Source organism: Micromonospora sp. NPDC023966, from assembly GCF_040639095.1.
Lineage (GTDB): Bacteria > Actinomycetota > Actinomycetes > Mycobacteriales > Micromonosporaceae > Micromonospora.
Genome location: NZ_JBEZZJ010000011.1, coordinates 56,799 through 112,189, shown reverse-complemented (window position 1 = coordinate 112,189; position 55,391 = coordinate 56,799). Strand labels below are relative to the sequence as shown.

56 protein-coding genes and 4 tRNA genes (2 of these 60 cut by a window edge) are annotated in these 55,391 nt (G+C 70.7%); 10 read left to right on the top strand and 50 right to left on the bottom strand.

The window, feature by feature from the left end; all coding sequences use genetic code 11:
• The 31 genes from rpsC to AB0F68_RS16850 form a co-directional block, all read right to left on the bottom strand.
• Nucleotides 1-334 carry the beginning of a 30S ribosomal protein S3 gene (rpsC, locus tag AB0F68_RS17000; protein WP_107076466.1) on the bottom strand. It extends 536 nt beyond the left edge of the window, so the window shows 334 of its 870 coding nt (coding positions 1-334); the start codon lies at nucleotides 332-334; its stop codon lies beyond the left edge, outside the window.
• Nucleotides 334-807 (bottom strand): 50S ribosomal protein L22, encoded by a 474-nt coding sequence (rplV, locus tag AB0F68_RS16995; RefSeq protein ID WP_357338679.1) that lies wholly within the window; start codon nucleotides 805-807, stop codon nucleotides 334-336. The genes rpsC and rplV overlap by 1 nt, the downstream gene beginning before the upstream one ends.
• 40 nt (nucleotides 808-847) lie before the next feature.
• Nucleotides 848-1,129, bottom strand: a complete 282-nt coding sequence (gene rpsS / locus AB0F68_RS16990; protein WP_007073032.1) for a 30S ribosomal protein S19 — start codon at nucleotides 1,127-1,129, stop codon at nucleotides 848-850.
• A gap of 12 nt (nucleotides 1,130-1,141) precedes the next feature.
• On the bottom strand, nucleotides 1,142-1,981 hold the full coding sequence (rplB, locus tag AB0F68_RS16985) for a 50S ribosomal protein L2 (protein ID WP_357338675.1): 840 nt from the start codon (nucleotides 1,979-1,981) through the stop codon (nucleotides 1,142-1,144).
• A 12-nt stretch (nucleotides 1,982-1,993) separates the two neighbouring features.
• Entirely contained in the window at nucleotides 1,994-2,296 is a 303-nt protein-coding gene (gene rplW / locus AB0F68_RS16980; protein ID WP_091317975.1) for a 50S ribosomal protein L23, read from the bottom strand.
• Nucleotides 2,293-2,943 carry a 50S ribosomal protein L4 gene (gene rplD / locus AB0F68_RS16975; protein ID WP_357338673.1) on the bottom strand — a complete coding sequence of 217 codons (651 nt, stop codon included), beginning with the start codon at nucleotides 2,941-2,943 and terminating at the stop codon, nucleotides 2,293-2,295. Before rplD ends, rplW begins: the two co-directional genes overlap by 4 nt.
• Nucleotides 2,940-3,605 (bottom strand): 50S ribosomal protein L3, encoded by a 666-nt coding sequence (gene rplC, locus AB0F68_RS16970; protein ID WP_357338663.1) that lies wholly within the window; start codon nucleotides 3,603-3,605, stop codon nucleotides 2,940-2,942. Before rplC ends, rplD begins: the two co-directional genes overlap by 4 nt.
• Nucleotides 3,606-3,616: 11 nt before the next feature.
• The gene (rpsJ, locus tag AB0F68_RS16965) at nucleotides 3,617-3,925 is read right to left on the bottom strand and encodes a 30S ribosomal protein S10 (RefSeq protein ID WP_007073037.1); all 309 of its coding nucleotides are present in this window, start codon (nucleotides 3,923-3,925) and stop codon (nucleotides 3,617-3,619) included.
• A 353-nt stretch (nucleotides 3,926-4,278) separates the two neighbouring features.
• Nucleotides 4,279-5,472 carry an elongation factor Tu gene (gene tuf / locus AB0F68_RS16960; protein WP_262283035.1) on the bottom strand — a complete coding sequence of 398 codons (1,194 nt, stop codon included), beginning with the start codon at nucleotides 5,470-5,472 and terminating at the stop codon, nucleotides 4,279-4,281.
• Between the two features lie 224 nt (nucleotides 5,473-5,696).
• Nucleotides 5,697-7,793, bottom strand: coding sequence for an elongation factor G (gene fusA, locus AB0F68_RS16955; RefSeq protein WP_357338656.1), 2,097 nt, complete (start codon nucleotides 7,791-7,793; stop codon nucleotides 5,697-5,699).
• 75 nt (nucleotides 7,794-7,868) lie between these two features.
• Entirely contained in the window at nucleotides 7,869-8,339 is a 471-nt protein-coding gene (gene rpsG / locus AB0F68_RS16950; RefSeq protein ID WP_088647009.1) for a 30S ribosomal protein S7, read from the bottom strand.
• 1 nt (nucleotide 8,340) lies between these two features.
• Entirely contained in the window at nucleotides 8,341-8,715 is a 375-nt protein-coding gene (gene rpsL, locus AB0F68_RS16945; RefSeq protein WP_007465318.1) for a 30S ribosomal protein S12, read from the bottom strand.
• A 534-nt stretch (nucleotides 8,716-9,249) separates the two neighbouring features.
• Complete coding sequence (locus tag AB0F68_RS16940; RefSeq protein ID WP_357338979.1) at nucleotides 9,250-9,672, bottom strand: hypothetical protein; 423 nt, start codon at nucleotides 9,670-9,672, stop codon at nucleotides 9,250-9,252.
• Nucleotides 9,673-10,220: 548 nt separating this feature from the next.
• Nucleotides 10,221-10,589 (bottom strand): hypothetical protein, encoded by a 369-nt coding sequence (locus AB0F68_RS16935; protein ID WP_357338644.1) that lies wholly within the window; start codon nucleotides 10,587-10,589, stop codon nucleotides 10,221-10,223.
• A gap of 69 nt (nucleotides 10,590-10,658) precedes the next feature.
• A complete protein-coding gene (locus tag AB0F68_RS16930; RefSeq protein ID WP_357338642.1) occupies nucleotides 10,659-14,546 on the bottom strand; it encodes a DNA-directed RNA polymerase subunit beta' in 3,888 nt (1,295 codons plus the stop codon).
• 81 nt (nucleotides 14,547-14,627) lie between these two features.
• Complete coding sequence (locus tag AB0F68_RS16925) at nucleotides 14,628-18,059, bottom strand: DNA-directed RNA polymerase subunit beta (protein WP_357338638.1); 3,432 nt, start codon at nucleotides 18,057-18,059, stop codon at nucleotides 14,628-14,630.
• A gap of 573 nt (nucleotides 18,060-18,632) precedes the next feature.
• Nucleotides 18,633-19,019 carry a 50S ribosomal protein L7/L12 gene (gene rplL / locus AB0F68_RS16920; protein WP_091317960.1) on the bottom strand — a complete coding sequence of 129 codons (387 nt, stop codon included), beginning with the start codon at nucleotides 19,017-19,019 and terminating at the stop codon, nucleotides 18,633-18,635.
• 54 nt (nucleotides 19,020-19,073) lie between these two features.
• The gene (rplJ, locus tag AB0F68_RS16915) at nucleotides 19,074-19,619 is read right to left on the bottom strand and encodes a 50S ribosomal protein L10 (RefSeq protein WP_046567232.1); all 546 of its coding nucleotides are present in this window, start codon (nucleotides 19,617-19,619) and stop codon (nucleotides 19,074-19,076) included.
• Between the two features lie 313 nt (nucleotides 19,620-19,932).
• Entirely contained in the window at nucleotides 19,933-20,622 is a 690-nt protein-coding gene (locus tag AB0F68_RS16910; RefSeq protein ID WP_357338635.1) for a hypothetical protein, read from the bottom strand.
• Nucleotides 20,619-21,521: an ABC transporter ATP-binding protein gene (locus AB0F68_RS16905; protein ID WP_357338633.1), complete on the bottom strand. Its 903-nt coding sequence runs from the start codon at nucleotides 21,519-21,521 to the stop codon at nucleotides 20,619-20,621. The genes AB0F68_RS16910 and AB0F68_RS16905 overlap by 4 nt, the downstream gene beginning before the upstream one ends.
• A 78-nt stretch (nucleotides 21,522-21,599) precedes the next feature.
• Nucleotides 21,600-22,316, bottom strand: a complete 717-nt coding sequence (rplA, locus tag AB0F68_RS16900) for a 50S ribosomal protein L1 (protein ID WP_357338631.1) — start codon at nucleotides 22,314-22,316, stop codon at nucleotides 21,600-21,602.
• An 83-nt stretch (nucleotides 22,317-22,399) separates the two neighbouring features.
• Entirely contained in the window at nucleotides 22,400-22,831 is a 432-nt protein-coding gene (gene rplK, locus AB0F68_RS16895) for a 50S ribosomal protein L11 (RefSeq protein ID WP_091570017.1), read from the bottom strand.
• Nucleotides 22,832-23,018: 187 nt separating this feature from the next.
• Nucleotides 23,019-23,741 (bottom strand): transcription termination/antitermination protein NusG, encoded by a 723-nt coding sequence (gene nusG, locus AB0F68_RS16890; protein WP_046567240.1) that lies wholly within the window; start codon nucleotides 23,739-23,741, stop codon nucleotides 23,019-23,021.
• Nucleotides 23,742-23,776: 35 nt separating this feature from the next.
• Nucleotides 23,777-24,169 carry a preprotein translocase subunit SecE gene (gene secE, locus AB0F68_RS16885; RefSeq protein ID WP_357338622.1) on the bottom strand — a complete coding sequence of 131 codons (393 nt, stop codon included), beginning with the start codon at nucleotides 24,167-24,169 and terminating at the stop codon, nucleotides 23,777-23,779.
• Between the two features lie 214 nt (nucleotides 24,170-24,383).
• Nucleotides 24,384-24,456: transfer RNA gene (locus tag AB0F68_RS16880), tRNA-Trp, on the bottom strand.
• 126 nt (nucleotides 24,457-24,582) lie between these two features.
• Nucleotides 24,583-24,975, bottom strand: a complete 393-nt coding sequence (locus tag AB0F68_RS16875) for a MaoC family dehydratase (protein ID WP_357338620.1) — start codon at nucleotides 24,973-24,975, stop codon at nucleotides 24,583-24,585.
• 3 nt (nucleotides 24,976-24,978) lie between these two features.
• The gene (locus AB0F68_RS16870) at nucleotides 24,979-25,425 is read right to left on the bottom strand and encodes a MaoC family dehydratase N-terminal domain-containing protein (RefSeq protein WP_357338617.1); all 447 of its coding nucleotides are present in this window, start codon (nucleotides 25,423-25,425) and stop codon (nucleotides 24,979-24,981) included.
• 119 nt (nucleotides 25,426-25,544) lie between these two features.
• The gene (gene rpmG, locus AB0F68_RS16865) at nucleotides 25,545-25,712 is read right to left on the bottom strand and encodes a 50S ribosomal protein L33 (protein ID WP_012184342.1); all 168 of its coding nucleotides are present in this window, start codon (nucleotides 25,710-25,712) and stop codon (nucleotides 25,545-25,547) included.
• 132 nt (nucleotides 25,713-25,844) lie between these two features.
• Nucleotides 25,845-25,917 (bottom strand) — tRNA-Met (locus AB0F68_RS16860).
• 25 nt (nucleotides 25,918-25,942) lie between these two features.
• Nucleotides 25,943-26,015 (bottom strand) — tRNA-Thr (locus AB0F68_RS16855).
• Nucleotides 26,016-26,111: 96 nt separating this feature from the next.
• Entirely contained in the window at nucleotides 26,112-28,640 is a 2,529-nt protein-coding gene (locus AB0F68_RS16850) for a bifunctional diguanylate cyclase/phosphodiesterase (RefSeq protein ID WP_357338615.1), read from the bottom strand.
• A 692-nt stretch (nucleotides 28,641-29,332) separates the two neighbouring features.
• On the opposite strand from AB0F68_RS16850, the gene AB0F68_RS16845 reads away from it, so the two are divergent.
• From AB0F68_RS16845 to AB0F68_RS16830, 4 genes are all read left to right on the top strand, one after another.
• Nucleotides 29,333-29,986: a GNAT family N-acetyltransferase gene (locus tag AB0F68_RS16845; protein ID WP_357338613.1), complete on the top strand. Its 654-nt coding sequence runs from the start codon at nucleotides 29,333-29,335 to the stop codon at nucleotides 29,984-29,986.
• A gap of 115 nt (nucleotides 29,987-30,101) precedes the next feature.
• Entirely contained in the window at nucleotides 30,102-30,455 is a 354-nt protein-coding gene (locus AB0F68_RS16840; RefSeq protein WP_357338610.1) for a PadR family transcriptional regulator, read from the top strand.
• Nucleotides 30,452-31,366 (top strand): hypothetical protein, encoded by a 915-nt coding sequence (locus tag AB0F68_RS16835; protein ID WP_357338608.1) that lies wholly within the window; start codon nucleotides 30,452-30,454, stop codon nucleotides 31,364-31,366. Before AB0F68_RS16840 ends, AB0F68_RS16835 begins: the two co-directional genes overlap by 4 nt.
• A 151-nt stretch (nucleotides 31,367-31,517) precedes the next feature.
• Complete coding sequence (locus AB0F68_RS16830) at nucleotides 31,518-31,973, top strand: GNAT family N-acetyltransferase (RefSeq protein ID WP_357338606.1); 456 nt, start codon at nucleotides 31,518-31,520, stop codon at nucleotides 31,971-31,973.
• Between the two features lie 123 nt (nucleotides 31,974-32,096).
• Here AB0F68_RS16830 and AB0F68_RS16825 read toward each other — a convergent pair whose 3' ends face one another.
• From AB0F68_RS16825 to AB0F68_RS16805, 5 genes are all read right to left on the bottom strand, one after another.
• Complete coding sequence (locus tag AB0F68_RS16825) at nucleotides 32,097-32,762, bottom strand: hypothetical protein (protein ID WP_357338604.1); 666 nt, start codon at nucleotides 32,760-32,762, stop codon at nucleotides 32,097-32,099.
• Nucleotides 32,763-32,942: 180 nt separating this feature from the next.
• On the bottom strand, nucleotides 32,943-33,479 hold the full coding sequence (locus tag AB0F68_RS16820; protein WP_357338602.1) for a hypothetical protein: 537 nt from the start codon (nucleotides 33,477-33,479) through the stop codon (nucleotides 32,943-32,945).
• A 590-nt stretch (nucleotides 33,480-34,069) separates the two neighbouring features.
• Entirely contained in the window at nucleotides 34,070-34,594 is a 525-nt protein-coding gene (locus AB0F68_RS16815; protein ID WP_357338600.1) for a hypothetical protein, read from the bottom strand.
• A gap of 245 nt (nucleotides 34,595-34,839) precedes the next feature.
• Nucleotides 34,840-35,568 (bottom strand): hypothetical protein, encoded by a 729-nt coding sequence (locus tag AB0F68_RS16810; RefSeq protein WP_357338598.1) that lies wholly within the window; start codon nucleotides 35,566-35,568, stop codon nucleotides 34,840-34,842.
• A 133-nt stretch (nucleotides 35,569-35,701) separates the two neighbouring features.
• Nucleotides 35,702-35,785 (bottom strand) — tRNA-Tyr (locus AB0F68_RS16805).
• A 146-nt stretch (nucleotides 35,786-35,931) separates the two neighbouring features.
• On the opposite strand from AB0F68_RS16805, the gene AB0F68_RS16800 reads away from it, so the two are divergent.
• Both AB0F68_RS16800 and AB0F68_RS16795 read left to right on the top strand, forming a co-directional pair.
• The gene (locus AB0F68_RS16800) at nucleotides 35,932-36,426 is read left to right on the top strand and encodes a YajQ family cyclic di-GMP-binding protein (RefSeq protein WP_357338596.1); all 495 of its coding nucleotides are present in this window, start codon (nucleotides 35,932-35,934) and stop codon (nucleotides 36,424-36,426) included.
• Between the two features lie 133 nt (nucleotides 36,427-36,559).
• Nucleotides 36,560-37,147, top strand: a complete 588-nt coding sequence (locus tag AB0F68_RS16795; protein ID WP_357338594.1) for a DinB family protein — start codon at nucleotides 36,560-36,562, stop codon at nucleotides 37,145-37,147.
• Between the two features lie 215 nt (nucleotides 37,148-37,362).
• On the opposite strand, the gene AB0F68_RS16790 is transcribed toward AB0F68_RS16795, so the two are convergent.
• The 9 genes from AB0F68_RS16790 to AB0F68_RS16750 form a co-directional block, all read right to left on the bottom strand.
• Nucleotides 37,363-38,622: an MFS transporter gene (locus tag AB0F68_RS16790; RefSeq protein WP_357338592.1), complete on the bottom strand. Its 1,260-nt coding sequence runs from the start codon at nucleotides 38,620-38,622 to the stop codon at nucleotides 37,363-37,365.
• A 135-nt stretch (nucleotides 38,623-38,757) separates the two neighbouring features.
• Nucleotides 38,758-39,636 (bottom strand): zinc metalloprotease HtpX, encoded by an 879-nt coding sequence (gene htpX, locus AB0F68_RS16785; RefSeq protein ID WP_357338588.1) that lies wholly within the window; start codon nucleotides 39,634-39,636, stop codon nucleotides 38,758-38,760.
• Nucleotides 39,637-39,784: 148 nt separating this feature from the next.
• Nucleotides 39,785-41,251: an NADH-quinone oxidoreductase subunit N gene (locus tag AB0F68_RS16780; protein WP_357338585.1), complete on the bottom strand. Its 1,467-nt coding sequence runs from the start codon at nucleotides 41,249-41,251 to the stop codon at nucleotides 39,785-39,787.
• On the bottom strand, nucleotides 41,248-42,753 hold the full coding sequence (locus AB0F68_RS16775) for an NADH-quinone oxidoreductase subunit M (RefSeq protein WP_357338583.1): 1,506 nt from the start codon (nucleotides 42,751-42,753) through the stop codon (nucleotides 41,248-41,250). The genes AB0F68_RS16780 and AB0F68_RS16775 overlap by 4 nt, the downstream gene beginning before the upstream one ends.
• Complete coding sequence (locus AB0F68_RS16770) at nucleotides 42,750-44,675, bottom strand: NADH-quinone oxidoreductase subunit L (protein ID WP_357338581.1); 1,926 nt, start codon at nucleotides 44,673-44,675, stop codon at nucleotides 42,750-42,752. The genes AB0F68_RS16775 and AB0F68_RS16770 overlap by 4 nt, the downstream gene beginning before the upstream one ends.
• On the bottom strand, nucleotides 44,672-45,028 hold the full coding sequence (gene nuoK / locus AB0F68_RS16765) for an NADH-quinone oxidoreductase subunit NuoK (protein ID WP_357338578.1): 357 nt from the start codon (nucleotides 45,026-45,028) through the stop codon (nucleotides 44,672-44,674). Before nuoK ends, AB0F68_RS16770 begins: the two co-directional genes overlap by 4 nt.
• The gene (locus AB0F68_RS16760) at nucleotides 45,025-45,627 is read right to left on the bottom strand and encodes an NADH-quinone oxidoreductase subunit J (protein ID WP_357338576.1); all 603 of its coding nucleotides are present in this window, start codon (nucleotides 45,625-45,627) and stop codon (nucleotides 45,025-45,027) included. The genes nuoK and AB0F68_RS16760 overlap by 4 nt, the downstream gene beginning before the upstream one ends.
• The gene (locus AB0F68_RS16755) at nucleotides 45,624-46,217 is read right to left on the bottom strand and encodes an NADH-quinone oxidoreductase subunit I (protein ID WP_357338569.1); all 594 of its coding nucleotides are present in this window, start codon (nucleotides 46,215-46,217) and stop codon (nucleotides 45,624-45,626) included. Before AB0F68_RS16755 ends, AB0F68_RS16760 begins: the two co-directional genes overlap by 4 nt.
• Before the next feature lie 69 nt (nucleotides 46,218-46,286).
• Complete coding sequence (locus AB0F68_RS16750) at nucleotides 46,287-46,709, bottom strand: ester cyclase (RefSeq protein WP_357338563.1); 423 nt, start codon at nucleotides 46,707-46,709, stop codon at nucleotides 46,287-46,289.
• Nucleotides 46,710-46,804: 95 nt separating this feature from the next.
• Between AB0F68_RS16750 and AB0F68_RS16745 the strand changes: the two genes are divergently transcribed.
• Nucleotides 46,805-47,860 (top strand): glutathione S-transferase C-terminal domain-containing protein, encoded by a 1,056-nt coding sequence (locus AB0F68_RS16745; protein ID WP_357338561.1) that lies wholly within the window; start codon nucleotides 46,805-46,807, stop codon nucleotides 47,858-47,860.
• Nucleotides 47,861-47,881: 21 nt separating this feature from the next.
• On the opposite strand, the gene nuoH is transcribed toward AB0F68_RS16745, so the two are convergent.
• Together nuoH and AB0F68_RS16735 are read right to left on the bottom strand one after the other, a co-directional pair.
• On the bottom strand, nucleotides 47,882-48,844 hold the full coding sequence (nuoH, locus tag AB0F68_RS16740; RefSeq protein ID WP_357338559.1) for an NADH-quinone oxidoreductase subunit NuoH: 963 nt from the start codon (nucleotides 48,842-48,844) through the stop codon (nucleotides 47,882-47,884).
• Nucleotides 48,844-49,647, bottom strand: coding sequence for an NADH-quinone oxidoreductase subunit C (locus AB0F68_RS16735; protein WP_357338554.1), 804 nt, complete (start codon nucleotides 49,645-49,647; stop codon nucleotides 48,844-48,846). The genes nuoH and AB0F68_RS16735 overlap by 1 nt, the downstream gene beginning before the upstream one ends.
• 113 nt (nucleotides 49,648-49,760) lie before the next feature.
• Here AB0F68_RS16735 and AB0F68_RS16730 point away from each other — a divergent pair, with 113 nt between their 5' ends.
• Nucleotides 49,761-50,807, top strand: coding sequence for a glucose 1-dehydrogenase (locus AB0F68_RS16730; RefSeq protein WP_357338551.1), 1,047 nt, complete (start codon nucleotides 49,761-49,763; stop codon nucleotides 50,805-50,807).
• A gap of 39 nt (nucleotides 50,808-50,846) precedes the next feature.
• Here AB0F68_RS16730 and AB0F68_RS16725 read toward each other — a convergent pair whose 3' ends face one another.
• Nucleotides 50,847-52,163 (bottom strand): DUF2252 domain-containing protein, encoded by a 1,317-nt coding sequence (locus tag AB0F68_RS16725; protein WP_357338549.1) that lies wholly within the window; start codon nucleotides 52,161-52,163, stop codon nucleotides 50,847-50,849.
• Nucleotides 52,164-52,198: 35 nt separating this feature from the next.
• Nucleotides 52,199-52,774 (bottom strand): NADH-quinone oxidoreductase subunit B family protein, encoded by a 576-nt coding sequence (locus tag AB0F68_RS16720; RefSeq protein ID WP_357338547.1) that lies wholly within the window; start codon nucleotides 52,772-52,774, stop codon nucleotides 52,199-52,201.
• 135 nt (nucleotides 52,775-52,909) lie between these two features.
• On the opposite strand from AB0F68_RS16720, the gene AB0F68_RS16715 reads away from it, so the two are divergent.
• The gene (locus tag AB0F68_RS16715; protein WP_357338545.1) at nucleotides 52,910-53,479 is read left to right on the top strand and encodes a SigE family RNA polymerase sigma factor; all 570 of its coding nucleotides are present in this window, start codon (nucleotides 52,910-52,912) and stop codon (nucleotides 53,477-53,479) included.
• A complete protein-coding gene (locus AB0F68_RS16710) occupies nucleotides 53,472-54,671 on the top strand; it encodes a hypothetical protein (RefSeq protein WP_357338543.1) in 1,200 nt (399 codons plus the stop codon). Before AB0F68_RS16715 ends, AB0F68_RS16710 begins: the two co-directional genes overlap by 8 nt.
• A gap of 104 nt (nucleotides 54,672-54,775) precedes the next feature.
• On the opposite strand, the gene AB0F68_RS16705 is transcribed toward AB0F68_RS16710, so the two are convergent.
• On the bottom strand, nucleotides 54,776-55,391 hold the 3' portion of the coding sequence (locus tag AB0F68_RS16705) for a D-glucuronyl C5-epimerase family protein (protein WP_357338541.1). 824 nt of this gene lie beyond the right edge of the window; 616 of the gene's 1,440 nt are visible here — the last part of the coding sequence; its start codon lies off the right edge, out of view — the gene reads right to left on this strand; its stop codon occupies nucleotides 54,776-54,778.

The following is a 55,391-nucleotide window of genomic DNA, read 5'->3' as shown; positions in this document are numbered from 1 at the left end:
CGTCCGACTCGGGGCTCTTCACCTCGATGATGTTCAGCTGAACCTGCTTGCCGGTGAGCTTCTCCAGCTCGCCGCGGATCCGGTCGGCCTCCGCACCCTTACGGCCGATGACGATGCCCGGCCGGGCGGTGTGGATGTCGACGCGGACCCGGTCCCGGGTGCGCTCGATGTCGACCTTGGAGATGCCGGCGCGCTCGAGGCCCTTGGACATCATCCGGCGGATCTTGACATCCTCGCCGATGTAGTCCTTGTAGAGCTTGTCCGCGAACCAGCGGGACTTCCAGTCGGTCGAGATGCCGAGCCGGAACCCGGTCGGGTGAACCTTCTGACCCATTACTCGGCACCCTCCGTCGTGCTCTGCCCCTCAGCCGTCTCGGCCTGGTTGGCCGGCGCGGCCTTCTTCGCCGGCTCGGCCTTCTTCGCCGACTTCTTCGGCGCGGCCGGCGCAACCGCCTCGACCGCCACGGTGATGTGGCAGGTGCGCTTGCGGATCCGGTACGCCCGGCCCTGCGCCCGCGGCCGGAACCGCTTCATCGTCGGGCCCTCGTCGACGAACGCCTCGCTGACGAGCAGCGCGTCGGGGTCCAGCCGCTCGTTGTTCTCCGCGTTGGCGATCGCGCTCGCGAGCACCTTGTACACCTGCTCGCTCGCAGCCTGCGGCGCGAACTGCAGCACCGTGAGCGCCTCCTTCGCGGGCAGGCCGCGGACGAGGTTGACCACCCGGCGCGCCTTCATCGGCGAGATGCGCACGTGCCGCGCAACCGCCCGCGCGCCCGGAAGCACCGGAGCGTCGCCCTTTCCTGGCATCGCTGTAACCCCTTGTTCCTCTATCCGTATGCCCGCGGCGTCAGCGCCGGCGGCTCTTCCGGTCGTCCTTCTCGTGACCCTTGAACGTGCGGGTCAGCGCGAACTCGCCGAGCTTGTGCCCGACCATGGCCTCGGTCACGAAGACCGGGACGTGCTTGCGTCCGTCGTGCACGGCGATCGTGTGACCCAGCATCTCCGGGATGATCGTCGAGCGCCGCGACCAGGTCTTGATGACGTTCTTCGAGCCCTTGTCGTTCTGCGTCTCCACCTTCTTGAGCAGGTGGTCGTCGACGAACGGGCCCTTCTTCAGGCTGCGAGGCATGTCTTATCTCCCTCAGCCGCGCTTACGCGTGGCGTAGCGGCGGCGGACGATCAGCCGGTCGCTCGGCTGGCCCTTACGACGGGTGCGGCCCTCGGGCTTACCCTGCGGGTTGACCGGGTGGCGACCACCGGAGGTCTTACCCTCACCACCACCGTGCGGGTGGTCGACCGGGTTCATGGCGACACCACGGACGGTCGGGCGCTTGCCCTTCCACCGCATGCGGCCGGCCTTACCCCAGTTGATGTTCGACTGGTCGGCGTTGCCGATCTCGCCGATGCTGGCGCGGCAGCGCACGTCGACACGCCGGATCTCGCCGGACGGCATGCGGAGGGTCGCGTACGCGCCCTCACGGCCGAGCAGCTGGATGCCGACGCCGGCCGAGCGGGCCAGCTTGGCGCCGCCGCCCGAACGCAGCTCCACGTTGTGGATGGTGGTACCGACCGGGATGTTGCGCAGCGGCAGGTTGTTGCCCGGCTTGATGTCGGCGCTCGGCCCCGACTCCACCCGGTCGCCCTGCTTCAGGTCCTTCGGCGCGATGATGTAGCGCTTCTCGCCGTCGGCGTAGTGCAGCAGCGCGATGCGCGCGGTGCGGTTCGGGTCGTACTCGATGTGCGCGACCTTCGCCGGCACGCCGTCCTTGTCGACCCGCTTGAAGTCGATCAGACGGTACTGCCGCTTGTGGCCGCCACCGTGGTGCCGCGTGGTGATCCGGCCGTGGGCGTTGCGTCCGCCCTTCTTCGGCAGCGGAGCCAGCAGCGACTTCTCGGGCGTCGACCGGGTGATCTCAGCGAAGTCGGCGACACTCGAGCCACGTCGGCCCGGCGTCGTCGGCTTGTACTTACGGATAGCCATTGTCTACACCCCTCAGCTGACCGGGCCGCCGAAGGCCTCGATACGGTCACCGTCAGCCAGCTTCACGATCGCCCGCTTGGTCGACTTGCGCTGACCGAACCCGGTCTTGGTGCGCTTGCGCTTGCCCTCGCGGTTGAGCGTGTTGACCGTCAGGACGCGGACGTTGAAGATCTGCTGGATAGCGATCTTGATCTCGGTCTTGTTCGCGTCCGGGTGCACCAGGAAGGTGTACCAGTTCCGGTTCAGCTCGCTGTAGCTCTTCTCCGAGACGACCGGGGCGACGATGATGTCGCGCGGATCGGCGATCGTGCTCACTTGCCACCCTCCTCGGTGGTCTCGGCGGGAACGCCCAGGAACTCGTCCAGGGCCTCCTTCGTGAAGACCACGTCGTCGGCCACCAGCACGTCGTACGTGTTGAGCTGGCCGGCCTCGATCAGGTGCACCCGCGGCTCGTTGCGCAGCGACACCCAGTTCAGCTCGTCGGTGCTGCTCAGCACGACCAGGACCCGACGGGCCTCGGTCAGCTTCGCCAGCGTGGCCAGGGCGGCCTTGGTCGACGGCTTCTCGCCAGAGACGAACGCCTCGACGACGTGCACCTGGCCGGCGCGGGCCCGGTCGGAGAGGGCGCCACGCAGGGCGGCGGCCTTCATCTTCTTCGGGGTCCGCTGGCTGTAGTCGCGCGGCACCGGGCCGTGGACCACGCCACCGCCGGCGAACTGCGGCGCGCGGATCGAGCCCTGGCGGGCACGACCGGTGCCCTTCTGCTTGTACGGCTTCTTGCCTCCACCGGAGACCTCGCCGCGAGTCTTGACCTTGTGCGTGCCCTGCCGGGCCGCCGCCAGCTGAGCCACCACGACCTGGTGCATCAGCGGGATGTTGGCCTGGGCGTCGAAGATGTCGGCGGGCAGCTCGACGGAGCCGGCCTTGTTGCCTTCGACGTTGAGGACCTCAACGGTGGTCACTTGGCCGCACCGCCCTTCTTCACCTTGGTCTTGGCCGCCGTGCGGACCAGGACCAGCGCGCCCTTGGGGCCCGGGATGGCGCCACGGACGAGCAGGAGGTTGTTCTCAGTGTCGACCGCCTGGACGGTCAGGTTCTGGACGGTGTAGCGCACGCCACCCATCCGACCCGCCATCCGGGTGCCCTTGAAGACGCGACCCGGGGTCGCGCAGGCGCCGATCGAGCCGGGCGAGCGGTGCTTGCGCTCGACACCGTGGCTGGCGCGCAGGCCGTGGAAGCCGTGCCGCTTCATCGGGCCGGCGTAGCCCTTGCCCTTGGTCTTGCCGGTGACGTCGATGGCCACACCGGCGGGGAACTCCTCGACCGTGACCTCCTGGCCCGGCGAGTAGTCCGCGGCGTCCGCGGTGCGCAGCTCGACGATGTGCCGGCGCGGCGCGACGTCCGCCTTGGCGTAGTGCCCGGCGATCGGCTTCTTGACCTTGCGCGGGTCGATGGCCCCGTACGCCAGCTGGACCGCGGAGTAACCGTCCTTGTCGGCGCTACGAACCTGGCTCACGACGCACGGGCCGGCCTGAACCACGGTCACGGGAACAACGCGGTTGTTGTCCCAGACCTGGGTCATGCCGAGCTTTGCGCCCAGGATCCCCTTGACTTGCCTGTCCATTTGTCCGGTCCCTACAGCTTGATCTCGATGTCGACGCCAGCCGGCAGGTCGAGGCGCATGAGCGAGTCGACCGTCTTCGGGGTCGGGTCGATGATGTCGATCAGACGCTTGTGCGTGCGCATCTCGAAGTGCTCGCGCGAGTCCTTGTACTTGTGCGGCGAGCGGATGACGCAGAAACGGTTGATCTCCGTGGGCAGCGGCACCGGGCCAGCGACCTGCGCCCCGGTACGCGTCACCGTCTCGACGATCTTCCGAGCCGAGGAGTCGACGACCTCGTGGTCATAGGCCTTGAGCCGGATGCGGATCTTCTGTCCCGCCATGGTGGCTTCTGTTCCTTCTCTCGATGCCGCTGTGTTGCGGGCGCCTGTACCGGCTGGTACAGGCCCACTTCGCCGACCCCCGCGGTCGGGCGTGTCGCGCCCATGGGCCAGGCTCCGCCCCGGGACTCCGGAGCGATTTCCGACCACGCGGTGGGTCATGGCGCCGATCGCGGTGACCGCGACCTGGACGCCGCGCGAGGGTGGTTGATCACCATGGGCGATCAACCACCCCACGCGAGACTGTCTGACACCCGGAGGTCCAGCGTTAACCGGACGCGGGCGACCGACCGTCGTTACGCAACCTGACTAGTATGCCGCACGACCGGCGGCAACGCTAATCGGGGTTACCCAGCTCACTTGACGATCTTGGTGACGCGACCAGCGCCGACCGTACGGCCACCCTCCCGGATCGCGAACTTGAGGTTCTCCTCCATCGCGATGGGCTGGATCAGCTTCACGGACATCGTGGTGTTGTCGCCCGGCATGACCATCTCGGTGCCCTCGGGCAGCGTGACGACGCCGGTAACGTCCGTGGTCCGGAAGTAGAACTGCGGACGGTAGTTCTGGAAGAACGGGGTGTGCCGGCCGCCCTCCTCCTTGGAGAGGATGTAGACCGTCGCCTCGAACTCCGTGTGCGGGGTCGTGGTGCCCGGCTTGATGACGACCATGCCGCGCTCGACGTCCTCGCGCTTGATGCCGCGGAGGAGCAGACCGACGTTCTCGCCGGCCCGGGCCTCGTCGAGCAGCTTGCGGAACATCTCGATGCCGGTGCAGACCGTCTTCTGCGACTTCTCGCGGATACCGACGATCTCCACCTCCTCGTTCGGCTTGAGGATGCCGCGCTCCGCGCGACCGGTGACGACGGTGCCACGACCGGTGATCGTGAACACGTCCTCGATCGGCATCAGGAACGGCTTCTCGGTCTCGCGCTCCGGCTGCGGGATCGCGGTGTCGACAGCGTTCATGAGGTCCATGAGCTTGCCGGTCCACTCGGGGTCACCCTCGAGGGCCTTCAGCGCCGAGACCCGCACGACCGGCAGGTCGTCACCCGGGTACTCCTGCGACGAGAGCAGCTCGCGGACCTCGAGCTCGACGAGCTCCAGGAGCTCCTCGTCGTCGACCATGTCGCTCTTGTTGAGCGCCACGACGATGTACGGCACACCGACCTGACGGGCCAGCAGCACGTGCTCGCGGGTCTGCGGCATCGGGCCGTCGGTCGCCGCCACCACCAGGATCGCGCCGTCCATCTGGGCGGCACCGGTGATCATGTTCTTGATGTAGTCGGCGTGACCGGGGCAGTCGACGTGCGCGTAGTGACGCGCCTCGGTCTGGTACTCGACGTGCGCGATGGAGATCGTGATGCCGCGGGCCTTCTCCTCCGGCGCCTTGTCGATCTCGTCGAACGGCGTGTACGGGTTGAGGTCCGGGAACTGGTCGTGCAGGACCTTGGTGATGGCCGCCGTCAGCGTCGTCTTACCGTGGTCGATGTGACCAATGGTGCCGATGTTGACGTGCGGCTTAGTCCGCTCGAACTTCGCCTTCGCCACTGGTGTCCTCCTGTGGACTTTCTTGGTTCGTTCGCCCCGGTGCGCCGGGTCGGCGCTTAGGACTCTGTCGACAGCCTTTCCGACCTGGTGGCCGGAGAGCCTTGGTGGGTTCTGCGGCGATGAAGCCTACAGGCCCGGAATTCACACAACCCGACCGAGGTGGTCGCGGGCGGGAGATCCCTCCCGCGACCGTCCCCGGATCATCGGGTCAGCTCAGGTGAGCGTCACTCACCCGTCGCCTTGGCGATGATCTCCTTCGCCACGCTCTGCGGAACCTCGGCGTAGGAGTCGAACTGCATGCTGTAGCTAGCCCGGCCCTGGGTCTTCGACCGCAGGTCGCCGACGTAGCCGAACATCTCCGACAACGGCACCAGGGCCCGGACGATGCGGGCGCCGCTGCGCTCCTCCATCGCCTGGATGATGCCCCGCCGGGAGTTGAGGTCGCCGATGACGTCACCCATGTTCTCCTCAGGGGTGGTGACCTCAACGGCCATCATCGGCTCGAGCAGTGCGGGGTCGGCCTTGCGGGCCGCCTCCTTCATCACCATCGAGCCGGCGATCTTGAACGCCATTTCCGACGAGTCGACCTCGTGGTACTGGCCGTCCAGCAGCGTCAGCTTGACACCCACCAGCGGGAAGCCGGCGAGAATGCCGTACTGCATGGCGTCCTGGGCGCCCGCGTCCACCGACGGGATGAACTCCCGGGGGATGCGGCCACCGGTGACGGCGTTCGCGAACTCGTAGGTCGGCGAGTCGTTGTCCAGCGGCAGCGGCTCCAGGCTCACGATCACCCGGGCGTACTGGCCGGAACCACCGGTCTGCTTCTTGTGGGTGTACTCGATCTTCTCCACCTTGCGGCGGATCGTCTCGCGGTACGCCACCTGCGGCTTACCGATGTTCGCCTCGACGTTGAACTCGCGGCGCATCCGGTCCACCAGGATGTCCAGGTGCAGCTCGCCCATGCCGGAGATGACCGTCTGGCCGGTCTCCTCGTCCAGCTTGACGCGGAAGGTCGGGTCCTCCTCGGCCAGCCGCTGGATGGCGGTGCTGAGCTTCTCCTGGTCGGCCTTGGTCTTCGGCTCGATGGCCACCTCGATGACCGGCTCCGGGAAGGTCATCGACTCGAGGATGACCGGGTTCGCCGGGTCGCACAGGGTGTCACCGGTGGTGGTCTGCTTCAGACCCTGGACCGCGATGATGTCGCCAGCCTTGGCGGAGCCGCGCTCCTCCCGCTTGTTGGCGTGCATCTGGTAGATCTTGCCGATCCGCTCCTTGCGGTCCTTGGTGGAGTTGACCACCTGGGACCCGGACTCGACCACGCCGGAGTAGACCCGGACGTAGGTGAGCTTGCCGAGGTGCTTGTCGGTCTGGATCTTGAAAGCCAGGCCGGAGAAGGGCTCGGAGGTCGACGGCTTCCGCTGCAGCGGGGTCTCGCCGTCGGTCGCGGTGCCCTCGATGGCCGGGACGTCCAGCGGCGACGGCAGGAAGTCGACCACGGCGTCGAGCATGGGCTGCACGCCCTTGTTCTTGAACGCCGAGCCGCAGAGCACCGGGTTGGCCTTGCTGGCGATGGTGGCGCGCCGGATGGCGGCCTTGATCTCCTCGACGGAGATCTCGTCGCCCTCCAGGTACTTCTCCATCACCGAGTCGTCGACGTCGGCCAGGGTCTCCATCAGCTTCTCGCGCCACTCGGCCGCGGAGTCGGCCAGGTCGGCCGGGATCTCCTCGATCGCGTAGTCCTCACCCTTCTGGGTCTCCCCGCGCCAGGTGAGCGCGCGCATGTTGATCAGGTCGACGACGCCGATGTGGTCGCCCTCGAGCCCGATCGGGATCTGGAGCACCAGCGGGGTGGCGTTGAGCCGGTCGATCATCATCTGCACGCAGCGGAAGAAGTCGGCGCCGGTCCGGTCGAGCTTGTTGACGAAGCACATCCGCGGGACGTGGTACTTGTCGGCCTGCCGCCAGACGTTCTCCGTCTGCGGCTCCACGCCGGCGACACCGTCGTAGACCGCGACCGCACCGTCCAGCACCCGCAGCGACCGCTCGACCTCGACCGTGAAGTCGACGTGACCGGGCGTGTCGATGATCTGGATCGTGTGGCCCTTCCACTCACACTTGGTAGCAGCGGAGGTGATGGTGATGCCACGCTCCTGCTCCTGCTCCATCCAGTCCATGACGGCAGCGCCCTCGTGGACCTCACCGATCTTGTACGTGATACCGGTGTAGAACAGGATCCGCTCGGTGGTCGTGGTCTTACCGGCATCGATGTGCGCCATGATGCCGATGTTGCGTACGTTGGCGAGCGCGTCTGCGGCGGCCACTTCTATCCCTACTTATCGTCGTCTAGACACAACTGGTGGCGGTTCCGGCGCCTCGTGGGCGCCGGAACCAGGGTGTTACCAGCGGTAGTGCGCGAAGGCCTTGTTGGACTCGGCCATCTTGTGCGTGTCCTCGCGCCGCTTGACGGCGGCACCGAGGCCGTTGCTCGCGTCCAGCAGCTCGTTCATCAGCCGCTCGACCATGGTCTTCTCACGACGGGCCTTGGAGTACGTCACCAGCCAGCGCAGGCCGAGGGTGGTCGCGCGGGCCGGGCGGACCTCGACCGGCACCTGGTAGGTGGCGCCACCGACCCGGCGGCTGCGCACCTCCAGGGTGGGCTTGACGTTGTCCATCGCGCGCTTGAGCGTGACGACCGGGTCGGTGCCGCTCTTCTCGCGGCACCCCTCCAGGGCGGCGTAGACGATGCGCTCGGCGAGCTGACGCTTGCCGCGCATCAGGATCTTGTTCACCAGCTGGGTGACCAGCGGCGAGTTGTACACCGGGTCAGCGACCAGCGGCTTCCGCGGAGCGGGTCCCTTACGCGGCATGTCAGCTCTTCTCCTTCTTCGCGCCGTAACGGCTGCGAGCCTGCTTGCGGTTGCGGACACCCTGGGTGTCCAGCGAGCCGCGAACGATCTTGTACCGCACGCCGGGGAGGTCCTTCACACGGCCGCCGCGGACGAGCACGATCGAGTGCTCCTGCAGGTTGTGGCCGACGCCCGGGATGTAGGCGGTCACCTCGATCTGGCTGCTGAGCTTGACACGAGCGACCTTGCGCAGCGCCGAGTTCGGCTTCTTGGGGGTGGTGGTGTACACGCGGGTGCACACGCCGCGCCGCTGGGGAGACCCCTTGAGCGCCGGGGTCTTGGTCTTGGTCGTCTTGGCCTGACGGCCCTTTCGGACCAGCTGCTGAATGGTGGGCACCGGGTTTCTCCGCTCCCTTCGGCCGCTGCGAGGCGACCGCGCCGTCTGCTCTAGCCGGCCTGATGGACGGCTCTCCTACATTGCAACCAGGGCCACCTGACGGGGGTCCCAGCACCCGCGGTCGGGCGTGTCGCCCGAGTCACGGTCCCCGGCGCGTCGCTCGCGCGTCGTACCAGGGTTTTTGTCACCGGCGCAGGGAACTCCCGACGCCAGGTCTTGCGGCTCTGTCGTGCGGCGCGCGATCACCGGCTGACCGGTTCCGGCGCACGCACGCATTGCCCGGGCTGGCCCGGGCACAAGGGGAAAGAATACCTACCACACGCGCGCGGGTCAAAACGGAGCGGCCCGAGAGGACCGCGTCGCAGTCCGCCGGCCGATCGCGTCGTGCCCGCCCGCCCGTCATGGGCACCTACGGTGACAAGTGTACCGGCTTCCCCAGCACTGGGCCGGGCGGCCCCGGTTCCGTTTGCACACCGGACATCCGGGCATAGCGGTCGTAGCTGGTCAGCGCGCCGCCCGTCCGAGCGGGCCGGCTCACGTGATCTGCAACACCAGGGCCAGCGCGAGCCCGCCCAGGCTGACCAGCAGCCCCACTCCCCCGCAGCTGAGACCGGCCACGGCCAGGCCGCGCCCGGTGAACCGGACCGCCGGCGGCGGCGCCGGCCGCCGGATCTGCCGCCGCGCCAGCAGGCCGGCCACGATCGCCGCGACCCCGGCGATCGCCCCGAGCACGGTGAACGCACCGGCCGCCCAGGCCCCGCCGTAGTTGGTCCCGGCGATGCCGAAGCAGAGGACCAGCAGCGAGACCAGGATCGAGGCGATCCCGGTGACCAGCGATCCGATGGCGAGCCCGGAGGTCACCGGCGGCACGTCCAGGTGGACCACCCCGAACGGCGTGCCCGGGACCGCGTCGACCCGCTTCGGCGGGCGGGCCGCCTCGCGCGGGGGCGGCGGCACCGGCGCCGGGGAAACGGAACCCCAGCCACCGCCGGCCGGCGCGCTCCCCGGCGCCGCCCACCCACCGCCGGGCGGCGACTGCTGCCCGGGGTACGCCCCGGACGCCGGCCAACCAGCCGGGGCGGACGCTCCGTGCGGTGACCCGGGGGACGCGGGAGCGGAGTGCCCGACGTGGTGCGGGGCCGCGCCGGGCGGCGCCGCCGGGGCGGGCGGATAGGGCCCGGCGGGCGGCCAGGACCCGGGCGGCGCGGACTGCGGCGAGGCGTACCCCCCGGGGGCGGCCTCCGGCGGCGCGCTCCACCCCTCGGCGGACCGGGCTTCCGGCCTCGATCCGGCGGCATCCGGTCCGGCCCAGGGGCTGGCAGGCGGCGGCCCGCCGGCGTCCGGCCCGGTGCCGCGGCGGGTCGGGTCGCCTTCCGGCGGCGGGGCCGGTTCCGTCACGGGGTCCTCCTGTCGGCATGGCTCGCCCACCGCGCGGCGGACACCGGCCAGGCTACCGCCGCGGGTCCCGCCGGCGGGGTCGGGCGCGGGTACCCTCCCCCGCCCGGTCAGTCGACGTTGGGGGCGAAGTCGTGCCCCATCGGAGCGCCGGCGAGCCGGACCACACCGATCACCACGGCCGCCACGATCGCCACGGCCGCGAGCAGCAGGCCCGTCCACGCCAACTGCTCGCCCCGGCGCACCCAGCCGGCGCCGGTCAGAAAGCCACCCGAGACGTACGCCTCGCGGCGGGCCTGCCGGGCGAGGGTGAGCGCGATGGTCGCGGGCACCACCCCGCCGACGAAGAACCCGGTGAGCGCCCCGATCAGCCCGAGGGCGAAGACCGCGCGGGCCTTGGTCGAGCGGACCGGCTCGGGGTCGAGCGGGTGGCGCTGCCCCTGCTGGGCGACGGGCACCTGCCCGGGCACGGTCGTCATGCCCACCATCATGCCGCAGACGCGACGAGGCCCCCGGCAGTCGCCGGGGGCCTCATCGTTTCCTACTGCTTAGCGGTACGACCCGAAGTCGAAGTCGTCCAGCGGCACCGCCTGGCCGCTGGCCGGCCCGAAGCCGTAGTCGGTCTCCGGGTAGCCGGTCATCGAGTAGACCTTGGCCTTCGCCTCCTCGGTCGGCTCGACCCGGACGTTGCGGTACTTGCTGATGCCAGTACCGGCCGGGATGAGCTTACCGATGATCACGTTCTCCTTGAGGCCGACCAGCGAGTCACTGCGCGAGTTGATCGCCGCGTCGGTCAGCACCCGGGTGGTCTCCTGGAAGGAGGCCGCCGAGAGCCAGGAGTCCGTGGCCAGCGAGGCCTTGGTGATACCCATCAGCACGGGGCGACCGGCGGCGGGCTCGCCACCCTCGCCGACGAGTCGGCGGTTCTCCGACTCGAACAGCGCCCGGTCGACCAGCACGCCCGGCAGGAACTCGGTCGAGCCGGAGTCGATGACCGTCACCCGCTTGAGCATCTGGCGGATGATGATCTCGATGTGCTTGTCGTGGATGAGCACACCCTGCGAGCGGTAGACCTCCTGGACCTCCTGGGTCAGGTGGACCTGGACCGCGCGCGGGCCGAGGATGCGCAGCAGCTCGTGCGGGTCGATGGTGCCCTCGGTGAGCTTCTCGCCGACCTCGACGTGGTCGCCGTCGTGCGCCCGGAGCCGGACCCGCTTCGAGATCTTGTCGTAGACGATCTCGTCGCTGCCGTCGTCCGGGATGACGACGATCTTGCGGGACCGCTCGCCGTCCTCGATCCGGATCCGACCCGGGGTGTCGGCGATGGGCGCCTTACCCTTCGGGACCCGGGCCTCGAAGATCTCCTGGACACGGGGCAGACCCTGGGTGATGTCCTCACCCGCGACACCACCGGTGTGGAAGGTACGCATCGTCAACTGCGTACCCGGCTCACCGATCGACTGGGCGGCGATGATGCCGACCGCCTCGCCGACGTCCACGGTCTTGCCGGTCGGCAGCGAGCGGCCGTAGCACGCACCGCAGACGCCCAGCTTCGACTCGCAGGTGAGCACGCTGCGCACCCGCACCGTCTCCACCCCGGCCGCGACGATCGCGTCGACCAGGATCGAGTTGAGGTCCTGACCCCGGTGGGCCACCACGGTGCCGTCCGGCCCCTTGATGTCGTCGGCCAGGGTACGGGCGTGCACGCTGGTCTCGGCGTGCTCGTGCACGACCAGCTTGCCGTCGAGCCGCTCGCCGATCTGCATCGGGATGGCGCGGTCGGTGCCGCAGTCCTCCTCGCGGATGATGACGTCCTGCGAGACGTCCACCAGACGCCGGGTCAGGTAACCCGAGTCGGCGGTACGCAGGGCGGTGTCCGCGAGACCCTTCCGGGCGCCGTGCGTGGAGATGAAGTACTCCAGCACGGACAGACCCTCCCGGTACGAGGCCTTGATCGGCCGCGGGATGATCTCACCCTTCGGGTTGGCCACCAGACCACGGATCGCCGCGATCTGCCGGAGCTGGAGCAGGTTACCGCGGGCGCCCGAGTTGATCATCTTCCACAGCGGGTTCTCCTGCGGCAGCGCGGTGTCCATCTCCTTGGCGACCTCGTTGGTCGCCTTGGTCCAGATCTCGATGAGCTCGCCGCGACGCTCCTCGGCGGTCATCAGACCACGCTGGTACTGCTTGTCGATCCGGTCGGCTTCCTTCTCGTACTTGTCCAGGATCTCCCGCTTGCGCGGAGGAGCAATGACGTCCTCCATGCCGATGGTGACGCCGGACCAGGTGGCCCAGTGGAAGCCGGCCTCCTTGAGCCCGTCCAGGGTGGCCGCCAGGGCCACCTTCGGGAAGCGCTCGGCGAGGTCGTTGACGATCGCGGAGAGCTGGCCCTTGCGGATCTCGTAGTTCACGAAGCGGTAGCCCTGCGGCAGCGTCTCGTTGAACAGGACCCGGCCCAGGGTGGTCTCCACCGTCACCGGCTCGCCCTCGACCCAGCCCTCGGGCGCGACCCACGGCTCCGCGCCGGCGCCGTTGTCGACCCCGACGATGCCCCGCAGGCGGATCTTGACCGGGGTCTGCAGGTGCAGCTCACGGTTGTCGAAGGCCATCCGCGCCTCGGCGTCCGAGCTGAACGCCCGGCCCTCGCCCTGCCCACCGGGGGTGAGGTGGGTGAGGTGGTAGAGGCCGATGACCATGTCCTGGGTGGGCATGGTGACCGGCTTGCCGTCGGCCGGCTTGAGGATGTTGTTCGACGACAGCATCAGGATCCGCGCCTCGGCCTGGGCCTCGGCGGACAGCGGCACGTGGACCGCCATCTGGTCACCGTCGAAGTCGGCGTTGAACGCGGTGCAGACCAGCGGGTGGATCTGGATCGCCTTGCCCTCGACCAGCTGCGGCTCGAAGGCCTGGATGCCCAGCCGGTGCAGGGTCGGCGCCCGGTTCAGCAGAACCGGGTGCTCGCCGATGACCTCTTCCAGCACGTCCCACACGACCGGCCGCTGCCGCTCGACCATCCGCTTGGCGGACTTGATGTTCTGCGCGTGGTTCAGGTCCACCAGCCGCTTCATCACGAACGGCTTGAACAGCTCCAGCGCCATCTGCTTGGGCAGGCCGCACTGGTGCAGCTTGAGCTTCGGGCCGACCACGATGACCGAACGGCCGGAGTAGTCGACGCGCTTGCCGAGCAGGTTCTGGCGGAACCGGCCCTGCTTGCCCTTGAGCATGTCGGAGAGCGACTTCAGCGGGCGGTTACCCGGACCGGTGACCGGCCGGCCGCGACGGCCGTTGTCGAACAGCGCGTCGACGGCCTCCTGGAGCATCCGCTTCTCGTTGTTGACGATGATCTCGGGCGCGCCGAGGTCGATCAGCCGCTTGAGGCGGTTGTTCCGGTTGATCACGCGGCGGTACAGGTCGTTCAGGTCGGAGGTCGCGAAGCGGCCACCGTCCAGCTGCACCATCGGACGCAGGTCCGGCGGGATGACCGGGACGCAGTCCAGCACCATGCCGAGCGGCGAGTTGCGGGTGTTCTGGAACGCCGCCACGACCTTGAGCCGCTTGAGCGCCCGGATCTTCCGCTGGCCCTTGCCGGACCGGATGGTCTCGCGCAGGCTCTCGGCCTCGGCCTCCAGGTCCATGTTCTGGACCAGCGCCTTGATGGCCTCGGCGCCCATGCTGCCGGTGAAGTACTCGCCGAAGCGGTCGCGCAGCTCGCGGTAGAGCAGCTCGTCGGTGACCAGCTGCTTCGGCTCGAGCTTGCGGAAGGTGTCGAGGACCTCGTCGAGACGGTCGATCTCGCGCTGGGCCCGGTCGCGGATCTGGCGCATCTCGCGCTCTCCGCCCTCCTTGACCTTGCGCCGGACGTCCGCCTTCGCGCCCTCGGCCTCCAGCTCGGCCAGGTCGGCCTCGAGCTTGGCGGCCCGCTTCTCGATCTCCGAGTCGCGGCTGTTCTCGGCCTGCCGCTTCTCGGCCAGGATCTCGTTCTCGATGGTCGAGAGGTCACGGTGACGCGCTTCGGCGTCCACGCTCGTCACGACGTACGAGGCGAAGTAGATGATCTTCTCGAGGTCCTTCGGGGCGAGGTCCAGCAGGTAGCCCAGCCGGCTCGGCACGCCCTTGAAGTACCAGATGTGAGTCACCGGAGCGGCCAGCTCGATGTGACCCATCCGCTCCCGGCGAACCTTGGAGCGGGTCACCTCGACGCCGCAGCGCTCGCAGATGATGCCCTTGAAGCGGACCCGCTTGTACTTACCGCAGTAGCACTCCCAGTCCCGCTGCGGACCGAAGATCTTCTCGCAGAAGAGCCCGTCCTTTTCCGGCTTCAGGGTGCGGTAGTTGATGGTCTCGGGCTTCTTGACCTCGCCGTGGGACCACTGACGGATGTCGTCGGCGGTGGCGAGACCAATGCGCAGCTCGTCGAAGAAGTTGACGTCGAGCACTATGTCCCCTATGTCGTCGTCTGTACTGCCTAGCTAACGGGCGGGGTCGGGAGCCGGCGAACCGGCTCCCGACCGCTCGCCTCAGACCTCTTCGACCGAGCTCGGCTCGCGCCGGGACAGGTCGATGCCCAGCTCCTCCGCGGCCCGGAACACCTCGTCGTCGGTCTCGCGCATCTCCAGGGCCACACCGTCGCTGGAGAGCACCTCGACGTTGAGGCACAGCGACTGCAGCTCCTTGAGCAGCACCTTGAACGACTCCGGGATGCCCGGCTCCGGGATGTTCTCGCCCTTGACGATCGCCTCGTAGACCTTCACCCGGCCGAGGACGTCGTCGGACTTGATGGTCAGCAGCTCCTGCAGGGCGTAGGCGGCGCCGTACGCCTGCATGGCCCAGCACTCCATCTCACCGAAGCGCTGGCCACCGAACTGCGCCTTACCACCCAGCGGCTGCTGCGTGATCATCGAGTACGGGCCGGTCGACCGGGCGTGGATCTTGTCGTCGACCAGGTGGTTGAGCTTCAGGATGTAGACGTAGCCGACCGCGATCGGGTCCGGCAGCGGCTCGCCGGAGCGACCGTCGAACAGCTGCGCCTTGCCGCTGCGCCCGATCATCTGGTTGCCGTCCCGGTTGGGCAGGGTCGACTCGAGCAGACCGGAGATCTCCTCCTCGCGGGCACCGTCGAAGACCGGAGTGGCCACGTTGGTGTCCGGCTCGGACTCGTGTGCGTCGATCGAGCGGAGGTTGCGCTTCCACTCGGTGTCGTCGCCGTCCACGCTCCAGCCGGTCTTGGCCACCCACCCGAGGTGGGTCTCCAGGACCTGGCCGATGTTCATCCGGGACGGCACACCGAGCGGGTTCAGCACGATGTCGACCGGGGTGCCGTCCTCCAGGAACGGCATGTCCTCGATCGGCAGGATCTTGGAGATGACGCCCTTGTTGCCGTGGCGGCCCGCGAGCTTGTCACCGTCCTGGATCTTGCGCTTCTGGGCCACGTAGACCCGGACCAGCTCGTTCACGCCCGGGGGCAGCTCGTCGCCGTCCTCGCGGGAGAAGGTACGCACACCGATGACCGTGCCGGTCTCGCCGTGCGGCACCTTCAGCGAGGTGTCCCGGACCTCGCGCGCCTTCTCGCCGAAGATCGCGCGGAGCAGCCGCTCCTCGGGGGTCAGCTCGGTCTCGCCCTTCGGGGTGACCTTGCCGACCAGGATGTCGCCGGGGACGACCTCGGCGCCGATCCGGATGATGCCGCGCTCGTCGAGGTCGGCGAGCATTTCCTCGCTGACGTTCGGGATGTCGCGGGTGATCTCCTCCGGGCCGAGCTTGGTGTCCCGGGCGTCGACCTCGTGCTCCTCGATGTGGATCGAGGTGAGCACGTCCTGCTGCACGAGGCGCTGCGACAGGATGATCGCGTCCTCGTAGTTGTGCCCCTCCCAGGTCATGAACGCCACGAGCAGGTTGCGCCCGAGCGCCATCTCGCCCTCGTCGGTGCACGGACCGTCGGCGATGACCTGGCCGGCCTCGACGCGGTCGCCCTCGAAGACGACCGGCTTCTGGTTGACGCAGGAGCCGGCGTTGGAGCGGCGGAACTTGTGCAGCAGGTACGTCCGGCGGTGGCCGTCGTCCTGGTGGACGGTGATGTAGTCCGCGCAGAGGTCCTCGACCACACCGCCGACCTCGGCGACGACCACGTCGCCGGCGTCGACGGCCGCGCGGTACTCCATGCCCGTGCCGACCAGCGGGGCCTCGGCCTTGACCAGCGGCACCGCCTGGCGCTGCATGTTCGCGCCCATCAGGGCGCGGTTGGCGTCGTCGTGCTCGAGGAACGGGATCATCGCGGTGGCGACCGAGACCATCTGCCGCGGCGACACGTCCATGTAGTCCACGGCCGCCGGCGCCACGTCCTCGGTCTCGCCGCCCTTACGGCGGACCAGGACGCGGTCCTCCGCGAACGTGCCGTCGGCCCGCAGCGGCGCGTTGGCCTGCGCCTTGACGAACCGGTCCTCCTCGTCCGCGGTCAGGTAGTCGATCTGGTCGGTGACCCGACCCTCGACGACCTTCCGGTACGGCGTCTCGATGAAGCCGAACGGGTTGACCCGGGCGAAGGTGGACAGGGCGCCGATCAGGCCGATGTTCGGGCCTTCCGGCGTCTCGATCGGGCACATCCGGCCGTAGTGGGACGGGTGCACGTCACGGACCTCGAAGCCGGCCCGCTCCCGGGACAGACCACCCGGGCCGAGCGCGCTCAGCCGGCGCCGGTGGGTCAGGCCCGCCAGCGGGTTGGTCTGGTCCATGAACTGGGACAGCTGCGACGTGCCGAAGAACTCCTTGATCGCCGCCACCACCGGGCGGATGTTGATCAGGGTCTGCGGCGTGATCGCCTCGACGTCCTGGGTGGTCATCCGCTCGCGGACGACCCGCTCCATCCGGGAAAGGCCGACCCGGACCTGGTTCTGGATCAGCTCGCCCACGGTGCGCAGGCGCCGGTTGCCGAAGTGGTCGATGTCGTCGGCCTCGTAGCCCTCCTCACCGGCGTGCAGCCGGCAGAGGTATTCCACGGTGGCGACGATGTCGTCCTCGGTCAGCGTGCCGGTGGTGATCGGCACGTCCAGCTCGAGCTTCTTGTTGAACTTGTAACGACCGACCTTGGCGACGTCGTACCGCTTCGGGTTGAAGAAGAGGTTGTCGAGCAGGGTCTGGGCGTTCTCACGGGTCGGCGGCTCGCCAGGGCGGAGCTTCCGGTAGATGTCGAGCAGGGCCTCGTCCTGCCCGGCGATGTGGTCCTTCTCGAGCGTGGTCATCATCAGCTCGGACCAGCCGAACTTCTCGCGGATCTGCTCCGCGGACCACCCGATGGCCTTGAGCAGGACGGTGACGGCCTGCCGGCGCTTGCGGTCGATGCGAACGCCGACCGTGTCGCGCTTGTCGATGTCGAACTCCAGCCAGGCACCCCGGCTGGGGATCACCTTGACGCTGGAGAGGTCGCGGTCGGAGGTCTTGTCCGGCTGCTTGTCGAAGTAGACGCCCGGCGAGCGGACGAGCTGGCTGACCACGACGCGCTCGGTGCCGTTGATGATGAAGGTGCCCTTCGGCGTCATCATCGGGAAGTCACCCATGAACACCGTCTGGCTCTTGATCTCGCCAGTGGTGTTGTTGGTGAACTCCGCGGTCACGAACAGCGGGGCGCAGTAGGTCAGGTCCTTCTCCTTGCACTCCTCGATCGAGGCCTTGACCTCGTCGAAGCGCGGAGCCGAGAAGGAAAGCGACATGGTGCCGGAGAAGTCCTCAATGGGACTGATCTCGTCGAGGATCTCCGCGAGACCCGAGCGTGCGTGCGGGTCGTCCGCCGACCGGCCCTGCCAAGCCTCGTTGCCGACGAGCCAGTCGAAGGACTCGTTCTGGATGGCGAGGAGGTTGGGGACCTCGAGGTGTTCGGTAATCCGACCGAAAGAAACTCGGCGGGGCGCGAAAGCGCTCGACGTACGACTGGTCTTCGCAGGGCGGGAAGCTGCCAAGATGCGTCCTTCCGAGGACCGGTGCTGCAGAACGGCTGGTACGCGTGCACTCCAATGACCCCACCAGAAATATCCGTAAACGGACATTTCCGAGCAGGGGTCAAGTCGGAAGGCAGCGCAAACTAGCAGTGTAGCCGAGAGGCTAACCGCTGTCCAGCCCACCCCGCAGGTCGTCGCGGAACTTGCCTCGGGACCTCGGAAAACCGGGTCAACCGAGCTGCTCGGAACGCGACGTCCCGCCGGTCCGCTCAGGCGCAGCGGCGGTGGTGCTGCCGTTGCCTTACCCGAGAGGCGGCCGTTGCAAGCGCGGAAGGTCTTGCTGGTGTCAGCGTGCCTGCCGGGCCCGTGCCGCGTCAAGGGCCGGTTACCGCTCGGGGTGTCTTTCCCACCGACGGGCTACCGACAGACCCTCCCGGAACGCCGGAACGCCGCGCGCGGACGCCCTGCTCACGCCGCTGCCCCCGGGTAGCACCAACACGGCGGGCGGCGATCCGGTTCCCCGGATCACCGCCCGCCGCGACGCGGTGTGCCCCGGCTCACGTGAGCCGGACGCGCGTCAGGTCGAACTCAAGGTCACTTGAGGGTGACCTTGGCGCCCTCGCCCTCGAGCTTGGCCTTGGCCTTCTCGGCGGTCTCCTTGTTGGCCTTCTCCAGGACGGCCTTCGGAGCGGCCTCGACCAGGTCCTTGGCCTCCTTGAGGCCCAGGCCAGTCAGCTCACGCACGACCTTGATGACCTGGATCTTCTTGCCACCGTCGGCGTCGAGGATGACGTCGAACTCGTCCTTCTCCGGCTCGGCCTCGGCGGCCGGGCCGGCGGGGCCGCCGGCGGCGGCAACGGCGACCGGAGCCGCCGCGGTGACCTCGAAGGTCTCCTCGAACTGCTTCACGAACTCGGAGAGCTCGATCAGCGTCATCTCCTTGAACGCGTCGAGCAGCTCGTCGGTGCTGAGCTTCGCCATGTCTGGCGTCCTTTCTGAAAGTGAAAACTAAGAACGTGGGTGCGCCGGGTGGCCTCAGGCCGCCTCGGCGCCCTCCTTCTCGCGCTTGTCCTGCAGGGCGGCCGCCAGACGCGCGGTCTTGGCGAGCGGAGCCTGGAACAGGGCCGCGGCCTTGCTCAGGTTGCCCTTCATGGCGCCGGCCAGCTTCGCCAGCAGCACCTCGCGGGACTCCAGGTCGGCGAGCTTCGTGACCTCGGCCGCGGAAATGGCCTTGCCCTCGAAGACACCGCCCTTGATGACGAGCTTCGGGTTGGCCTTCGCGAAGTCGCGAAGCCCCTTCGCCGCCTCGACGACGTCGCCCGAAACGAAAGTCAGCGCGGTAGGACCGGTGAACAGCTCGTCGAGGCCGGAGATGCCCGCATCGGTCGCGGCACGCTTGGCCAGCGTGTTCTTCGCGACCGTGTAGCTGGTCTCCTTGCCGAGCGAGCGTCGCAGCTGGGTGAGCTGCGAAACCGTGAGCCCGCGGTACTCGGTGAGCACGGTCGCCCCCGCGTTGCGGAAGCTCTCGGTCAGCTCGGCGACGGCCGTGGCCTTGTCGGCCCGGATCGGCTTGTCCGCCATGTCCCTCCTCTCTCGTTGCTCGGAGCTGGTACGCCGGCGACGAGCGGACGCTCGCGACGGCGGCGGAGGCATCACGACAACGAGAAAAGCCCCGGCGCAGGGCGCGCGGGGCGAGGGCCGGCACGACGGGCGCGGTCGGCGGACCACGCACAGCACCGATTTTCGCTTGCCGCCCTGCGCGGGTCGCCCGTCATCGCGGGACCTTCGACCGTGCTAAGGCACGGTGACCAGCGGTCTCTGGGTGGAACTACGCGCCAAGGTTACGCGACGTGTCCCGTTACCTCCAAATCGCCCCCGGAGTGCTCCCGGTCACTCAGGCACGGCTCCGGCGGCCCCAGCCGTAGCTGGCCAGCGCCACGGCCGCCCAGGCCAGCGCCCAGGCGGTCAGCAGCAGGCCGGTGGGGACCGCCAGCGGGCCGGCCAGTGCCCGGGCGGTGGGCAGCACCGGCGGGACCAGCCAGGGCGCCACCGAGCCGGAGAGGCCGAGGACCACCGCGGCCACCGCGCCGACGGTGAGCACGGCAACGCCGTAGCCGGCGCTGCGGGTGATCACCCGGCTGGCCAGGGCGCCCAGCGCCACCGCCGCCGGCAGCGCCAGCAGGTGCGCCCAGAGGCCGAGCGCGAGCCCCTCGGCCAGCGGCCGGTCCGCCGGCCCGGTCGGGCCGGTCACTCCGCCGACCAGCCAGGGGAGGACCAGCGCCACGGCCACCGTGCCGAGGCCGGCCACGGCCGCCGCGAGCAGGCCCGCGGCGCGCTCCCGGGCGGCGCCGAGGACCACCCGGGCCAGCCGGCGCTGCACGTCGGGCTCGACGTCGAGCAGGATCTTGGTCTGCCAGGCCAGCACCGGGAAGAGCACCATCGCCGAGACGCCGTAGGCCTCCGCCGGCTGGGCCCGGCCGCCGCCGTAGAGGACGCCGAGGGCCAGCAGGCCGGCCAGCACCGGGGCCAGCGCCCTCCCGGTACGCAGGAAGCCGGCCAGCCGCAGCCGGACCAGGGCGGTCACCGGGCCACCTCGGAGGCGGGACCGGGCCGTCCGGGCGCGCCGGACACCGGGGTCTGGTCGGGAGCGGTATCCGGCCGTTCGTGCTCGGCGGACCGCCCGGCAGCGGACACCGGGCCCGTGGCGGCGGGCGGGGCGTCGGAGCCGGGTCGCGTGGCGGCGGGCGGGACGGCGTGGTCGCGTACCCGGAGGACGTGGTGGCCGTCGGCGCGCAACCGGGCGACGGCGGCCGTGACCCCCGCGGCCGGGACCGACAGCTCGACCACGACGGTGGCCGCGGCCCCGGACGGCGCCGCCTCGGTGACGGTGCCGTCGGCGACCGACCAGTGCCGGGCGCCGGGAAGCCGGACCGTCTCGCCGCGGTGGTCGCTGACCAGCACCGTGCCGCCGTCGGCCAGCACCTCGTCGATCACCTCGGGCACCAGCTCGCGGGCGGCGGCGTCGAGCCCCTCCCAGGGCTCGTCGAGGACGAGCAGGCCGGGCGGGCGGAGCAGCGCCTGGGCGAGGCCGACCTTCTGCGCGGTGCCCTTGGAGAGCTGGGGCAGCCGCACCCCGTGGTAGCGGGCCAGGCCGAGCCGGTCGACCCAGCGCCGCACCGCCCGGTCGGCCTCGACGCCGGGCAGGCCGGCCACCCGGGCCATCGCGGTGAGGTAGCCGCCCACGGTGAAGGGCTGGTCGGCGGGGAAGCGCTCGGGCACCCAGCCGACGGCCGCCGGCCGGTCGACCACCCGGCCCCGGGTCGGCCGGAGCACCCCGGCGGCGAGTTGGAGCAGGGTGGACTTGCCCACCCCGTTGCGCCCGAGCACCACCGCCACCTCGCCCGGGCCGATCGCCACATCGGTCTCCCGCAGCACCCACGGATCGCGCCGGTGGTACCGCAGCCAGACGTCTTCCAGCCGCATGCGCCGAGCCTGCCACACCGGACAGACGGACGGGGCCCCGCCACCGGTGGTGGCGGGGCCCCGTCAGGGCAGTCGTGCTCAGGCCTCGGCCGGAGCCTCGGTCAGGTTCTTCACCACGTTCGGGTCGACCGGGACGCCCGGGCCCATGGTGGTGGTGAGGGTGACCTTCTTCAGGTACTTGCCCTTGGCCGCGGACGGCTTCGAGCGGAGCACCTCGTCCAGCACCGCAGCGTAGTTGTCGATCAGCTGGGACTCGGAGAACGAGGCCTTGCCGATGATCAGGTGGAGGTTGGAGTGCTTGTCCACCCGGAAGGTGATCTTACCGCCCTTGATGTCCGAGACGGCCTTGGTGACGTCCATGGTCACCGTGCCGGTCTTCGGGTTCGGCATGAGGCCGCGCGGGCCCAGGATCCGCGCGATCCGGCCGATCTTGGCCATCTGGTCCGGGGTGGCGATCGCCGCGTCGAAGTCCAGCCAACCGCCCTGGATACGGGCGACCAGCTCGTCCGTGCCCACCTCGTCCGCACCCGCGGCGGCGGCCTCCTCGGCCTTCGCGCCGGCGGCGAAGACGATCACGCGGGCGGTCTTACCGGTGCCGTGCGGCAGGTTGACCGTGCCGCGGACCATCTGGTCCGCCTTGCGGGGGTCGACGCCGAGGCGCATGGCGACCTCGACCGTGGCGTCGAACTTGACGTTGGTGGTCTCCTTGGCCAGCTTGACGGCCTCGGCGGGAGAGTAGAGCTTCGACCGGTCGATGACATCGGCGGCCTTGCGGTAGCTCTTGCTGCGCTGCATTTCTGGTAACTCCTGTGGTTTATGGCGGGCCCGCGACTCCGCGGCCCTCCCACGAACTGATCGGGTGGAGCGGTGAGCCGAGGTCAGTCGGCGACGGTCAGGCCCATCGACCGGGCGGTGCCGGCGATGATCTTCTCAGCCTGGTCGATGTCGTTGGCGTTGAGGTCCGCCATCTTCTTCTCAGCGATCTCCCGCAGCTGGGCGCGGGTGACGGAGCCGACCTTCTGCGTGTGCGGGACGCCCGAGCCCTTCTGCACGCCGGCGGCCTTGATCAGCAGCCGGGCGGCGGGCGGGGTCTTCAGCACGAAGGTGAAGGTGCGGTCCTCGTAGACGCTGATCTCGGCGGGGACGATGTCGCCCCGCTGCGACTCGGTCTGCGCGTTGTAGGACTTGCAGAACTCCATGATGTTCACGCCGTGCTGGCCGAGCGCGGGGCCGACCGGCGGCGCCGGGGTGGCCTGGCCCGCCGGCAGCTGAAGCGTGAACGTCTTGACGAGCTTCTTCTTCGGAGGCATGTCTCTTCCTGGGGCTTGGAACTGGGATTTTCGCCGGCCCGCGGGCGCGCACGGTCAGCGCGTTGCGGACAGCCGACGTTCTAGGGTAGCGCAGCCTTGCGCCACCCTCCCCGCCGAGGTCCGGCGGACGGCGAAAACGACGCACCGGCGGCCGGCCGGAAGGCCCACCGCCGGCGCGGGACGTACGTCAGATCTTGGCGACCTGGTTGAAGTTGAGCTCGACCGGGGTCTCCCGGCCGAAGATCGACACCAGGACCTTGAGCTTCTGCTGGTCGGCGTTGATCTCGCTGATCGTCGCCGGCAGCGAGGCGAAGGCGCCGTCGGTGACGGTGACCGAGTCGCCGACCTCGAAGTCGAGGACCTTGACCTCGGGCTTGGCCTTCTTCTGCTCGGTCTCGACCGCCGGGGCCAGCCACTTGAGCACCTCGTCGAGGCTCAGCGGCGCCGGCCGGTCGGCCCGGTCGGTCGCGCCGACGAAGCCGGTGACCCCCGGGGTGTTCCGGACGCAGGAGTAGGACTCGGCGGTCAGCTCCATCCGGACCAGGATGTAGCCCGGGAAGACCTTCGCCTGGACCTGCGACCGCTTGCCGTTCTTGACCTCGACCTCTTCCCGGGTCGGCACCTCGACCTGGTAGATGAAGTCCTCCATGTCGAGGGAGGTGATCCGGGTCTCGAGGTTGGTCTTGACCTTGTTCTCGTAGCCGGCGTAGGAGTGCACCACGTACCAGTCGCCCGGGGCGTAGCGCAGCTTCTGGCGCAGCTCGGCGACCGGGTCGAAGTCCTCGTCCGGGGCGGGCTCGGTGGTCGGGAACTCCGGCTCGCTGGCGGCCTCGACCGACTCATCGTTGGCCGCCGTCGCCACCGTGGACTGCTCGTCCGGGGTCTCGGCGGTCTCGTCGTACTCAGGCACGCTCGCTCACTTCCGTCACTATCGCTGTCCGCAGGTCAGCTGGGGTTGCCGAAGACCCACAGCACCGCCTTCGCGAAGCCGTAGTCCAGGCCGGCCACGATCGCCAACATCACGGCGACGAAGGTGACCACGACGGCCGTGTAGGTCAGCAGCTCCTTGCGGGTCGGCCAGATGACCTTACGCAGCTCGGCCACGACCTCGCGGAAGAACCGCGCGATGCGGGCGAACAGCCCGATCCGCTCGGTGTCCTTCCGGGTCTTCCGGCCCTCGGTCGAATCGGCGCGGGCCCGCTTGCGGGTGGCGGTGCCGCCCCGCGAGACCGTCTCGTCCGCGTCGGTGGCGTCGTCGTCGGCCACGCCGTCGACGGTCGCGTCGTCGTTCAGACGCTCGTCGCCGGCGTCCTCGCCGCGCCGCTTGCTCTCGGCCACTTCGCCCTCCGTGCGGGATATCGGGTCGCACGCCGGGCGGCGTGCGCGGCGTGTGGTCACGCCGGCCGGACCAACCGTCCCGCGACGGGCCGCGGCCGGCGGATCGACCGGGAGGGCCCCGAATGCCTCGGAACCAACCCCGCCGATGCCACCACCACGGGCCGGGCGCCGCCGTGCGGCGGCGCGACCCACGGGAACGGTCAGGCCTGAGGCGCAGGGGTGACAGGACTTGAACCTGCAGCCTGCGGTTTTGGAGACCGCTGCTCTGCCAATTGAGCTACACCCCTGTGCGGCAACTCACCCCACCCGGACACGCAGTGCCGAGCAGGGGTCACTTGCCCCACGGCGGACCAGTGTACGGGTAGTCGTGCGACTTTCCCAACCGGTCCACCCCTCGCGCGTCGGACGGATCCTCAGCGAGGGGTCCGGACGGTTGCCCGAGCCTGCGACAGCACCTTCTCCCCCAGGCAGGTAGCGGTGATGTCGAGCCTGGTCAGGCCCTCGTCGGTGGCCCCCTTGACCACCGCGGAGACCTCGACCTCGGTGCCCTCGTCGGTGTCCGGCACGACCACCGGGCGGGTGAAGCGGACGTTGAAGTCGACCACCGCGTCCGGCGCGCCGGCCCAGGTGGTGACCGCCCGGCCGACCAAGGCCATGGTGAACATGCCGTGGGCGATCACCCCGGGCAGGCCGACCTTGGTGGCGGTCCGGTCGCTCCAGTGGATCGGGTTGAAGTCGCCCGAGGCGCCCGCGTAGCGGACCAGGTCCGCGCGGGTCACCCGGAACGTCTGGGTGGGCAGTTCCACTTCTCAGGCCTCCCCGCGTACGACGATCTTGGACCAGACGGCGACCACCGGCTCACCGGCGACGGTGCTCACGTCGGTGCGGGTGGTCAGGAAGCCGTGCCCGCCCCGGCTGGTGACCTCCTCGATGGTGTTCACGCAGACCAGCTCGTCCCCGGCCACCACCGGCCGGTTGTAGGCGAAACGCTGGTCGCCGTGCACCACCCGGCTGTAGTCGACGCCGAGCTCCGGGTCCTCGACGATCTGCCGGCTGGCGGCCATCGTGACGATCACCGGGAAGGTCGGCGGGGCCACCACGTCGGGGTGGCCGAGCGCCCGGGCGGCCGCCGGGTCGTGATGCGCCGGATCGGTCGCGCCGATGGCGGTGGCGAACTCGCGGATCTTTTCTCGGCCCACCTCGTAGGGGGCGGTCGGCGGATAGGTCCGGCCGACGAAGGACGGGTCCAGGGACATGCCGCGAACCTACACGGAAAGCACGAACGCCGATCCCTACGGTCGGGCGGCTCCAGGGCCGCCGCCGTGTGGATCGGCGTTCGGGTAGCTGATTGCGGGCCGGCCGTGCCGGCCGCGGGTCAGCGGGTCTCGCGGTGGATGGTGTGCCTGCCGTCCCGGGGGCAGAACTTCTTCAGCTCGATGCGGTCCGGGTCGTTACGGCGGTTCTTGCGCGTGATGTAGTTGCGCTCCTTGCACTCCACACACGCCAAAGTGATCTTCGGCCGGACATCGGTCGCCTTCGCCACGGCGGAGTGCCTTCCTCGCTCACGGATAACAACTACAGCGCATCAGCTTAGGCGCTGACTACGCGGACATGCAAAGTGGGCGCCTGTGGCGCCCATCCCACCGACCACCGGGCGGGGCCCGGAGGACGAGAGTAGCGGTGGCCGGACTTGAACCGGCGACACAGCGATTATGAGCCGCTTGCTCTGCCATCTGAGCTACACCGCCGTGGCGGGTCCAGCCGGACCCTCTGAGCCCCCTTACGGAATCGAACCGTAGACCTTCTCCTTACCATGGAGACGCTCTGCCGACTGAGCTAAGGGGGCCTACCCGATCACCCCGTGGGGTGTCGCGCAGAGGAAACAGTACACGACCCCGCCGCCGAGGTGAAATCGGATCCCCCCTTACCGCGTCGTCCCAGTTCAGGGCACAACGCGCAGGCGGGGCAGCTCGCCGGCCACGATCGTCTCGGGGTCGACCTGGGCACCGAACCAGGCCTCCAGCCGCTCGTACGGCAGGGGCCGGCTGAACAGGAAGCCCTGCCCGATCTCGCAGCCGATGTCCTGGAGCAGCTCCAGGGTCAGCTCGCTCTCCACGCCCTCGGCCACCACGGTCAGGCCGAACTGCTGGGAGAGCGTCACCACGGCGTTGACGATGGCCAGGTCGCCCGGGTCGGTCGCCATCCCCTGCACGAAGGAGCGGTCGACCTTGACCTCGTGCACGGGCAGCCGGCGCAGCTGGGCCAGGGACGAGTTGCCGGTGCCGAAGTCGTCCACCGAGAGCCGGACACCGAGGTCGCGCAGGCGCTGCAGGGTCGGAATGGGACGTTCGGTCCCGTCCAGCACCCCGGCCTCGGTGATCTCCAGGGTGAGCCGCTGCGGCGGCACGCCGTATTCCTCGAGCAGGTCCCGGACCAGCGCCGGGAAGTGCTGGTCGGTGAGGGTACGAGCAGCGAGGTTGACCGAGACGGCGAGCGCCTGCTCGCCGTGGCTCCAGTCCCGGCTGCGCCGCAGGCTCTCCCGCAGCACGAACTCGGTGAGGCGGCCGAGCTGGCCGGTGTGCTCGGCCACCGCCACGAAGTCGCCCGGGGCCACCGTGCCGTGCGCCGGGTGCTCCCAGCGGGCCAGGCACTCCACCCCGACCAGGCGCCGGTCCCGCAGCGTGACCTTGGGCTGGAAGTAGACCTCCAGCGCGCCGTCGTCCAGGGCCCGGCGCAGGTCCCCGGCGAGACCCAGCCGACGCAGCGAGCGGGATTCCAGCGCCGGACTGTAGAGCTGCACGCTGCCCGGGACCGACTTGGCCGCGGTGGCCGCCAGGTCCACCCGCTGGAGCAGGGCCACCGCGTCGCTGCCGTGGTCCGGGTGGACGGCCACCCCGACGGCGGTGTCCACGTCCAGGGTCAGCGCGTCGAACACCATCTCGTCGCGGATCTGCTCGCGCAGCTGGCCGGCCAGCTCCAGCGCCGCCTCGGTGCTCTCCAGCCGCAGCGTCACCAGGAACTCGTCGCCGCCGGCCCGGCCGACCAGGGCCGAGGAGGGCGCGCAGGCGCGCAGCCGCTCGGCCACCTCGACGAGGACCTTGTCGCCGGCCGCGTGGCCGAGCGACTCGTTGACCTGGCGCAGCCGGTCGACGTCGAAGAGCAGCAGCGCCACCACCTCGCCGGGCGCCGCGATGCGGACCGCCTCGGCCACCGCCGCGGTGATCCGCCGGCGGTTGGGCAGCTTGGTCAGCGCGTCGTGCTCGGCGTCATGCCGCAGCCGATCGACCAGGCGGGAGTTCTCCAGGGCGACCGCGGCATGCGCGGCGACGGTCTCGAAGACGGCGATGTCCGCCGGGGTGAAGTAGTTGCCGTCACCGAGCCGGTTGGCCACCTCCAGGGTGCCGATCACCACCGGGCCGGAGCGCAGCGGCACCACCACGGCGTCCTTGACCCGCCGCTCCCCCAGCTCCGCCCGGAACTCTCCGTTGGTGGTCACGCCCCGGCCGACCGCCACCGTACGGCGGGTGTCCCGCACCTTCTCCCGGAGCGACTGCGGGGTGTGCGCCATGTCCAGCAGCCCCGGGTCGTCGACCCGGGAGGTCAGCAGTGTCTCCGGGTGCCGCCCCTGGGCCGGGAGCCACAGCGTCGCGTACTCAGCCTGCATGAGGGCGCGCACCCGGCCGAGCAGGGCGTCGGCCAGCGTGCCGCTCTGCCCGCTCTCGACCACCGCGCGGGTCAGCTCGTAGAGGTCGGTCAGGGTGCGGTGCTGACGGAAGAACTGTGCGTACGATCGGTAGACCGGCACCAGACCGGCGCCGAGCGCGGCGATCAGCAGCAACGACCACCAGGTGCTGCCCACCAGGATCAGCACGATCAGCCCGACCGTCACGTTGATCGCCGCGGTCAGCAGCGCGGTCTTGGCGCTGCGCAGCGCCCCGCGGCCGTTCGGCCAGCCGTTCAGCAGGGTGTGCACGGCGACCACACTGACGACGCTGACCAGCAGCACCATGCTGACGGCGGCGGAGATGCTGAGCCAGGTCCGCGGCTCCACCTCGTCGAGCGGCGGGAGCGCCTGGAGGACCAGCACGGCCAGCGAGGTGCCGGCCGCGGCCCGGGCCACGTTGAACCAGACCTTCGGCGCCGACAGCCGGTGGCGGATGTTCGTGACCAGCGTGGCCAGCGTGTAGATGACCACGACGGTCAGCGGCGGCAGGAAGAGGAGTGCCAGCACCAGCGGCAGCTCGGTCAGCGTGACCGCCGACGTCTGCCGGCGGACGACCACACTCAGCAACGGCAGCCCGGCCGCGATCATCAGAACCAGGAAGAGCGCCCCCTGCGGCCAGCGGCCGGAGGGGTGATCGGCGAGCAGGCCGGTCACCGTGGCGCAGGCGACAGCGAGCAGGGCCATCGGCGCGGTGATGATCCAGGCGTCCTCAGACGACCTGCGCCGTGGCTGATCGCGACCGACCATGCCGCTCCTTCTCATTGGCGGCGCGCCGTCCCGTCACCGACATGCGTCGATCTCCGGCTGGCGCGATGCTCGTGGCAACCGGAGATCGACGAGAACGGACCGGAGACCCGGTCACGTCCAGATGAGGTCCTGGGTCTGCACGCCCCCCGTGCTGCCATCGAAGTCGAAACCGCCGACACCACCGACGAGGGCGGCGAGAATGAAAAGTGAGCCAAGCAGCCGGCCCAACCTTCGACCAGACATGATTGCTCCTGTCGAGAGAGTTTCAGTGATGGTGGAGGTTCCACGATCGTGCCACACGGGGGGCGCGCGCAAAAGCGGTGGAGGGCCCCCCTCGCGGCGGCAGACAGGGAAATCATCCGTTCGACCGGCGCGCCCGCCCCTCCGGCCCAGCATGCTGTCACGATCGGTCCCGGCGCTGCTACGGAAGGCGCGCACAACGACTTCCCGGTTAAACCGCGCTTAAGAGCAGATTCGCCTACCAGGCATGATGATCGGTGACCTTGACCACAATGGACGCCGAACCGGGCAGCCGCGGCAAGCCCTCGAACAGACTCCACCATCATCGATATCCGGGCAAGGGTCTCGGGGTGTCCGATCTGAGCGCCCGGCACCTCCGCCGGCGGGGCCGCCTCCGCCCCTCCCCGCCCGACGATCGCTAACTCAGTCGCATCACCATGGGCCGCCTGGTCATGATCGAGCCCGTGCTTGCTGACCTCTGGCCCCTGTACGGCCTGACCATCTCGACACCACGACTCGAGCTCCGCCTGCCCCACGAGGAGGAGTTGGCGGCCCTCGCCCACCTCGCCGGCAAAGGGGTGCACCGCCCGGACGAACGTCCGTTCCTGACGCCGTGGACCGACGGCAGCCCCGAGGATCGGGCGCGGGTCGTTCTGCAGGGCCACTGGAGCGGGCTCGGAGAGTGGAGCCGGACGGCGTGGCGACTCGGGCTCGGGGTCTTCCGCGACGGAGAGCCCCTGGGCGTGGTCACCCTCCGGGCCCGCGACTTCCCGGTCGTACGGGAGGTCACGACCTCCGCCTGGCTGGGCATCGAGCACCAGGGCAGGGGCTATGGAACGGAAGCTCGGGCCGGCCTGCTCACGCTGGCGTTCGACCACCTCGACGCACGTGCCGCCCGCACCGAGGTGTTCCAGGACAACCACGCCTCTCAGGGCGTGTCCCGCAAGCTCGGCTACGAGCATGACGGCATCTCGGTCGACGCCCGCGGCGACGAGGCGGTCGTGTCCGACCGTCTACGCCTGACCAGGGAGAAGTGGACTCGGGAGAAGTGGCTCGCGGTGCGGGTGGACGGGGTGGCGGCCTGCCGCCCGCTGTTCGGCCTCTGACAGCCCACGAGAAAGGCCGCCGACTTCGAGCGACAGACGCCATCCACCCCGTGTAGCCGCCGTCGCGCACATCGAGTCTTGACCCATACGTCGATCATCTGCTTATGTCGACGACATGACAGGGCCCTTCGCGTCGATGCGCGAACCTACCTACTTCATCCTGGCCGCGCTGCAGGACGACCCCTTGCACGGCTACGCGATCGTCAAGCGGGCGCAGGAGTTGTCCGACGGGCGGGTGCGCCTCACCACGGGCACCCTCTACGCTGCCCTGGACCGGCTCACCCGTGAAGAGATGGTGCGGGTGGCCGAGGAAGCGGTGGTCAACGGCCGTGCCCGCCGCACCTACGAGCTGACCCAGCGAGGCGCGTCCGCGCTGCATGCGGAAGCAGAGCGGATGGCTGCGGCGGCGAGCGTCGTCAGTAACCGTTCCGGCCGCTCGACGCCTGCGGGTCGGGTGGTGCCAGCATGACGGAGCTGGAGCGCCGTTACCGGTGGCTACTGCGGACCTATCCCCGCGCCTACCGGCAGTATCGTGCCGACGAGATGCTCGAAACACTGCTCGCCACGGCTGACAACCCGCGGCGGCCGAGCCTTCGAGAAGCGGCGGCGCTCGTGGTCGGAGGGCTGCGGGCCCGCACCGGCGTCGACCGTCTCGGCTCGCGATCGGCGCTGGGACACTCCGCAGTGCGACTGTCCGCGCTGTCCCTGCTCGTGTACGCCCTGACACTCTGGGCCGGGGGCCCGATCTCGTTCCTGGTGACCATGCTGTCCGAGGGCCCGTACGAGCCCGACACATGGTGGTTCATCGTCATTCCGGCGCTGCTGACCATCGCGCTTCTCGCTACGGCGTGGGGTAGCTACCGGCTGGCATTCGCTGCGGCGATACTGACCGTGGCCGCGCAACACTGGTCGGCAAATTGGTGGGACCAATCGTCTTGGTTCTGGTCGGTTCACAGCCTCCAAGGCGCGATTGTCCCCAAGTTCTGGCCAGCGCTGCTGGCTTCGCTGGCCTTGCTGCGACTGCTCCGCGCACCCCGAACACCGGTGACCAGACCGTGGGCCTGGCCCGTCCTCGGGGCACTGGCAGTCGTCGTTTTGACGCCGAGCCCGATCAACGGCTGGTCGGACGCACCACTGATGTCCCTGTACGCGTTCGCCGCACTGGCCGTCATCACCGCGCCCATCGATGCACGGATGCCTATCGTCGCCTCGGCGCTTCTCCTGGTGCCGGCCTTGGCACAAGCCACCTACCAGCTCTACTTCAAACAAGCAGGGTGGAAACTAGGATCCTCCCTCACCACGATCCTTATCCTCACGGCGGTCATGGTGATCACGCTTGCAGCCGGCACAGTCGCAGGCCGCCGCCAAGCCCGCATGTAAGCGCAAGCGCCTCCGCCACCACTTCTCGTGGACAGCCGAAGCCGAGCCGGCGGCGGGACTGCCCGTCAGATCGCGCAGTGCGTCCGTCCCAGGACATGCTTGACGGCCGGCCTAGATACCCGAGTCGACTTCAGCCTGGAAGGCTGTCACCGTGGATCGTTCGGACATCGACGTCAGAGACGCTGTCGAGGGGGACCGCCTGGCGCAGCTGATGGAGCTGTTCTCCTCGGAATGGTGGACTGCAGAGCGGAGCCCAGACGACGTGACGGCGATGTTGACCGCCTCCGATCTGGTCTTCGCCCTGATCCAGCGGTCAACCGATCGGCTCGTGGGGTTCGCCCGGGTCCTTACGGATGGCGTCTACCTGGCAGTCGTACTCGACGTGATCGTTGCGTCGCATGCCCGAGGCTCGGGTGTGGGCCGCATGCTGCTCGATGCGGTCGTCAACGACCCCCGGTTGGCCCAGGTGCGCAGCATCGAGCTTGTCTGCCAGCCCGAGCTCTTGCCGTTCTACCGACGATGGGGCTTTACGGAGGAAGTCGGACGATCGCAGTTGATGCGACGGTCCGGCGACCCGCTCCTGACATCCCCACGCAGGCAGCAATAGCGAGACGATCATGTCAAGCATGTCCCGTTACGGGACACCGGCCGGCTGCCGCTTGTCGAGTCTCGGGACGTGCGTGACAGATCAGTCTCGGGACATGGGTGACACGTGCGGCTAGACCGCGGCCTACTGGCAGCCGTGGGACAGGGTGGAGGCGGCCAGGAGGGTGTGCGGGTCAAACCGGGTCGTCCAGGGCTGGCCTGCCTCGGTCCGCACCTCAATCTCGTGGTCGCTCAGGAATCGAGCGGCACCGAAGATGCCCTCGGGGCCAGGCCGATCGAATGGCGTGGCGAAGCATGCGAGGGCCTGGTTGGCTTCCCGGCTCCCCAGTCCGGCCCGTGACCGGATCCGCAGGACATCGAAGCCGGCCATAAATTCGCGGTAATGCAGCAGGACCACCTCGAACGAACCTCCTGGGGAGAGGGCTACAACTTCGGTATCCCCGTATGGCTCCACGCCGTGCAGGCCGTAGAGCGACGTCCCCGAGAGAAACAGGACGCCACTACAAGGCGCCACCAACGCCAAGACGGTCGCGACCACGGCCACCGCCCGCGCCAGCGCTGGCCGCAGAACAAGCCACGCCGCGATGCCGAGCAGTACCGGCGCGGCGAACAGCACGGTCGCCACGACTGGCCTGCGGCCGAACGGCATTAGGTGTACGTAGTGCCACGGATTGCGCCAGGCAACGAGGACGCCTGGCACCGCAACGACGGCCAAGCCGGTGAGCACGATCGCCATCACCCGCCGACGGACGACGTTCATCGGTCGCAGCTCGATTCCCCGCTCGATCACTCGCTCATCGTGGTAGATCGCCAGGGCCCCGACCACCCCAAGCCAAGTGTCACTCAGGTCCTGGTACTGATCTGTCACGCACGTCCCGAGACTCGACACCGGCTGCCGGCGTGCCTAGTCCCATCACATGCTTGCCACATCCGTCCCAGCACATGCTTGACGCTTGGGCTAGATGATCGATCACAAGCTCGGCGGCGTGCTCGACGCAGCGAACGTCTTCACGGCCTGGAGCAAGCGGTCGAGGAAGGTAGGCAGGTCTGGGGCGGCCACGTCGAAGCGCGGGTCTTCTGAGGTGTAGATGCCGTCGAGGATGAGGTCCGGTGGGAGTCGGTAGACGGGGGATCCGGCCGGCGTGGCTAGCGCGTACTGGGTGCCGCCGCCATCGCTGGCGAATACGACAACGTCGGCGTCGTGGCCGCCACGTACGTGCCAGAGGTCCCGTGCCTCGTGGGCGTGGGCCGCGTCGGAGGCTCTGTGCAGGAAGAACCCGTTACCGATGTCCGGTAGGTCGACGGCACCGACTGCCGCGTACAGGTCCACGAGGTCGTCGGGGATGGCGGGACGGACGACAGTGAGCCGTGCAGCAGCGATCATGTCCGGCTCGCTGACGACGTTCTCGTCCGGCGGGTACCCGTAGCGGTCTTCGAAGTCGAGCATCGCGGAGGCGACTGCCTTCCGCAGATCCTCGCGCCAGGTCTCCAGCCGGCCGGGATCCACGCGTCACCTCCGGATCGCACTGACAAGCCGGGCCGACTTCACACGCTCTTAGCCGGTGGTGTCAAGCATGTGGTGGGACGCGAGTGTCAGGCATGTCCCGTGACACGACACTGCACTGCCAGGACTGACTGCCGAATTGACCTCTACAGGATCAAGGCGGCCCGCAAAGCGGGCCGCGCCGGCCCGGCCCCGGCCTGCTGGCGACCTCCGGCCGGCATCGGCCGGGGCCGGCCGGCCACGCTGGCGGACTGCAAGAGCTGTTTGCCCTCCGGGCAGGGATCTACGACAGAGATGGGGAAGCCCGTCCGGTTGGTGCGGTAGTCGTGGTTGCGCGGGTCGCCATCTCCACCATGAGTCCCAGGCAGAGCCGAGCAGACCAGGGGCCAGGGTGCCAAGGTCGTTCGTCCGGTAGGGCGCTCCACCTTGTCACCCTGGCCCCTGGCCTACTCCACGGTGTGTGGGACTTCACGGCGGAGATGGCTCTGAGGCCCGCCGTTTGGTCGCAGGAGCGGGGTGTCGTCTGCAATGCAGCAGCGGAGCAGCGGTTCGGGTATGACGACCCGTTGAGCGCGGCGCAGCACGGTCCGGATCTACCTGGCACTTTCTTCGAAAAGATCGGGGCAGACCACGATGGTGCTGACAGTGCCATTGCCCCACACCGTCGTTTCCAGCACCATCCGGCCGTCGAGGGAGGTCATGACGAACTCGGGCACGAACCGGTCGGTGAACAGCCCGGCGAACGAGCTGCGAAGAAGACACCCGCTGCCGGTCAGGTCCCACTCGTCGAGCAGGCGGACCCTGACCCAGATGAGTACGCTCTCCTCGGCGTCAGGATCCTCGATGCCGGCGCAGAGCAGGAACTCCCGCCGCTCGTCGAGCAGGCCGTACTCGGCGGCCATTCGCCACCAGGCAGCGTTGACCTTCGCCGGCAGGTCCGGATCGTCGACCTGCACCACTTCCTCTGGGCGGGAGTCGAACCGTCCGTGCTCTGACAGGCAGCTGGCAGCGGACCGGTGGGGTGGCAACGGGAGGCGGAAATCGCCGTGCACCCGTTCGACAAAGTGCAGGCCGGCCGGTGCCAAGTCGGCCGCGATGGCGGCGTCGGTCAGCGACATCAGCGGACGATAGCCGACCGCTCGCAAGCGGCGCATTCCGCAACCGTCGGTCCGTGTAAGCCGGTGGCGGTGACGGGCCATCCACGGGCCAGTAACCGTGGCGCGCAGCGGTCATGAGCGGGCACGAGCGGCACTTGGTTCTGCCGCCGCCCGCAGGCGTTGCGGGCATAACGGCCGGCTGAGCGCGCCCTTCCAAACTAAGGCTCCGCCCGGAGCCAGCACCTTCCCGGGTCTGCCGCTACCTACTAGTGACGGAATCGCCTAAGCACCTGCGTGCGAGGCTTACTGTTGCCGCGCCTGTTGAGGCTGGGCTTGTGCCTCCGCGGTCGCTTCCCGCCAGACCCGGAGATAGCCAGGTAAAGCCCGAGGATTCCGAGGGGTGTACCGAGACAGGTGTTCCATTTCTCTAGGGTCTTCGGGCTGTTGGCGTACGTCGTACCGACAACAACCGTCATGAAGACCGAGAGGGCAAGCAACGCTCCGACCTTCTCGATGGTCTTGGCCGAGGGGTTCAACCGCTGGGCCAGGAGCAGGAAGCATTCGAAGAGGTAGCGGACCAGCAGGAGGACATTTCCGGCCCGTTCGTCACCCGCTTGAGCAGCTTCCTCGGCCTCGGCCAACCATGTGGCGGGATCACCGACAAGGCGGGGCGCCTCCTCTCGGAGAACGTCAGCTATGCCAACGGAGGCGAAGAGATCAGCACCTGCCGCGAGCTGGTCCCAGACGCCCGAGTCGATTTGCTTGAGGCTGGCCCGGCCCACCTCGGCCAACGCCTTCAACGCCGGGAACGTCTGCGCCGTCGTGAACCTGAAGGACTCCGACACCCGGCCCACCTCGGCCAACGCCTTCAACGCCGGGGACATCTGCGCCGTCGTGAACCTGAAGGACTCCGACACCCCGGACGAGTCCGCCAGTTTTCGGACCCCTGAGTCCTCAGGCTCGCTCACAGGAGCGTCGGTCGAGGTTTCCGCCATAGCAAACCCCTCGGGGGCGTGCCCCTTACGTGCCCGATTAGCCAGTCGATCAGGGGCAACGGCGGTCAACGGCAGCAGAAGTGACGAAGGCCCCTGACTTGCGTCTTCGCAGGTCAGGGGCCTTGCCAGTCCCTGGTGGCGGGTAGAGGATTCGAACCTCTGTAGCTTTCGCGACGGATTTACAGTCCGCTCCCATTGGCCGCTCGGGCAACCCGCCAGGGCACCCCACCGCGTCGCGACGCGGCGGCGGAAGCAAGAATAGCGGTTGCCCCCGGGTCCGCCGCAACCGGGTACCGTCAGGGGGTCCCACGCTGGTCAGTGGGGACGGATCAGGACAGACCGCCGGACAGCAGGAGCATGAGCATGGCAGCGAACCCGTCCTTCGACATCGTGAGCAAGGTCGACCGGCAGGAGGTCGACAACGCCCTCCGCCAGGCGGAGAAGGAGCTCGCGACGCGGTTCGACTTCCGCGGCACCGGCGCCGAAATCTCCTGGTCGGGCGAGGAGGCGATCAGTCTCCAGGCGGAGACCGAGGAGCGAGTCCGGGCCGCGCTGGACGTCTTCAAGGAGAAGCTGGTCAAGCGGAACATCTCGCTCAAGTCGCTGGACGCCGGCGACCCCCGCGCCTCGGGCAAGATCTTCAAGATCGACGCCAAGGTGATCCAGGGCATCGACTCGGACAAGGCCAAGGCGATCAGCAAGAAGATCCGCGACGAGGGCCCGAAGGGCGTCCAGGCGCAGATCCAGGGTGACCAGCTCCGGGTCACCGGCAAGAAGAAGGATGACCTCCAGGCCGTCATCGCGCTGCTCAAGGGTGAGGACTTCGGCGTCGCCCTCCAGTTCACCAACTACCGGTAAGCCGCCGCCGTCGTGGCCGGCGAGGAGGCCGGCCACGACCCGCAACCTGGGCAGGCGTCGTTGCCATCGGACACTCCGTCAGGTGCTGTTTCGTGGGTTTCGGTCCGCGCCGACGCATGACAGGCTCGGCCCCATGATCGATGATTTCGCGAAGGAGTACCTGCACAGCGATCTGCGGATGCTGCGCGAGGTGATGCTCTGGAAGCTCGACGGACTGGGCGAGTACGACGTCCGCCGCCCCCTGACCCCGACCGGAACGAACCTGCTCGGCCTGGTGAAGCACCTGTCGATGTGGGAGTCCAGGTACTTCGGTGAGGTCTTCGACCGGCCGTTCCCCGAACCCCTGCCCCGGTGGGACGACCTGGGGGCGCATGGCACCGAGATGTGGGCGACCGAGCGCGAGACGCGTGAGGAGATCATCGACCGGTACCGGCGAGCGTGGGCGCACTCGGACGCGACGATCACCGCCCTGGCCATCGACTCGCCCGGGCACGTGCCGTGGTGGCCGAGCCCGAACGTGAAGCTGTTCAACATCCTGGTCCACATGCTCACGGAGACCAGCCGACATGCCGGGCATGCCGACATCCTGCGTGAACAGCTCGACGGCTCGACCGGGACAGCGGCCCACCACCCGAAGCCGCAAGATGACAAGGCTGTCCGGGAGGACCGCTACGCGACGATCGAGCGGGCGGCCAGAGCGGCCGACCCCACCAAGGCCTGAAACCCAGCGCCGAACGCCGACGTCGCCGCACCCTCGCTGCGACGCCATCCAGCTCGACGTCTGAGGCCCGCCGACCACGGTCAGCGCGAGAAGATCAGCAGCAGGATCGCGGTCAGGATCGCGCTGATCAGGATCGAGCCGAGGCAGCCGATCCGGTTCGAGAAGAAGAGGAACATGCCGGGGTGTACCCGTCCCGGCCGGTTTGATCCCGGGGCTCAGGCGACGAGCGACTGCTCGGCGCGTACCGCGGTGGCCTCGGCGCGGGCGATCGGCCCGGTGGGCAACGCGGCGACCGCGGCCCCGACGGCGACCGCCGCCCCGGCGAAGAGGAAGGCCCAGGGCACCCCGCCGGCGTGGTCGACGATCAGTCCGGCCACCGCTCCCCCGGCGGCGCTCGCCGCCACCGACATGGTGACCACCCAGGTGTACGCCTCGTTCAGCATGCCGGCCGGGGCGATCCGGCCGACCAGGGTGTTCTCCAGGGTCAGCGCGGGGGCGATGGTGGCCCCGCCGAGCACCAGCGCGACGCCGAGCGCCGCCGGGCCGGGCATCACCGCGAAGACGGCGAAGCTGGCCGCGACCGCGCCGAGCAGCCAGGCGAACTGGCGGGTCATGTTGGCGGCGGGTCGACGTACCCCGAACCAGAAGCCGCCGAAGGCGCTGCCGATGCCCCAGACGGCGAGCAGCACGCCGGCGAGGCTCTCCGGGTCGTCGGCGGTGGCGTTCCCGGCGAAGGCCGGGACGGTCACGCCGGCGGCGCCGAAGGCGATGCCGAGGCTGGCGACGCAGAGCAGCAGGGCCGGGAAGCCGCCGACCCGCAGCGGGCCGAGGCCCTTGGCGTGGTGCTCGCGGGGGTGCGGCTGCCAGCCGCGCATGACCCGGCCGAGCGCGACGGCGGTAGTGCCGACCAGGGTGACCACGGCGGCACCGACCAGAGCGGCGGCGGCGTCGGCGAGCAGGACGAAGCCGGCCACCAGCAGCGGGCCGAGCACGAAGACGACCTCGAAGAGCGAGGTCTCCGCGGCGAGCGCGGTGTTGCGCAGGTGGGCTCGGCCGGTGGCCGGGGCGGTGAGGTCGTTCCAGGCGCCCCGGATGGCGGCGGTCAGCGGCGGGTACGTGGCGCCGGCGACGCCGGCGGCCAGGTAGATCAGGCCGAGGCTGCCGGAGCCGGACCGGCTGGCCCCGAGCAGCCCGAAGAGGGCGAGCGGGTGCGCCAGGGCGGTGGCCAGCAGCACCGGGGTGGGGCCGACCCGGTCGGCGACCCGCCCGGCGACCGGGCTGAGCGCGGCGCCGGAGAGCGCGTAGATGCCGCCGGCGACGGCGGCGAGCGAGTACCGGTCGGTGACCTCCGCGACCACCAGCAGCAGCGCCAGCGGCGTCATGCCGATCCCGAGCCGGCCGATGACGCCGAGGACCAGCAGCATCGGGGCGCCGGGGATCCGCCAGACGCCCAGGTACTGGCGCAGTGCGGCCACGGTCGACCTCCAGGTGTAACGGGTGAGAGACGTTTTGACCCTAACGCCGCGCCGTATCCGGGGGAAACGGTTTGTGCCCGGACACACCACTCCGCCCGCGTCCGGGTGGACGCGGGCGGAGGTGGTCGGTGCGGGTCAGCGCTGGAACTGCACCGGCCCGGCGCTGCCAGCCAACTGCTCCAGCCGGGCCACCCGCTGCTCCATCGGCGGGTGGGTGGCGAACATCGCGGCGATGCCGCCGCCCCGCTTGAACGGGTTGTCGATCATCAGGTGCGCGGTGCTGGTGAGCTGGCCCTGCGGCGGCAGCGGGCGGGCCTGCGTACCGGCGTGGATCTTGCGCAGGGCGCTGGCCAGGGCCAGCGGGTCCCGGCTCAGTTCGGCGCCGGACTGGTCGGCCTGGAACTCCCGGCTCCGGCTGATCGCCAGCTGGATCAGGGTGGCCGCGATCGGGCCGAGGATCAGGGTGAGCAGCAGCACCGCCGGGTTCGGGCCGTCCTCGTCGTCCGAGGAGCCCAGCGGGATGAACCAGGCGATGTTCGCCAGCGCGGTGATGATGCCGGCCAGGCCGGCGGCCACGCTGGAGATCAGGATGTCCCGGTTGTAGACGTGGGACAGCTCGTGTCCGATCACGCCCCGCAGCTCCCGGTAGTCGAGGATCTCGACGATCCCCTGGGTGACGCAGACCGCCGCGTGCTCCGGGTTGCGCCCGGTGGCGAACGCGTTGGGCTGCGCCGTGGGGCTCACGTAGAGCCGGGGCATCGGCTTGCCCGCCTGGGTGGAGAGCTCCCGGACCATCCGGTACAGCTCGGGGAACTCCGCCTCGCTGACCGGTTGCGCCCGCATCGAGCGCAGCGCGAGCTTGTCGGAGTAGAAGTAGGTCACGCCGTTCATCAGCAACGAGACGACGACGGCGATGACGAGACCGCCGCTACCGCCGAACCAGTAGCCGACCGCGAGGATCAGCGAGGTCAACAGGCCGAGCAGCGCTGCGGTCTTGAGACGGTTGTGATGCACGATCGCTCCTTCGGTGCGCGGGCCCGCGCGGGCGCCCGCTGACCGGTTCAACACACCGGTACCCGCCAACCATCCGGCTCATGGCTGAAAGTTGGCTGGGGATTCCTGTGTGCGGGCTGAGCGACCTTCCCACCGGGGGACGAAACCCTCAGCGGGCCGCCACGTCGAGCACGAGCTGCGGGGCGAAGCCGAGCACCACGGCCAGCGCGGTGGCGACCCCGAGCGCGACCACCACGATCCGGGCCGGGCGGACCGCGACCTCGCCGGGCGCGGCGTAGAGGGTGGCGGCCAGGCGCAGGTAGTAGGCCAGGCCGAGCACCGCGTTCAACGCCACCACCAGGGCGAGCCAGCCGGCGTGCCCGGCCAGCAGCGCGCGGACCACGGTCACCTTGGCGAACAAGCCGGCCAGGCCGGGCGGCAGCCCGGCCAGCCCGATCAGGGCCAGCGCGAACGCGCCACCCACCCAGGGGTGCCGCCGGGCCGCGCCGCGCAGGTCGGCCAGGGTGCCGCCGTCACCGTCCGCCGGCCGCAGCGCCACCACCGCGGCGAACGCGGCCAGCTCCAGCAGCACGAAGAAGACGGTGTACGCGACGGCCGCGGCGTACGCCCCGGCGCGGGCGTCGGCGGTGCGCCCGGCGGAGAGCGCGAGCGCGCCCAGCGGGGCGAGGATGTAGCCGGCCTGGGCCACCGAGGACCAGGCGAGCAGCCGGACGGTACGCCGCTGGCGCAGCGCCACCAGGTTGCCCACGGTCATGGTGAGCACCGCCAGCAGGGCGAGCACCGGGCCGGTCACGTCGGCCGGCAGCGCCCGCTGCACCACGGCGAGCAGGGCCACCACGCCACCCAGCTTCGAGGCGGTCGACAGGTACGCGGCCACCGGCAGCGGCGCGCCGTCGTAGGTGGCCGGCGCCCAGGCGTGGAACGGCACCGCGGCGACCTTGAAGGCCAGCCCGGCCACCACCAGCGCCACGGCGACCGTGGTGAGCGGCAGGTCGAGCAGGCCCTGTCGGTCGGCGCCGAAGGCCGCGCCGAGCCGGTCGAGGTGCAGGCTGCCGGTCACCGCGTAGAGCAGCGCCGCGCCGAGCAGGGTCACCGTGGTGGCCACCACGCTGACCACGAAGAAGGTCACCGCCGCCTCGGCCCCGGCCCGGCTGCCCCGGCGCAGCCCGACCAGCACGTAGAGCGGCAGGGTGAGCGTCTCCAGCGCCACGACCAGGGTGATCAGGTCGCCGGCCGCGCCGAGCACCACGCCGCCGGTCATCGCGCAGGCGAGCAGGAAGCAGTATTCGCCGACGGGGATCCGGCCGGCGCGCAGCAGCGGGCCGGAGAGCACCAGCACGCCGAGGGTGAGCAGCGCGATGACCACCGCGACCAGCGCGGCCCGCCCGGTCCACAGCCAGGAGCAGTCCGCGCCGACGCAGAAGGTGCGGCGTTCGCCGGCCGCGCCGACCAGCGCCGCGCCGAGCGCGGTGCCCGCCGCGCCGAGGGCGGCCACGGCCACCGTCGCGGCGGCCCGGGCCACCAGCAGGTCGACCAGAAGCACCAGCACGGCCGTGCCGGCGGCGAGGTAGGCCGGCAGCAGCGCCACGTTGTCCACGCTCTGCACGACACTCATTTGAGGACTCCCACCAGGGCGCCGACCGGGCCGGAGGCGTAGGACAGGACCAGGGCCGGGGCCAGGCCGACGGCGAGGGCGAGCAGCACCAGCGGCGCCCAGGCGGTCAGCTCCGCCCCGGCCAGGCCGGGCGCGACCGGGGCCACCGCCGGGCTGGGCCGCCCGTGGGTGACCCGGCGCAGCAACCGCAGGAAGTACGCGGCGGTCAGCGCCCCGCCCAGCGCGGCCAGCACCGCGAGGGTGGTCCACAGCCCGCCGCCGCGCCGGAGCGCGGCCACCACGGCGAACGCCTCGCCCCAGAAGCCGGCCAGCCCGGGGAGCCCCAGCGAGGCGACCGCCGCGAAGCCGAGCAGCCCGGCCAGCCGGGGCGCGGTCTCCCGCAGCCCGGACAGCTCGCCGAGCGAGCCGGTGCCGGTGCGGTCCTTGACCGCCCCGGCCAGGAAGAACAGCAGCCCGGTGATCACGCCGTGCGCGATGTTGCCGATCAGCGCGGCCTGCAGGCCGGTGGCGGTGAGCGTGGCGACCCCGAGCAGCACGAAGCCCATGTGCCCCACGCTGGAGTACGCGATCAGCCGCTTCAGCTCGTCCTGCGCCAGGCAGACCAGCCCGCCGACCAGGATCGCCGCGACGGCGAGCACGCCGAGCACCGGGGCTGCCCAGCGGGCGCCCTCCGGGGCCACCCCGACCGCCACCCGGATCAGCCCGTACGTGCCCATCTTGAGCAGCACCCCGGCCAGGATCACGCTGCCCACGGTGGGGGCCTGGGTGTGCGCGTCGGGCAGCCAGGAGTGCAGCGGCCAGAGCGGGCTCTTCACCGCGAAGGCCAGCGCCAGCAGCGTGAACGCGGCCAACTGGGTGCCCCGGGACAGCCCGGTGCCGCCGGTCAGCGTCACCAGGTCGGCGGTGCCCGCGGCGGCGACCACCACGTAGACGCCGACCAGCAGCAGCACCGAGCCGAAGAGCGTGTAGAGGACGAACTTGCGGGCCGCCCGGCGTCGGTCGTCGCCGCCCCAGCCGGCGATGATCGCGTACATGGGCAGCAGGACGACCTCGAAGAAGAGGAAGAACAGCACGAGGTCGAGGGCGAGGAAGGTGCCCAGGATGCCCACCTCGACCACCAGCAGCAGCGCCACCAGGGCCCGCCCGCTGCCGCCTCCGGCGGGCACCCGCCAGAGCGTGTAGCCGCAGCAGAGCAGGGTGAGCAGCGCGGTGAGCACCACCAGCGGCCAGGAGATGCCGTCCACCCCGAGGTGGAAGCTGAGGTTGAGGCCGGGCACCCAGGACACGTCGAGCTGGTGCCAGGGCTGCACGGCCGGCCGGGGGCCGTAAGCGAACCAGCCGTGGTCGCCGCCGACCAGTGGCAGAGTGGCGAGCAGGGTCAGGGCGGCGGCGGCCGTGCCGACGAGCCGGCCGGCCCGGTCACCGGGGACGGCGGCGGCCGCGAGAGCGCCCAACGCGGGCACCGCGAGGACCGCGACCAGCAGAAACTGCCCGAACGTCATGAGGTCACTCCGATCAGGGCGACCGCGAGGCCGATCAGCAGCGCGCCGGCCAGCACCCCGGCCGCCGCGCGGGGCAGCGCCGCCCGGTGCAGCGCGGCCAGCCCGCCGCCGAGCCCGACCGCGGCCCGGCCGCTGCCCTCCACGAGGCCGTCCACCCCCAGCTCGTCCCCGGTCCGCACGACCCGGGCCAGGGCCGTCGTCGGGCATACCACGAGGGCCCGCTGGACGTCGTCGAGCCGGAACGCCCGGGCGAAGACCGGCCGCAGCGGACCCAGGAAGCGCGCCGGGTCGCCGGCCGGGTCGCGGCGCCAGCCGGCCCAGGCGACGCCCGCGCCGACCAGCAGCAGCAGGAACGGCAGGACCAGGTTCGGTGCGAGGTGGACCAGTTCGACGGCCGCCCCGGAGGCGTCCGCCGGCACCCGCAGCCGGTCGGCGAACCAGGGCGCGAAGGCGGCCAGACCGAGCAGCGCGGCGGGCACCGCGAGCAGCAGCACCGGCCAGCGCAGCACCGCCGGCGGGTCGTGCGGATGCGCCAGGGGAATCCGGGTCGCGCCGAGGAAGGTCCGCAGCAGCAGGCGGGTCGCGTACCAGGCGGTGACCGCGACGCCGAGCAGCCCGGCCAGCCAGACCAGCCAGCCCACCCAGGCCGGGGCCGGGCCGACGCCGTCCAGAGCGGCGGCCTGCGCGGCGGCGAGCACGCCGTCCTTGCTCCAGAACCCGGACAGCGGCGGCACCCCGGCCAGCGCGCCGAGGCCGATCAGCATGCACCAGAACGTCACCGGCATGGCGGTCCGCAGGCCGCCCATCCGGGACATCAGGGTGGTGCCGACCGCGTGGATCACCGCGCCGGCCGCGAGGAACAGCAGCGCCTTGAACGCAGCGTGGGTGAGCAGGTGGAACAGGGCCACCGCGGGGGCGCCGACGGCGAGCGCGCCGGTCATGTAGCCGATCTGGGAGACCGTCGACCAGGCGAGCACCCGCTTGATGTCGTCCTGGGCGGTGGCCGCGAACGCGCCGAGCAGCAGGGTCACCGCCGCCATCACCCCCAGCACGGCGAGGGCGGCCGGGGCCTGCGCGAAGAGCGGGAAGAGCCGGGCCACCGCGTAGACCCCGGCGGCGACCATGGTGGCCGCGTGGATCAGGGCGGAGATCGGGGTGGGACCGGCCATCGCGTCCGGCAGCCAGGTGTGCAGCGGGAACTGGGCGCTCTTGCCGGCCACCCCGGCGAGCAGCAGCAGGCAGGCCGCGGTGAGCGTGCCGGTCGAATAGTTGTGGGCCAGCACGTCGGCGATCCGGAAGCTGCCCGCGCCGACGCCGAGTAGCGCGATGCCGAGCAGGAAGCCGACGTCACCCACCCGGGTGACCAGGAACGCCTTCATGGCGGCGGCCGGCGCCTCGGGCAGCCGCCGGTCGTGGGCGATGAGCAGGTAGGAGCAGATGCCCATCACCTCCCAGCCGACCAGCAGCAGGATCAGGTCGCCGGAGACCACCACGGTCAGCATCGCGGCGGTGAAGACGCTGATCTGGGCGGCGTAGGGCGGGTAGCGGTGGTCCACCTCGACGTCGTCGTGCGGGCCGCGCCGCAGGTAGCCGATCGAGTAGACCTGCACGGCCAGGGCCACCGCGGCCACCGCCACGGCGACCAGCACGGCCACCCCGTCCAGCCGGTAGCCGAGGGTGACCCGCAACCCGCCCAGGTCGACCCAGTCGGTGCCCGCCTCGACCGGCCCGTCCACCCGGACCAGCAGCGCCACGGCCGCCAGCAGCGCGACCGCCGCGCCGGCCACGCCGAGCACGATCGCCGCCCGCCGGGCCGGGTCCTCGCCGCTGGCCGCCCCGCGCGGCGACGGCGGCAGCAGCAGCCCGAGCAGGCCGGCGAGCAGGGGTACGCCGGGCAGCGCCACCGCGAGCAGTCCGGTCACTTCTCCCCCTCGCCCCGGTCGGCGGCGACCCTGGCGGCCGGGGCGGGCGCCTCGGCGAGCGGCACGTCGTCCACCGATATGCCGGCCCGCAGCCGGTAGAGCTGGAGCACGATGGCCAGCCCGACGCCGATCTCGGCGGCGGCGAGCACGATCACGAAGAGCGCGAAGACCTGGCCGGAGTGCGGCAGCGCGGCCCGGACCGTGGTGTCGGCGGTGACCAGGATCAGGTTGACCGCGTTGAGCATCAGCTCGACGGCCATCAGCACGAGGACGGCGTTGCGGCGGCGCAGCACGCCGTAGACGCCCAGGCCGAACAGCAGCGCGGCGGTGACGTACGGGATGACCGGTCTCACGCGCGCCCGCCCTCGTCGGCGGCCGCGACGACCGGGCGGGCCGGCTCGACCGGGCCGGCCGGGCGGCCGGGGCGGGCCGGCGTGCCGCCCAGGGCCGCGCCCGGCCGGCCGATGTCGGGCCGGGAGAGCACGATCGCGCCGACCAGGGCGGCGAGCAGCAGCACCGACAGCACCTCGAAGGGCAGCACCCAGGAGCGGAACACCTGCTCGCCGAGGCGCTCGGCGGTGCCCGCGGCGGGCAGCCCGACCCGGGACCACCGGAACGCGTCGACCAGCAGCACGGCCAGGCCCAGCCCGCTGCCGGCGCCGATCAGCGCGGCCGGCCAGCCGGGCCGGTCGAGGTCGTCGGAGGGACCGATCGGGGCCCGGGTCAGCATCACCGCGAAGAGCAGCAGCACCACCACCGCGCCGACGTAGATGAGCACCTGCACCCAGGCCACCAGCTCGGCGCTGAGCACCAGGTAGTCACCGGCCAGCGCGCCCAGGCAGACCACCAGCCAGAGCCCGGCCCGGACCAGGTGCCGGGTGCCCACCACCAGCGCTCCCGCGCCCACCGCCACCGCGCCGAGCGCGAGCAGCAGCACGTCGGCACCCGTCATGACGGCGCGCCTCCGCCCTGCTCGGCGCCGGGTGCGGGGCGTGCCGGGGCCGGGCGCGCGGCGGGGGCGGCGGCCTTGCGGGCGGCGGTGGTCTCCTCCTTCGAGGGGTCGCCCTGCGGGTCGTGGGCCGGCGGCGGCGGAACGGTGACCATCCACTCGCCGAGGTGGTCCTTGTCGTGCAGCAGGTCCTTGATGTCGTACTCGGCGTACTCGAACTCGGGGGACCAGTAGAGCGCGTCGAACGGGCAGACCTCGATGCAGATGCCGCAGTACATGCAGAGCGAGAAGTCGATGTCGAACTTGTCGAGCACGTTGCGCTGGCGGGGGCGGGCGGCGCCGGGGACCGCCACCTCCTCCTTGTGGGAGTCGATGTAGATGCACCAGTCCGGGCACTCGCGGGCGCAGAGCATGCAGACCGTGCAGTTCTCCTCGAGCAGCGCGATCACGCCGCGGGAACGGGGCGGCAGCTCGGGGACCACGTCCGGGTACTGCTGCGTGGTCGAGCGGCGGGTCATCGTCTTCAGCGTGACCGCCAGGCCCTTCACCAACCCCTCGCCGGGCACGCCGCTGCGCTCGCTCATGTCGCCCATCCTGCCCTGTGCCCCCGATGCGCGCGACCACCACCCGGCGGATCTCCCCGCCGGCGGACCGCCGGGCGGTCAGGCGTCGCCGGCCGGCAGCGGCGGGAGCATCTCGACGCCGAGTTGCTGGAGGACCTGGAACAGCTCGTTGACGCTCCACACGTCGACGATCCGGCCGGTCTCGTCGAAGCGGAGGAAGCTCGCCCCCGAGTAGCTGACCACCCGGCCGGTCGGCGGCACCGGGCCGAACTGCCCGGCCTGGGTGCCGGCGGCCCGCCAGTGCACGGCCACGCGGGCGTCGGTCGCCACCACCTCGACGATCTTGTAACGCAGGTCGGGGAAGGACGCCCGCCGGTCGCGGTGCCAGGCCAGGGTGGCCTCCGGGCCGGTCCCGCCCAGCCCAGGGCAGTCCTCGGCGATCAGGTCGTACGCGCTCTCCTCGCGGCCCGCGTTCCACACGTCCGCGATGAAGCGCCGGGCCGCCGCCTCCACATCGGTCACCGCGGCAGCCTAGCCCCGGTCCTGGACAGTCGGCCTGCCGGAGACCGCCGGAGCGACCATGATGGGACCGGAACGAGACATCCTCGGGAGGCGGCGTGGGCGACAAGGGCGACGAGATCCTCGACCAGACCGGCGGCAAGTACGTCGAGCCGGGTGGCGAGTTCACCCGGGACCAGCGCTACATCGCCACCCGGATCACCGCCGACGGGACGAGCGAATGGCCGGTGGAGCCGGGCCGGTACCGGCTGGCGGTCAGCCGGGCCTGCCCGTGGGCGAACCGGCTGATCATCGTCCGGCGGCTGCTCGGGCTGGAGGACGCCATCTCGATGGCGGTGGCCGGCCCCACCCACGACAAGCGGAGCTGGACCTTCGACCTCGACCCCGGCGGCCGGGACCCGGTGCTCGGCATCGAGCGGCTGGCCGAGGCCTACTTCAAGCGCTTCCCCGGCTACGAGCGGGGCATCACCGTGCCGGCGATGGTGGACGTGCCGACCGGGCAGGTCGTCACCAACGACTACGCCCGGATGAGCCTGGACCTGTCGACGGAGTGGACCGCCTACCACCGGCCGGGCGCGCCGGAGCTCTACCCGGAGCGGCTGCGGGCCGAGATCGACGAGGTCAACGCGGTGGTCTTCGCGGACGTGAACAACGGCGTCTACCGGTGCGGCTTCGCCGGCAGCCAGGAGGCGTACGAGCGGGCGTACCACCGGCTCTTCGACCGGCTGGACTGGTTGACCGAGCGGCTGACCGGGCAGCGCTACCTCGTCGGCGACACGATCACCGAGGCGGACGTCCGGCTGTTCACCACGCTGGTCCGCTTCGACCCGGTCTACCACGGCCACTTCAAGTGCAACCGGCAGAAGCTGACCGAGATGCCGGTGCTCTGGGCGTACGCCCGGGACCTGTTCCAGACCCCGGGCTTCGGCGACACCATCGACTTCGACCACATCAAGCGGCACTACTACGAGGTGCACCGGGACATCAACCCGACCGGGGTGGTGCCGCTCGGCCCGGACCTGGCGAACTGGCTCACCCCGCACGGCCGCGAGCAGCTCGGCGGCCGCCCGTTCGGCGACGGCACCCCGCCGCTGCCGGCGCCGCCCGAGGAACGCGTCGACCCGGCCCACACCCCGCTGCGCGACATCGGCTGACCCCGCGCGGAGGGCCTGTCCTCACATCGCCAGGCGGACGGCGGCGGTCAGCACCAGCTGGGCCAGGGCCAGCGGGACCAGCACCAGCCAGCAGAGGCGCTGGAGCTGGTCCTCGCGCAGCCGCGGATAGCTCACCCGGAGCCAGATGATCACGAACGCGACGGCGAACACCTTGAGCAGGGTCCACAGCCAGCCGAGCTGCGCGTCGGCGAACGGGCCCTGCCAGCCGCCGAGGAAGAGCACCGTGGTCAGCGCGGCGATCACCACGATGCCGACGTACTCGGCGAGCAGGAAGAAGGCGAAGCGCAGGCCGGTGTACTCGGTCATGTAGCCGAAGACCAGCTCGGAGTCGGCCACCGGCATGTCGAACGGTGGCCGGCGGATCTCGGCCAGCCCGGCGACGAAGAAGATCACCATGGCCGGCGCCTGCCAGAGCAGCCACCAGGGGTGCCACGCCTCCACGATGCCGGGCAGGCTGAGCGTCCCGGCCGCCATCGCCACCGAGGCGGCGGCCAGCACCAGCGGCAGCTCGTAGCCGAGCAGCTGGGCCGCCCCGCGCAGCCCGCCGAGCAGGCTGTACTTGTTGGCCGAGGCCCAGGCCGACATCAGCACCGCCAGCACCCCGATGCCGACCACGGCCAGCACGAAGAACAGGCCGATGTCGAGCGGCTGCCCGACCAGATCGCCCGGACCGAGCGGGATGACCAGCAGGGCGAGCAGGTAGGGCACCAGGGCCACCGCCGGGGCCAGCCGGAACACCGGCCGGTCCGCGTCGCGCGGGGTGACGTCCTCCTTCTGCACGAACTTGATGCCGTCGGCGACGAGCTGTGCCCAGCCGTGGAAGCCGCCCGCGTACATCGGGCCGAGCCGGCCCTGCATGTGGGCCATCACCTTGTGCTCGGCCTGGCCCACGATCAGCGGCAGGGTGAGGAACGCGACCAGTACGCCCGCCACCCGGAGGACCAGCTCCAACCAGGTCGGCATCAGCCCTCCCCCTCCTCGGCGCCGGCCGCCGGCTCCGGCCGCGCGGGGCCGGTCGGCCGCTCGCCGGGCACCGGGCGCCCGATCGGGCCGGGCTCCGCGGGCGCGGGTGGCGGTTCCCGGCGGGCCGGACGTTCGCCCGGGGCGGAGCGCGCCGGGCGTTCCCGGGCCGGGCGGGCCGGCGTACCCCCGCGAGGACCCTCGCCCGCGCCGGCCGCGCCGGCCGGCGTGCGCGTCGTCCCCCACTCCCCCGGCGCCGGCACGCCCGGCGGCCGGATCGGCCGGCGGCCGCCGCCGGCCTCCGACTCACCGGGTTCCTTCGCGCCCGGCCACGGCTTGGCGACCCGGGAGGCGAGCACGAACTCCTTGCGCAGCGGATGGCCCTCGAACTCCGGCGGCAGCAGCAGCGGCCGCAGCTCGCCGTGCCCGTCGAAGCCGATGCCGAACATCTCGTGGGTCTCCCGCTCGTGCCAGGCCGCGCCGGGGAAGACGTCGACCACGGACGGCACCACCGGCGTCTCCCGGGGCACCCGGGTGCGCAGCAGCAGCCCGTGCCGGTGCCGGGTCGACCAGAGGTGGGCCACGACGTCGAAGCCCTCGGCCAGCTCGTCGACCGCCGACAGCCAGTCGAAGTAGTCGCAGCCCAGCTCGGCGTCGCCGCGCGCCGCGCGCACCGCGTCGCCCCAGCTCGCCGGGGGTACGTCGACGGTGGCGCGGGCGTACCCCTGACCGCCGGAGACCGATGCGACGGCCTCGACGGGCGCGAGCAGCGCGACCACCCGCCGGCCGACCTCTTCCGGAGTCATGCCGCTGATCCTATGGCCGGCGCCCCGGAGCCGTGTCGGGCGTCCACGCCCGCCCGGGCGGGATCCGGCCCTTTGCCGGGCACGCGGGCCCCCGGCGGGGAAGGATGGACAGCGTGCGCGCTGTCACTGTGACTCCCGGCGTCCCCAATTCGCTCCGCCTCGACGACGACTGGCCCGAGCCGGCCCCGGAGGAGGGCGCGATCCTCGTCCAGGCCCTGGCCGTCGGCGTCTGCGGGACCGACCAGGAGATCATCGCGGGCGAGTACGGCCAGGCTCCGCCCGGCCAGGAACGGCTGGTGCTCGGGCACGAGTCGCTGGGCCGGGTGCTGGAGGACCCGACGGGAACCCTCCAGCCCGGCGACCTGGTGGCCGGGATCGTCCGGCACCCGGACCCGGTGCCCTGCCCGAACTGCGCCGTCGGCGAGTGGGACATGTGCCGCAACGGCCGGTACACCGAGCACGGGATCAAGGGGCTGTCCGGCTTCGCCCGGGACCGCTGGCGGGTACAGCCGAGGTTCGCCGTCCGCCTGGACCCGGCGCTCGCCCCGGTCGGGATGCTGCTGGAGCCGACCAGTGTGGTGGCGAAGGCGTGGGACCACATCGAGCGGATCGGCAGCCGGGCCGTGTGGCAGCCGCAGAGCGTGCTGGTCACCGGGGCCGGGCCGATCGGGCTGCTGGCCGCCCTGCTGGGCGTGCAGCGCGGGCTGTCGGTGCACGTACTGGACCGCAACAAGACCGGCCCGAAGCCGGAGCTGGTCCGCTCGCTCGGCGCGACGTACCACACCTCGACGGTGGCGGAGCTCGACTTCCAGCCGGACGTGGTGGTGGAGTGCACCGGCGCCCCGGTGGTGGTGTTGGACACGATGCGCAAGGCGGGGACGAACGGCATCGTCTGCCTGACCGGGGTGTCCAGCGGCGGCCGGACCCTCGACCTCGACGCGGGGGCGCTGAACCGGGAGCTGGTGCTGGAGAACAACGTGGTCTTCGGCTCGGTGAACGCCAACCGGCGGCACTGGGAGCTGGCGGCGGAGGCGCTCGCCCGCGCCGACCAGGCCTGGCTCAGCTCGCTGGTCACCCGCCGGGTGCCGGTCTCCTCGTACGCCGACGCCTACGCCTCCACCGGCGCGGACATCAAGGTGGTGCTCGACTTCGAGCAGTGAGGCGGGGCGGCGGAGCGCGGGCTCCGGCGCCCCGGAACCTCAGATGCCGGGGAGCCGGCCGTTGCGGAACAGGTCCACGAAGAGCTGGTGGTCCTCGCGGGTCCGGATGCCGTAGGTGTGCGCGAACTCGATCAGGTAGGCGACGAAGCTCTCCGGGTCGGCGTCCACGACCGCGACGATCGCCTCCTCGGTGGAGTAGTCCACCAGGTCGTGGCTGGACTCGTCGTCGGCCACCGAGTGCATCCGGGCCACCGCCCGGCCCAGGTCGGCGAGGACCCCGGCCAGCTCCTCCGGCTCGTTCACGTCGGCCCAGTCGAGGTCCGCCGCGTACGGGGAGACCTCCGCGACGAGCTGACCGGCGCCGTCCAGCTCGGTGAAGCCCAGCCACGGGTCGGCGTGCGCCTGCAACGCCCGCTGCGACTCGGCGGTCCGGTGCCCCTGGTGCCGGAAGTACGAGCGGACCCGCTCGTCGTCGATGTGCCGCGCCACCGCCGGCACCTGGGCCTGCTTCATGTAGATGACGACGTCGTTCTCCAGCGCCTGGGTGTGCCCCTCCAGCAGCAGGTTGTAGGAGGGCAGTCCGGCGGAGCCGATGCCCACGCCCTTGCGCAGCACCACGTCCTTGATGTTCGCGGCGACCGGGCGGAGCCGGGCGGTCGCCGCCGGCAGCGTGTCCAGGTAGTCCTGGAACGCGGCGCTGACCTGCTCGCGGGTCGCCGCGTCGATCTCGTAGATCCCGTCGCCGAGGGAGAACCGGCGCTCGTAGTTGTCGATCGTGGTCTGGGTGGCGAGCAGGTCGACCCGGGTGTTCAGCCGGGCCTGCTGGAGCACCCGGCGCAGCACGCCGTCGGCGTTGTCCAGGGTGATCGAGCCGATCGCGTCGTCCCCGCCGGCCGCGATGGCCCGCAGCTCGCCCAGGTACGACCGGGCGAAGCCGGCCACCAGCTCGCCGATCACCCGGTCGGAGAGCGCCTTGGCGTAGCCGAGCAGGGCCACGCTGGCGGCGAAGCGCTTCAGGTCCCAGGAGAATGGCCCGACGTACGCCTCGTCGAAGTCGTTGACGTTGAACACGAGCTGCCCGGAGCCGTTCATGTAGGTGCCGAAGTTCTCGGCGTGCAGGTCGCCGTGGATCCACACCCGGCTGGTCCGCTCGTCGAGGAACCGGTCGCTGGCGAAGTCGCCGCGCTGGTCGGCGTAGAAGAGCGAGGCGCTGCCCCGATAGAAGGCGAACGGTGAGGCGGCCATCTTGCGGAACTTGCGGCGGAACGCCGCCGGGTCGATCGCCATCGACGCGCCGAACTCCTCGGTCAGCACGTCGACGATGAAGGCGGAGCGCTTGTCCGCGGACTGGGTCATGGTCCGCAGGCTAGACCTCGGCCGCCACCTCGGGATCAGCCGGCCGGAGGACGTACCGGTGGCGCGGTGAGGGATTCCACCGGCCGGGGAGTGCTCTCCGCGGGCCGCGGGTCGACCGGCGGGGCGAGCCGGTCGGGGCGGGGCACGCCGCCGACGCCGGACTCCTCGGCAGCGATCTTCTCCTGGAGGCGGAGGATGCCGTGCAGCAGCGCCTCCGGGCGGGGCGGGCAGCCGGGCACGTAGACGTCGACCGGGATGAGCTGGTCGACCCCCTTGGTCACCGAGTAGGAGTCCCAGTAGGGCCCGCCGCAGTTGGAGCAGGCGCCGAACGAGATGACGTACTTCGGCTCGGGCATCTGGTCGTAGAGCCGCTTGACCGCCGGGGCCATCTTGTCGGTGACCGTGCCGGAGACCACCATGAGGTCGGCCTGGCGGGGGCCGTGGGCGAACGGGATCACGCCGAGCCGCATGAAGTCGTGCCGGCCCATGCTGGTGGCGATGAACTCGATGGCGCAGCAGGCAAGCCCGAAGTTGAACACCCAGAGCGAGTAGCGGCGGCCCCAGTTCAGCACGAACCGGATCGGCTCGCCGAGCACGGCCGGCAACTGCACCTCGCGCCTCCCTCAGCTGTCTTGGAACAGACAGTCAACCACAGGGCCGGCGTGGGCAACCCGCGCAACCGGCGCCGGCGTCAGGGCGTGTGACGAGGGTGACCGCGCCGGCGGCACGTGCACGGGGAGGATCAGATGACGGTGACGAGGGAGCCACGGCTCGGCGAGCCGCCACCCGGGGGGACAGCGGACCGGCCGGAACGCCCGGACGGGCGCGAGGCGATCGACTTCGACGGGCTCTACCATGCGCACTTCCGGTCCCTGACGCTCCAGCTCGCCGCCTACTGCGACGACCTGTCGCAGGCGCAGGACGTGGTGCAGGAGGCGTTCTGCCGGGCGTTCGCCCGCTGGTCCCGGGTGTCCCGCTACGACGACCCGGTGGCCTGGGTACGCCGGGTCGCCTGGAACCTGGCCACGAGCCGGTGGCGGCGGCTGCGCACGGCCCAGTCCTGGCTGCACCGGCAGCGCGAGGAGCACGTGCCGGGCCCGGGCCCGGACCGGGTGGCGCTGACCGCCGCGCTGGCCCAGTTGCCGGCCGTCCAGCGCCGCGCCGTGGTGCTGCACTACCTGGCCGATCTCACGGTCGTGCAGATCGCGGAGCAGGAGGGGGTGCCGGAGGGCACCGTCAAGTCCTGGCTGCACCGGGGCCGGGCCGCGCTGGCGGCCCGGCTGGCCACCACGAACGAGGTGAACCACCATGACTGAATTCGAGGACATCCTGGTCAGCGGCGAGTTCGCCGCGTTCCGGGAGGCGTACGCCCCGGCGGTGCAACCGGCCGGGACGACGGCGGTGCGGGAGACCGTCCGCCGCCGGCGCCGGCGTACCGCGGTGGTCACCGCGGCGGCCGTGGTGCTCGCCGTGGCCATCCCGGTGGGCGCGAACGCCGCCCTGAACCGGCGCCCCGGTCCGCCACCGGGGCCGGCCCAGACCGCCACCCCGAGCCCGTCGGAGTCGACCGCCTCACCCACCCCGCCGACGCCGACGCCGAGCACGGCCAGCCCCACCCCGGCCGCCCCGGACGGGCGGATCACCCGGTCCCAACTGCTCGCCGCCCGGCTGGACCTGGCGGCCTGGCCGGGGTACGCCCCGAAGACCTGCGTCAGCGACGACGTCCGGCTCCGGTCCGGGCCGCAGTCGGATTCCGTGCCGACGCTGCTGACCGATCCCCGCTACGGCGACCTCGACGGCGACGGCGCGACCGAGACGGTGGCCCTGGTGGCCTGCCGCTACGGCGAGGCCTCGGCGAAGCAGGTGCTGGCCTTCGACCGGGACGACACCGGCCGGATCGTCACCATGGGCCGGGTGGTCGGCACCCACGACGGGATGGACGACATCACCGACTTCTCGGTGCGGGACGACGGGAAGATCCGCGCGTACGTGGCCGACATCCAGCCGTGTTGCAGCACTCCGGAGTGGTCGCCGCAGCGGCAGTGGCGGACCTACGCGTGGACCGGCGAGCGGTTCACCCAGACCGCGGGGCCGACGAAGTTCGGCGTCGACCCCCGGCTGACCAACCTCACCCTGACGGCCGGCGACCTCGTCGTCGGGCCGGCCGACACGAAGGGCAACCGCACCGCCACGGTGACCGTCACGGTGGTGAACAACGGACCGGTGGACGTGCCGCAGCTCGGCTTCTCCGATTTCTACACCATCGGCGAGCCGGCGGGCGGGGACCTGAGCCGGTGCCGGATGGTGCGGTCGGACGGGCCGGAAGCCTGCGTGCTGGACGGCCTGCCGGCCGGGAAGCGGAAGACCTACACCTTCACCTTCCGCTACGAACCGCTGGAGGCTGACATCCAACCAGCCCTCAGGGTCATCCACTACGACTCGCAGGAGCGGTACTGGAACGACCTGAGCCGGAAGGACAACCACGTCGACCTGCACACGGCCGGCTAGACGCGCCGCGTCGCGTTCGCGACCGCGGTCGACGCGAGCTGACCGGCGACGACGAGGCCCGTCCGGGATCCCGGACGGGCCTCGTTCCGCTTCGGTGCCTCACCTCAGGAGAAGGTGATCCCTGTGTCGTGCGGCAGCCAGTGGCCCGTGAGGTCGCCCGAGGTGACCTCGTAGCTGAGCCGGCCGTTCACCCAGGCGCTGGCCTGCACCGAGAAGGTGGACGCCGCGTCGACCTTGACCTCCTTGGAGCCGACGACCTTGCCGGTGTCGTCGTAGGCGTATGCGGTGTAGCTGCCCGGTGCGACCTTGATCTCCCGGGCCGGCACGTACCGGTGTTCCACCGCCTTGCCGAGGAGGACGCGCTGGCCGTACTCCTCCGGCACCAGGTACCCGGCGAGCGCCCCTCCGGTGACCCGGTAGTAGATGCCGCGGTTGCGGACCCGGATCCGCTGGTCCACTGCGGCCCGGGTCGGCTTGCTGAAGGACGCCGACTTCTCCCCGGTGACGGCGCCCTTGACGTCGAAGGTGTAGCCCTTGTGGGTACCGGCCTCGAACTGCACGGTGCCCTTGAGGTCCGGCACCGGGTAGTCGGAGCGGAGGTTGTACGCCAACTCGGCGAAGGCCGGCGCGTGGGTCACCCCGTAGAGGCTGAGGGTCTGCCGGGTGTGCACCTGGTGGTACTTCACGTGGTTGTGGGTGCACTTGATCGAGTACCGGCTC

What these genes read in the sequence shown, in the direction of transcription:
- AB0F68_RS16870 (WP_357338617.1), bottom strand. Translation starts at nt 25,425, where the DNA reads ATGTCCCTGGACCCGTCCTTCGTCGGCCGGACCTATCCGCCGACCGCC.
- AB0F68_RS16835 (WP_357338608.1), top strand. Translation starts at nt 30,452, where the DNA reads ATGACGGAGCTGGAGCGCCGTTACCGGTGGCTACTGCGGACCTATCCC.
- rplC (WP_357338663.1), bottom strand. Translation starts at nt 3,605, where the DNA reads ATGGACAGGCAAGTCAAGGGGATCCTGGGCGCAAAGCTCGGCATGACC.
- AB0F68_RS16775 (WP_357338583.1), bottom strand. Translation starts at nt 42,753, where the DNA reads ATGACGTTCGGGCAGTTTCTGCTGGTCGCGGTCCTCGCGGTGCCCGCG.
- rpsJ (WP_007073037.1), bottom strand. Translation starts at nt 3,925, where the DNA reads ATGGCGGGACAGAAGATCCGCATCCGGCTCAAGGCCTATGACCACGAG.
- AB0F68_RS16710 (WP_357338543.1), top strand. Translation starts at nt 53,472, where the DNA reads ATGACTGAATTCGAGGACATCCTGGTCAGCGGCGAGTTCGCCGCGTTC.
- AB0F68_RS16795 (WP_357338594.1), top strand. Translation starts at nt 36,560, where the DNA reads ATGATCGATGATTTCGCGAAGGAGTACCTGCACAGCGATCTGCGGATG.
- nuoH (WP_357338559.1), bottom strand. Translation starts at nt 48,844, where the DNA reads ATGCCGACCTGGTTGGAGCTGGTCCTCCGGGTGGCGGGCGTACTGGTC.
- rplL (WP_091317960.1), bottom strand. Translation starts at nt 19,019, where the DNA reads ATGGCGAAGCTCAGCACCGACGAGCTGCTCGACGCGTTCAAGGAGATG.
- AB0F68_RS16755 (WP_357338569.1), bottom strand. Translation starts at nt 46,217, where the DNA reads ATGGGCGACATGAGCGAGCGCAGCGGCGTGCCCGGCGAGGGGTTGGTG.
- AB0F68_RS16850 (WP_357338615.1), bottom strand. Translation starts at nt 28,640, where the DNA reads ATGGTCGGTCGCGATCAGCCACGGCGCAGGTCGTCTGAGGACGCCTGG.
- AB0F68_RS16815 (WP_357338600.1), bottom strand. Translation starts at nt 34,594, where the DNA reads ATGTCGCTGACCGACGCCGCCATCGCGGCCGACTTGGCACCGGCCGGC.
- rpsS (WP_007073032.1), bottom strand. Translation starts at nt 1,129, where the DNA reads ATGCCTCGCAGCCTGAAGAAGGGCCCGTTCGTCGACGACCACCTGCTC.
- AB0F68_RS16810 (WP_357338598.1), bottom strand. Translation starts at nt 35,568, where the DNA reads ATGGCGGAAACCTCGACCGACGCTCCTGTGAGCGAGCCTGAGGACTCA.
- rplV (WP_357338679.1), bottom strand. Translation starts at nt 807, where the DNA reads ATGCCAGGAAAGGGCGACGCTCCGGTGCTTCCGGGCGCGCGGGCGGTT.
- AB0F68_RS16780 (WP_357338585.1), bottom strand. Translation starts at nt 41,251, where the DNA reads ATGAGTGTCGTGCAGAGCGTGGACAACGTGGCGCTGCTGCCGGCCTAC.
- rplA (WP_357338631.1), bottom strand. Translation starts at nt 22,316, where the DNA reads ATGCAGCGCAGCAAGAGCTACCGCAAGGCCGCCGATGTCATCGACCGG.
- AB0F68_RS16715 (WP_357338545.1), top strand. Translation starts at nt 52,910, where the DNA reads ATGACGGTGACGAGGGAGCCACGGCTCGGCGAGCCGCCACCCGGGGGG.
- rpsG (WP_088647009.1), bottom strand. Translation starts at nt 8,339, where the DNA reads ATGCCGCGTAAGGGACCCGCTCCGCGGAAGCCGCTGGTCGCTGACCCG.
- AB0F68_RS16905 (WP_357338633.1), bottom strand. Translation starts at nt 21,521, where the DNA reads ATGCGGCTGGAAGACGTCTGGCTGCGGTACCACCGGCGCGATCCGTGG.
- AB0F68_RS16800 (WP_357338596.1), top strand. Translation starts at nt 35,932, where the DNA reads ATGGCAGCGAACCCGTCCTTCGACATCGTGAGCAAGGTCGACCGGCAG.
- rplK (WP_091570017.1), bottom strand. Translation starts at nt 22,831, where the DNA reads ATGCCTCCGAAGAAGAAGCTCGTCAAGACGTTCACGCTTCAGCTGCCG.
- rplB (WP_357338675.1), bottom strand. Translation starts at nt 1,981, where the DNA reads ATGGCTATCCGTAAGTACAAGCCGACGACGCCGGGCCGACGTGGCTCG.
- AB0F68_RS16735 (WP_357338554.1), bottom strand. Translation starts at nt 49,647, where the DNA reads ATGACTCCGGAAGAGGTCGGCCGGCGGGTGGTCGCGCTGCTCGCGCCC.
- AB0F68_RS16840 (WP_357338610.1), top strand. Translation starts at nt 30,102, where the DNA reads ATGACAGGGCCCTTCGCGTCGATGCGCGAACCTACCTACTTCATCCTG.
- rplJ (WP_046567232.1), bottom strand. Translation starts at nt 19,619, where the DNA reads ATGGCGGACAAGCCGATCCGGGCCGACAAGGCCACGGCCGTCGCCGAG.
- AB0F68_RS16935 (WP_357338644.1), bottom strand. Translation starts at nt 10,589, where the DNA reads ATGACGACCGTGCCCGGGCAGGTGCCCGTCGCCCAGCAGGGGCAGCGC.
- AB0F68_RS16760 (WP_357338576.1), bottom strand. Translation starts at nt 45,627, where the DNA reads ATGACGGGTGCCGACGTGCTGCTGCTCGCGCTCGGCGCGGTGGCGGTG.
- AB0F68_RS16845 (WP_357338613.1), top strand. Translation starts at nt 29,333, where the DNA reads ATGATCGAGCCCGTGCTTGCTGACCTCTGGCCCCTGTACGGCCTGACC.
- AB0F68_RS16725 (WP_357338549.1), bottom strand. Translation starts at nt 52,163, where the DNA reads ATGACCCAGTCCGCGGACAAGCGCTCCGCCTTCATCGTCGACGTGCTG.